Source organism: Bacteroides sp. ET336 (genome assembly GCF_024733815.1).
Classification (GTDB): domain Bacteria; phylum Bacteroidota; class Bacteroidia; order Bacteroidales; family Bacteroidaceae; genus Phocaeicola; species Phocaeicola cellulolyticus.
In genome coordinates this window covers 1-56,955 of the sequence record NZ_JANRHK010000022.1, presented here as the reverse complement: position 1 = coordinate 56,955, position 56,955 = coordinate 1, and the positions used below count along the sequence as shown (strand labels likewise).

Genomic DNA, 56,955 nt, shown 5'->3' with positions numbered 1-56,955 from the left:
AATAATCCCAACAATGTCATATCACCTATACGTGAGAAGATAACCACTCTTATACGACATGAGAAACTTTACAGATCCATACACCGTCAACTGATGAAAAAATGGTTTCAGTATTTCGTACTGTTCTTCATTATCGGATCTATAATTTCAATTATATGCGGCTCGTTTGAAGAATCCGCGCCATATCGCAACTGGCTGTATTTATTCAATTATCTGGCTTCTTTCGTCTTTACCATAGAATACGGATTAAGGATTGCTGCAGCCCCTGTACAGTATGCACAATATAAAAGCCCATGGGTAGCACGTCTGCATTACATATTTTCCTTTTACGGACTTATAGACTTTGTAGCCGTACTTCCTTTCGTTGGTATTTATATCTACAAAGAGACACCTTATATACATCTTGTGGTGTTAGCATACATTCTGATAATATTCAAACTTATACGCTACTCGCGTTCGTTCCAGATGATAGGAACAGTTTTGAAGACCGTAAAGGAGGAACTCATAACATCTTATACGGCATGTGGCATCATGCTTGGTTTCTCAGGAATCCTGATGTACTACATAGAACGTAACGCACAACCCAATGCATTCGAGAATATCGGTGACGGATTCTGGTGGGCCATAGTAGCCTTTACCACCGTGGGATACGGCGATATATATCCTATCACTCCAATAGGGCGCCTACTGAGTAGCTTGATAAGCCTGATTGGTATTGCCATGATTGCCATCCCTACAGGTATAATAAGCTCCGCTTTCATGAACATGCTGATAGAGAAAAAGCAAAAAGCTGAAAAAGAAAAAGAAAAACAATGAATTTATAGAAGGAAAGACATCGTAATGTATTAACTTTGGCCCGGAAACTAAACTTAAATAAATATTATGAAGAAACAACTAGCTCTGATGTCGCTATTATTATGTAGCAATTCCTTTAATTCTTTTTCAAACAATAATCAGTCTGTAACGTTGCCTTACTGGCAGGACATACAAACCGTAAGTGTAAACCGTATGGAGCCTCGTTCTGCATTTATGAGCTATGCTGACAAGTCTCAGGCCATGAGTGGAAAATACGAATCCAGTCCTTATTATAAATTACTTAACGGAGTTTGGAAATTCTACTATACAGACTCACATCGTAACCTTCCAGCCGACATTACCGAAAAGAATACAGATGTATCCGGCTGGAACGATATAAAAGTCCCCGGGAACTGGGAAATGCAGGGTTATGGAGTAGCTATATATACCAACCACGGTTATGAGTTCCAACCAAGAAACCCGCAGCCTCCAAAACTGCCAGATGATATACCTGTAGGTGTGTATAGAAGAGATCTGAATATACCGTCCGATTGGAAAGGTAGAGATATCTATCTTCATATAGCCGGAGCAAAATCGGGATGTTATGTATATATCAATGGAAAGGAAGTAGGATACAACGAGGATTCTAAAAATCCGGCAGAATATCTTATCAATGATTATCTGGAAGAAGGACAGAATGTTCTGACACTGAAAATATTCCGTTGGAGTACAGGCTCATATCTGGAATGTCAGGATTTCTGGCGGATGAGCGGTATAGAAAGAGATGTATTTGTTTATTCACAACCCAAGGCTTCGGTGAGTGATTTCCGTGTGACTTCCACTCTTGATGATACGTACAGGAATGGTATCTTCCGTCTGGCAATAGATATGAAGAACAGCCGCAGTACAACTGCCGATCTTGAAGTGAGCTATGAACTTGTTGACAAACAAGGAAATGTCATAGCACAGGAAAACAAGAATGTATCTGTTGAGTCTAAAAAGGAGAACACAGTTGTTTTCAACAAAGAAATTCCACAGGTAAAGACATGGTCGTCTGAAGCTCCTAATCTTTACAAGATATTTATGACTGTAAAGGAGAACGGAAAAGTTACAGAAGTGGTTCCATTTAACGTTGGTTTCCGAAGAATAGAGATAAAGGAAATTGATCAGAAATCAGCCGACGGAAATAATTATAAGGTATTATTGGTCAATGGCCAGCCAATCAAGCTGAAAGGAGTAAATATCCATGAACATAATCCTGAAACAGGACATTATGTGAGTGAGGAGCTTATGAGAAAAGATTTCGAACTGATGAGACAGCATAACCTGAACACAGTTCGTCTGTGTCACTATCCTCAGGACAGACGTTTCTATGAACTGTGTGACGAATATGGTCTTTATGTTTACGATGAAGCAAACATTGAAAGTCACGGTATGTATTACGACCTTAGAAAAGGTGGTACATTAGGAAATAATCCTGAATGGCTGAAACCACATTTGTATCGTACCATCAATATGTTTGAACGTAACAAGAATTATCCTTCACTTACATTCTGGTCGCTCGGTAATGAAGCCGGCAACGGTTACAATTTCTACCAGACTTATCTGTGGTTGAAAGAAGCAGACAAAGATATTATGAATCGTCCGGTAAACTATGAACGTGCCCAGTGGGAATGGAACTCCGACATGTATGTACCTCAATATCCTAGTGCATCATGGCTGGAATCTATAGGCAAGAAAGGTAGCGACCGTCCTGTTGCTCCTTCTGAATATGCTCATGCTATGGGTAACTCTACAGGCAGTCTTTGGGATCAGTGGAAAGCAATATATAAGTATCCTAATCTTCAGGGTGGTTATATCTGGGACTGGGTTGACCAGGGACTGAAAGTCAATACTGAAGACGGTGGTTTCTTCTGGGCGTACGGAGGTGACTTCGGAACTAATATGCCAAGTGACGGTAACTTCTGCTGCAATGGTATCGTCAGCCCTGACCGTACTCCTCATCCTGCCATGAGTGAAGTGAAATATGCTCACCAGTATGTAGGTTTCGAGATGAAAGATGGAGAAAACGGTATATTCAATGTAACCAACCGTTATTACTTCACAAATCTAAAGAAATATATGATTACATATCTTGTCAAGGAGAATGATAAGGTAATTCGCCGTAACAAGATATCAATGGATATTGAGCCTCAGGCAAGTAAAGAGCTTAAAGTAGATGTAAGCGGTCTGAAGCAGAAAGCAGGTACTGAATATTTTGTTGAGTTCAGTGTAACTACAGTGGAGCCTGAAACACTTGTTCCTGTCGGATTTGAACTGGCACACGAGCAGTTCCGTTTACCGGTAGAACCTCTGGAACGTGAATTTGCCGTTTCCGGTCCTGCCCTTAAGTGTAGCACAGAAGGTAATATTTTAAGCGTATCTTCTTCAAAGGTGAATTTCAAGTTCGACAAGAAAAGCGGAATTGTCATTTCCTATAAGGTTGGAGGAACAGAATACTTCAGCGAAGGTTTCGGTATTCAGCCTAACTTCTGGCGTGCTCCAAACGACAATGATTACGGAAGCCAGATGCCTAAACGCCTGCAGATATGGAAACAGTCAAGCAAAAACTTCAATGTAGTGGATGCTTCTGTAGAAATGGATGGTAAGGATGCCGTACTGAAAGCCACATATCTTCTGGCTGCAGGAAATCTTTATATAGCAACATACCGCATACATCCTTCTGGAGTTGTAAAAGCTGACTATACCTTTACTTCTACCGATATGGAGGCAACAAAGACCGAATTGTCCGAAGCTACTCTTATGGCTACCTTCACTCCGGGTAATGATGCCATCCGCAAGGAAAGTTCAAAACTTGTGGTACCGCGTATAGGTATCCGTTTCCGTATGCCGGCCAATATGAATTATGTGACATATTTCGGTCGCGGACCTGAAGAAAACTATATTGACCGCAATAACGGTACACTCGTCGGTCTCTATAAGAACACTGCCGATGATATGTATTTCCCATACGTACGCCCTCAGGAAAATGGTCATCACACAGATACACGCTGGCTTAGCGTTGGCAGGAAAGGCGGAAAAGGTCTTACAATTTATGCCGACCAGACTATCGGCTTCAATACGTTGCGCAACTCAATAGAAGATTTCGACGGTGAGGAAGCGACATATTGCGACTATCAGTGGAACAACCGTGATGCGGAAGAACTGAAACATGATGTGTCAACTGCCAAAAACATCAAGCCAAGGCAGACTCACATCAGTGATATCAAGCCACGCGATTTTGTTGAAGTATGCGTAGATATGAAACAGATGGGTGTAGGTGGATACGACAGCTGGGGAGCCATTCCTGACAAACAGTATCTTATCCCGGCCAATCAGGAATATAAATGGGGATTTACCCTTGTTCCTTCCAGATAATATTGAAGCGAATAAATACTTCAAATATATGTTCTGAAATTCTGATAATTAAATCATAAAATAAAGGTCCCGAAACGGAAAATACTAGTGATTTCCATTTCAGGACCTTTACTGTTTATTGTCATTTCTAACTTATGTAATCTGAGCCATGAAGATTACAGAAGAAATTACATATTGGACACTGTTATCACTCAATAGTTTTCAGCATCTCCTTCACTGCAGCCTCCAACTGTCTGTCTTCACCTTTCAATACCTCTTCAGGAGAATTATAAACTTCTATGTCTGGCTGGAGTTCTTTGTTTTCAAGATACTCTCCGCGCATATTCATACATCCCACCTGTGGTATTCCGAAAACAATGCTTGGATCTATCTGTCTTTCCCACCATACGGCAGTCATTGTTCCGGGAACAGGAGTACCGATAAGCTTGCCTATACCAAGTTCCTTATAAACCCATGGGAAACCGTGAGCGTTACTATAGTTATCCTCACAAACAAGGACACATGACGGTTTGAGCCACTTGTTGAACGGATCGCTACCGATGTACTGTCCTCTTGGAACAAATCTCTGATATTCCTTTCCACTGAGCAGTGTGACAAGGTCATCGTGAAGCCATCCACCGCCATTATGACGTGTGTCAACTATCACCGCATCCTTGGTTCTGTTCTTCTCGCTCAACAGTTCGCTATATACTGTACGGAAGCTCGGACTATCCATTCCCTGTACGTGTACATATGCCACACGTCCTCCAGAAAGTTTTTCAACAATCTGTTCATTACGTTTCACCCATCTCTTGTAAAGCAGATTAGACTGTTCGCCTGCGCTGATTGCCTTCACTGTAACATCAAAACGTTTTTTTGTTTCAGGATTATAAACTGAAAGAAGCACCTTCTTACCTGCCTTGCCTTCCAACATAGGATAATAATCAACGCCTGCCAAAATCTTTTCGCCATCTATTTTTTCGATGATACATCCTTCTGTTACACCTGTCTTCTTCACTGCGAAAGGTCCTTTAGCGACTATTTCCTTTATCTTCAAGCCATCTCCCGTGTATTCATTATCATAGAACACACCAAGACACGCAGTTGGGAACGAAGCTCCTGCCGCATAATATCTTGCTCCTGTATGAGAACCGTTTAGTTCGCCAAGCAGTTCGCTCAACATTTCCTGGAAATCATAGTTATTGTTTATATAAGGCAGGAAACGCTTGTAGTTTTCATAATAGCCTTTCCAGTCTGCCCCATGCAAATCGGCAACGTAGAACTTGTCTTCAACCTGTTTCCATATATGGTCGAACATATACATACGTTCATCATACGGACGATAATTGAAAGGAGCACTGAATTCCACATTCTTAGACTCTCCTTTCTCCATATTCACTTTTTTGATAGAAGAATTGCAGAGATACAGGTTTTCCTGTTTCTTGTCCGTCATCATAGATCCGTAACCTATATTCTTCATAACGATTGAAGTCTTATTCTCCTTCAGATCGTGCATCCACAGGTCATAACCATCCTCAAAGGCTGCCTGATAGTACAGTTTGTCACCTTTTGAAGAAAGTACAGCATCACCAAGATTAGAAGAGTTTACAGTCAGACGGATAATTCTGTCACGACAGTTTTCAAGGTCGAATACCAAAGGCTTGACTTCGTCTTCCTTATCCTTCTTTTCATCTTTCTTCTTTCCTTTTTTCTTTTCGTTTTCCTTCTTCTCCGCATCCTCTTTATCTTTCTTTTCCTGTTCTTCCACAAGGGCAAGTTCTTCTTTACTCATGCGGAAACGTTCGTAAGCGTCAAGATCGAAAAACATGATATATACATCATCCTCAGAACCCCAACTGCCATGACTGCGATAACCCGCACGGTCGCTTTTCCATATCATAGCCTTACCGACCAGAACCCATTTCGCATCTCCGTCAGTATATCCGCTCTGAGTAAGATTATGTATTTCACCATTGCCTGACGCATTGACCAAAGCTACATCGTTATTGTTCCAACCGCCATGACCGATATATCCGGACAATAGCCAACGGCTGTCAGGACTCCATTCAAACCACTGGTCACCGTCACTATAAGAATATTCAAACTTACCATCCATTACTGTGCGAACTGCCTTTGTCTTCAGATTAAGAACACGTAATGTTGTTCTGTTTTCAAGAAAGGCCACTTCCTTACCGTCAGGACTATACTGCGGCTGGAATGAAGTCACATTACTGTTTATCAGTCTTTCTTCTTTGAATTCATTGGCATATGTAAACAACTCATCTTCTTTATTAACCAGCGAAGTCTGATATATCTGCCACAGACCGTGTCGTTCAGACGCGTAGACTATACTTCTTCCGTCAGGTGAGAAATCTATATTCCTCTCCTGCTCCGGAGTGTCGGTAATCTGTTTTGTTGTCTTATATTCTACAGATGTGACATATACATCGCCACGCAAGATGAAAGCTATTTCCTTGCCTTCAGGAGATACTGAAATCTCTGTAGCGCCTGACGACTTCAACCATTTCACGAGATGTTTGTCATAACTGTCGGACACGATGCTGACATTGACTTTCTTCGGAGATTCTCCTTCTTTCACTGTATAGATTTCTCCATTGAGCCCATAGCACAAAGTTCCGTTTGAAGCTACTGAAAGGAAACGTACGGGATGATCGGTATGAGACGTCAGACGTGTAATGTTCTTACCGTCAAGATCTGACTTGTAGATATTGAAACTACCTTCCCTCTCGCTCAAATAATAGAACGATTTTCCATCCGGAGTCCATACAGGAGTTCTGTCTTCACCGTCGAAAGAAGTAATTTTCCTGTAACTTTTTTCTGTTCCTTCCTGTTCTGTGCAGAGCCAAATATCACGTGTTATGGATGATGTGTGATGCTTACGCCATGCATCTTCATATCCCTTCTTGTCATGATAAAGAAGAGACTTGCCATCAGGACTGATGCTGATATCCTCCATAGGTATAGACGAGAACATCACAGGTCTGCCTCCATCTGTTCCTACTTCATATATCTGCGGGAACTGAGAACTGGGGAAAGTCATATCCTGAGCATCAGGCATAACTGCAGCCTGAAAAAGCACATGACTGTTGTCGCGAAAAGCGTATGGCACCTCATTTCCGGAATGAGTGGTAAGTCTTCGTGGCACTCCACCGTCCTTGCCTACAATAAATATATCCATACTACCTTCCCTGTCGGAAGCAAAAGCAATATTCTTTCCGTCAGGACTCCACACAGGATGTGTGTCATGTCCCTGATTGGAAGTTATCTGCAAAGCCTTACCACCTTCGACAGGTACAGTGTAAATATCACCCTTGTAAGTAAAAGCTATCTGCTCGCCGTCAGGAGAAATAGCGCAATAGCGCATCCATAACGGAGAATCCTCAGCATACGATGCCACTCCGGCAATAGAAACGACCGTTGCGAATAAAAGTCTTTTCATAAGCTTAATCTTGTAATTTTTAAAATATCCTGTTTATAAATATAATCGTAATACAAAAATCACAAAATTCCGTAATTTCAGCAAGAAATGAACAGAAAACTTTGAATCAGACTCTAATTCCTTTTATTATCCGATATATTCTTCAAGAAAGCAAGCAGCATATTAATTACCTTTTATTCTGGTGTTCTTGACATTGTGCGAAGAAAAACATATATTTGTAACGACTAATCATCTATTAAAAGAGCAACACTTGTATGGCTAATATTTATCCGGTAGGGATACAGAGTTTCGACGAAATCCGTAAAGGTGGATATATTTATATCGACAAGACAGAATATATCTACGAATTGATTAAAAACGGGAAATATTACTTTCTGAGCCGTCCGCGACGTTTCGGTAAAAGCCTTCTTATTTCGACCATAGAAGCATACTTTCTAGGCAAAAAAGAACTTTTCAATGGTCTTGCCATGGAAAATCTTGAAAAAGAGTGGATAGAATATCCTGTATTGCATATAGATCTGAACAATCAAAAATATGAGTACAAAGACAGTTTGGACGAGATTCTTAACAACACATTAACCCACTGGGAAGAGCTATACGGAGCAAGGGAAGCAGAAAGCAGTCTTTCCTTACGTTTTCAGGGAGTTATACAGCGTGCTGCAGAAAAGGCCGGTAAAAACGTTGTCATACTGATAGATGAATATGACAAGCCTATGCTACAAGCAATAGGAAATGAAGATCTTCTGACAGAATACAGAAACACCCTAAAAGCATTCTACGGAACTTTGAAAAGCTGCGACCGATACATAAAGTTTGCACTGCTTACAGGAGTTACAAAATTCAGCAAAGTCAGTGTATTCAGCGATCTTAACAATCTTATGGACATCTCCCTGTCAAGGCGTTTCGCCAATATTTGCGGAATTACAGAACATGAACTGCACCGTGACTTCAAGGAAGACATAAAAATAATGGCCGAAAAGAACGACATGACCGAAGAGGAGATGAAGGATACTCTGAAAATATGGTACGACGGATATCATTTTGCCGACAAGAGCGAAGATATCTACAATCCTTTCAGTATTCTGAACACCTTTGCAGAAATGCAGTTGGGAAGCTACTGGTTTGAAACCGGCACACCGACATTCCTGGTGGAACTGCTTAAGAAAAGCAATTACGATCTGAACAGATTCAATAATGAAATGGCATCGTCAGATTCATTAGGAGGAATTGAGTCTATATATGTAAATCCTGTACCTATTCTTTATCAGAGCGGGTATCTGACTATCAAAGATTTCGACAAGGAGTTCAGACTATACTATTTGGGATTTCCCAACCGTGAAGTAGAAGAAGGATTCAACCGTTTCCTGTTGCCATACTATGCGTCTGTAGAGAATGGTAATACAACATTCCAGATAAAATCATTTATAAATGATGTACGCAACGGAGATATTGATTCATTCATGCTACGCCTGCAAAGTTTCTTTGCCGACACACCTTACGAACTGGCAAGAGAACTTGAATTGCACTATCAGAATGTTCTTTTCATAGTATTCAAGTTATTGGGTTTCTATACAGAAGCCGAATACCATACTTCGAACGGAAGAATTGACATGATAGTCAAGACAAACAAATTATATCTACGTTATGGAATTCAAGCTTAACGGTAGTGCCGAAGAGGCTATAAAACAGATAAATGAAAAAGAATACGCAAAGCCATTCGCTTCCGACACTCGCAAATTGTTGAAGGTAGGCATTAACTTCAACAATCAGATAAGAGGAATAGAAAAATGGATAGTTGAAGAATAATATTTATTTTTGTAACTGATAATAACAACAAACATATAATAATGGAAACAGGATTAAAACACGTCAGCACAGTAACCGTAAGTGCTGCCAACACAGCCCTCACAATGGGCTCGGGCGATATGGAAGTTTTCGCTACACCTGCAATGGTAGCTCTCATGGAAAATGCCGCAATGAAAGCAGTTGCACCTCATCTGCCAGAAGGCTCAACTACTGTAGGAGCAATGATGGAAACATCTCATATCAAGCCATCAGCTTTGGGAGAAACAGTTAACGCAGAAGCTATACTTGAAGAAATAGACGGCAGAAAGCTTACATTCAAGGTTACTGCATCTGATTCAAAAGGTACGATAGGTGAAGGAAAACATATCCGCTATATAGTAGATAGGGAACGCTTCCTCTCTAAACTGAAATAAGAAAAACCTTAAACAATAAACCAATACGGACCGTTTCAATCTAATATGTGAAACGATCCGTATTCTTTTTCATATCCTTTTCAATTTCCATTTTCCCCGATGCAGATATATACTGCAGAAGATGAGCAGGAATCCTCCGTAAACATGTTCCGAAGTCCAGCACCAAGCCACATCTAGCCTCATCACCTGAATTATCAATGTGATATATGCAGCATAAATCACTAGAGTTGACAGCTCCAATATAAACGCCATACGCGTATTTCCCGTACCCGATACAGATTGAAAATATATATTCGATGCAGCCGTAAGCCATGTAGTGGTACAGAACACCCACAACGACGGGATTGACGCTTCTATAAGATCAGGCATATCGGTGTAGATACCTAATACCACAGTAGGAAATACCGCAAACAATATGGTCAACGGCAAAACAATAGACAGTGCAAGTTTTATATGCTGATGCACCGTACAGACCACACTGTCTGCCTTCCCTGCACCTATCTGATTACTTACGAGCGAACCGCACGTGGAAGCAAACGCAGATATTATCATAAACGTGATACCGGAGATATTCCTTATGATATTTGTTATCGCAAGCGGACGTTCTCCCAGATGTTCCACATAAAGAAAGAAGATAAACCATGTGGAAAGCGATACGAAATTCTGAATCATTGTCCACAGGGAGACATTAAGAATTCTTCTGAGTTTATCCGTATTGAATGAACTGAACCTGTTCAAACCATATTTCTTCAGGTCTATTTTCCTGACGGTATATGTAATGAAGAATATCAGAGACACAAGCTCCGCAAGCGACGAACCTATTGCCGCACCTGCTATTCCAAGAGCCGGAAATCCCAACTTACCGAAAATCAGGATATAATTGAAAACGATGTTCGAACCCACCATCACAAGCGAATTCAGAGTAAGAGTCTTGGTCTGGGTAGTGCCGACAAAGAAAGCCCTGAACATCACAGCCACGAATGAGAAGAAGAATCCGAAAGCCCTCCAGTGAATATAACTCTCGGCTGCAGCATAAATATTCTGCGACGAAAGTATCTTCGGAAGCAACCACGGCGTTATCAACTCGGTAAGAGTAAACGCGGCCGCTGCCAGAAAAATCATGAAATACACTCCCTGATAAAATATATCGCCTATCTCTGAATATCTCTTTTCGCCGTTCCTTCGCGCCATCAGTATCTGCGAACCGATACTGAAACCGAAACCTATCATGAAGATGGCGATATAATATACTCCGGCTATGGCAGAAGCACCAAGCTCTATCTCGCCCACCCGCCCCAGGAAGGCTGTATCGGTCATACCTATTGCCTGTTCCATCACAAGGCTGATAAGTATGGGATAGGCTATGGTCAGAATTTCTTTAGAGGTATATGCTTTTTTCTGAATATTACTCATGTCAGTATCTTTAATCAATCACTGTGCAAAGATACTAAATCTATTCCGACATATATTTTTTCAACCTATTAAAACATAAAACTGAATCCTTTCTTCCGATAAGGACGCAATTACGACAATCCATACGCTAAACCATTAAAAAAAATAAAGAAAAATAGAAATCTCAGAATGTAATTGAACTGTATCGTACAAGCTTTCAATGAAATTAGTTATATTTGCATTTGGATTTAGTAAACTTTATCCAAGACATATTAGACTTATAAGAAGCGTTATGCAAATCGTTCAGTCGGAAACCTAGGAAATTTCCAAAGACATATAAACGGTGATTGCATAGTGGTTCTCACGCCATAGCGTGGGCTGCTATTGTTGCATCTGTTTATATGGGCTTTCCTAGGGCCTCCGATTGAAGATGTGAACAATACAGTTCACGCTTCGTATACTAGGAATGACAATTAACCAATAAACATAGCTCATATGAACATTAAGCAATGCATCTATTTATTTGCTACAATCGCATTTTCACTCTCATCTTGTAGTGATAAAAACACAATGGAAAATGATTTTGAGCCTAAGACATATAATGTATTAGGTAAAGTGGAAAAAGGTCCGTTTGTCAGCGGTTCTACTATTACCATTCAACCGATGGACGGAAATCTACAAGTACTTGGGAGCTTGTATTCAGCTACCATTCAGGACGATTTAGGTAATTTTTCATTTGGTTCTAAATTATTTGAAGCACCCTTTGCTGAATTAACGGCTAACGGCTATTTCTTTAATGAGGTTGATGGTGAGTTGTCATCTGGTACATTGAATCTACGCGCTTTGGTAGATTTATCTGATGAAACTACAGTAAACGTAAACCTGCTTACACATTTGAAGTATCAAAGAATACAGAAACTCATTGCGGAAGGGATGAAATTTAGAGAAGCCAATAAGCAAGCACAAAAAGAATTATTTACCGCTTTTGGACTTCAAAAATATGCAGAAAAAGATGCGTCCACATTTTCCATTGCAGAAGGAACGGATGAATCAGCCGCATTGATTGCAATATCTTCTCTGCTGCTTGTAAATAGAAGTGAAGCCGCATTGACGGAATATTTAGCAAAACTATGTAGGGAGTTTGGCGAAAGTGGAAAGTTTGGAAACAACACATTACAGCAAATCAGTGAAGATAAAAAGTATTTGAGTAATCAACTTTCTTCTGTTAGAGAAAATATCATAAACCGTTACGAAAGTTTAGGAATAGATATAGAGGTTAAGGAGCTTAATAGATTCATAGACTGGGACAATGACGGAATAGCCGGAAACGAGACTTTGCAGGAAGGACAGGAAGTAAAGATAGAAACTACAGAGCTGAATGTCCCAAACGAAGGAGGTGTATATACAATAGGCATAACTTCTCCAATTCCGGTTTATCTTAACCCTAAAACTTCTTCTACACAACCCGGTGGCGAAATAACAGAAGAATCTGTCTTTACAAATATATACGACAACATACCAGACGCAAATATCAGTTTGGAAAAGAGTTTAAATGAAAATATACTTACTCTTGAAATTGAACCGCTTAATTCTATCAATTCCAAGACTACTGCTATATCCATTTACGATGGTTTAAGCAATGTTGTTGGAACTATTAATATCAAACAAGACGGGAACAACAATATACCTATGCCAAAGTTAGGCGAAACAGGCAAACAAATTATTGCCAGTATAGCGTCTGATATTGCAAAAGCTTTTTCATATTACAACACAATAGAACAATATTATCACTATAATAAAGAATCAAATCAGAAACTGGTTTCAGAATACATAACTCCAGATAATATTTCCATTGAAAATCTTTGGTATTATCTTTATCGTGCTAACAATATAGTTGTAAGATTTAAAGATGCTGAAGCTAAACAACTAGGTGTATTTCAAAGCTATTTCAATGTATTTAGCGCTTTATATTATTACTATATGGTCATTGCATGGGGGGATGTACCGTATATAAATCATATTCCGGAAATGGATGATATGATGAATATAAGAAGAACTCCTCAAAACGAAATCCTTTCCGATTTAAAATCCAATCTGACAAAAGCGATAGATAATCTAGAAAACAAGAAGAATGAATCTCTCAACAACGAAATAAACGATTATTTCTTCTTGTCAAAAGATGTGGCGCGCATACTGTTAGCCAATATTTATATGTATCAAGGTGAATATCCTCAGGCTGAAAAACTATTGGAAGAAGTTATTAACAGTGGTTTCTATTCCTTAGACGACTCAAACTATAACAATAGCGAAACTATAACAAACTTATTTAAGAATGGCAGTAGCAGTGAAACTATTTTTGCAACTTGTGATAAAACTTCACGAACACGTACCAATATTTCCATTGAAATTTATTCGCTCGTACCTATTATGACTTATACAGATGTCATTCTTTCTTATGCCGAATGCCTTTATAAGTCTGGCAAGATAATGGAAGCAGAATCAGCGTTAAATCTGATAACACAAGCTAAAAGCATCAGTGTATCAGGAGATAATACAGTAGAAAAGATAAAAGATGTAAGACTGCAATTAATGCTTTATACCAATACAAACTTTGCATTTATGAAAAGAAACAATTTTGCAAAAGATGTATATGGAATCGAAGAATATAGACAGCTGTTGCCAATACCACAACAAGAAATAATTGTTAATACATCAATGATACAAAATCCAGGATATTAACAAGAATGCAACCTTTACATAAAAAAAGCTCCACGATTCACTATTGAATAGTGGAGTTTTCTATATAATCACATCTAAAACATAAAACTGAATCCTTTCTTTCGAGAAGCATTGAACCGTTCAATCTCCAAAGAAAGCGATTTCTTTAACTGACCAGCCATAAAGTCCAAAAAAGGCTGATTAACTTCTTCTTCCTGCGATAGTCGTAAGGCAGAAATATACTCTTCTCTATCTTCCTTGAATATCTTAGTAGGGAAAAGATTATAGCAGAACTGAATATAATTCATCAGCAAGCGGGCAGTCCTTCCGTTTCCGTCCACCCACGGATGAATGGTCACCAAATTGAGATGGGCATTGAAACTTAATTCATATTGATCACTCAATGTTTCGACTGCATTCTGCCTTTGCTGCAATACATTGCAAAATTCTTCTACTTTTGCAGGGACTTTCAGATAATTCATATATGACCATCCGCCAAAACCGACAGTAACACCGCAAAGACGGAAATCACCTTTCGAAGAATCGAAAGAACCACCCATTACATTATATGTACTGCCTGTTGTTCGCATCAGTGCAGCATTCAGTTTTTGCAAAAATACCGGTGTAACAGGTATTTTTAGTTTGGACTCATCTTTGGCAAGCTCATATGCTTTCTTTAAATCCTCATTCATCAAATGATATACGAGTGGCTTTCCCTTAGCAGTCAAACCCTCATCAAACAACATTTGAGTTTCCACTTCTGTAAGAGTAGAACCTTCGATAGCAGTAGAATGGGTTATAAGAGAATAAAGGTAGTACTTATCATAGTCCACCGACTCACTGATACCAAGCTTCTGAAATTCCTGATATAGTTGTTCAATCTCCTGCCAAACCACTGACTGCATATCTTGTAATTGATTGGTTGATTTTTTCAAAAATACATTCTTTTTATGTCTTAACAAAAGAAAAGAAATTGTTTTTACATGTAAAAACAAAAAAAAGCTAAGTAATAGTCATTCCTATACTTAGCTTTTTTTCTTGTACCCAGACCCGGTACAAGCCACAGAAATCATAGGAAAACAAAAGAATTTATCTTTCTTATTATCAACTATTTGCATATTTCTTATTTTCTCCATTTTTGCCATATTTTGCCCATTTTTCGTCATTAAGTACACTTTTAGTACACTTTGAAATTTCATTTTCTTTTGTACCTTTGCAATATCGAAAAACAAAAGAAAATCAATTATTTAGCGTAATCACCCGGTTACGGTATCTAAATCGGGATAAAACCTCTAAACAATGGCAAAGTTAGAAAATAAAACGAAAGAAAACCCTAAATTGGAGCAAAACAGGCTGTCGGACGGCAGAATTAGTTTGTATCTGGAGTATTATTTGGGTAGAGAGGAAAAGCCTGTATCTGATAGAGAAGCCACGTACCCCTGCGGAACGCCAGCAGAACAAGGAAACACTGGAGCTTGCTGTAAAAATACGTGCCGAACGTGAACAGGAGTTCAAGGAAAGCATGTTGGGCTATCGCCTGAAAAAAAACCGGAACGTGAATTTCTTGGATTATTTTCAAGCCTATATCAATGACTATACCAAGAAAGACATTCGGATGGTGCAAATCGCCCTAAGCCGTTTCAAGGACTTTTTGAAGGAGCATTACCCGATGCACGAGTTCGGCATCAAGCCGGAACTTATCACGAAGGACATGATGGAACAGTTCGTAGCTTATCTGCAATCCCGGAGCGTGGGCGAAGGGGCTAAAAGCATCTTCCAGCGTTTCAAGAAGGTTATCCACTATGTGATTGACCACGATGTGATGCTGAAAGACCCCTGCAAAGGCGTTACCTGCAAGGCGGATAGCCAGATACTACGCAAGGACGTGCTTTCGCCGGAAGAAATCCAGCGGTTGATTGCGTGCCATTATGACAACGAGAACCCCAACGTAAGGCGTGCGTTTATCTTTTGCCTGTATTGTGGCTTGCGCTTCTGTGATGTGAAAGACCTTACCTATAAGAATATCGACTACGCTAATAAGCTGCTAAAATTTGAGCAGAACAAGACCAAAGGTCATTCCGCCAGTAGCGGTGTGGTCATTCCGCTCAATGACGGTCTTCTTTCGCTTGTGGGAGAACCGCCGGCAGACGGTAACAAAGACGCTCTCATCTTCAACCTGCCTTCGTATGAAAGTTGCTGCAAATCCGTCAAGCGTTGGGTGAAAAGAGCCGGGATAGATAAGCACATAAGCTGGCATTGCGCCCGTCACTCATTCGCCGTGAATATCCTCAACAATGGGGCGAACATCAAGACGGTTGCCAGCCTGCTCGGGCATAGCGGACTGAAACATACGGAGAAATACACCCGTGCGGTGGATAAATTGAAAGAGGAGGCGATAAACAGCCTGCCGGAATTAAAGTTTTAACCATAAAAGACTTACCTTTGCAATTATGGACTTTGAAGCATTAGTAAAACATATCAGCACGATACAAAGCACGTTGCAGGCGCAAGCCGCACACGCTGTAAACCTCGCCCTGACTGCCCGCAATTGGCTCATGGGCTGCTATATCGTGGAGTTTGAGCAAAACGGTGAAGACCGTGCCGCATACGGCGAATAACTGTTGAAGAAACTGGAACAGCGGTTGAATGTCAAAGGACTGAACGAGCGCAGGTTTCGTGAGTTCCGGCGGTTGTACCTCGTTTATCCGCAACTGAAAGAGCCTATCGCACAATACATATTGGCAGGAAGCGAAATTCGGCACACACTGTCCGCCGAATTTGCAGACCCAATTCGGCGGTCGCCAACCGCCGAATCTTCTCAATACATTCAATCGGCTCAAAACAAATGGATTACCCCACCCGAAAAGTTATTTAGCCGCCTATCCTCTACCCATTTGAATGTAATTTCACCCATTGATAACCCTGTAAAACGTGCTTTCTACGAAATGGAAGCCATTCGGGGCTGCTGGTCAGTAAAGGAATTGGAGCGGCAAATCAATTCCCTCTATTACGAACGCAGCGGATTATCCCAAAATAAGGAAACCTTGTCTGCCTTGGTGCAGCGGCAAGCCATGCCGCTGCAGCCCAAAGACATTATTAACACGCCCGTTACGTTGGAGTTCTTGGGATTGAACGACCGTGCTTTGGTAACGGAAAACGACTTGGAGCAATCCATTCTGGACAACCTGCAACGCTTCCTGTTGGAAATGGGACATGGCTTCTGCTTCGAAGCACGCCAAAAGAGAATCCTGATAGACGGGGATTATTTCTTTGCCGACCTCGTGTTTTACCACCGCATTTTGAAATGCCATGTCATCGTGGAATTGAAGATAGACAAGTTCCGCCACGAATACGCTTCGCAACTGAACCTATATCTTAACTACTTCAAGGCGGAAGTGATGCAACCCGACGACAATCCGCCTGTCGGCATCCTGCTTTGCACCGAGAAGGGCGACACGTTGGTAAAATACGCCACTGCCGGATTAGACCCGAACATCTTCGTGCAAAAGTATATGATAGAACTTCCCACTGAAGAGGAAATTAAGAAGTTCATTTCAACTGCAAACTATTAGCAATAAAAAACACTACTGGCGAAAAGAAGGAAAGCCATTCTTTCTCTTTTCGCCAGCACGTTTATTACTGCCAACAAGAATAGGTTTAGGTTAGTTTGGATGTATATACAAAAGACAGAACTAAACCGTAAATGCAGACGATAATTATAGCAAGTCACTTATGATACATTCTGTTCTTCCAAGACTATATTAGCATCATTATCGCATTTTTCAGGCTTAATCCGCTCTATACGACGAATATGTTTTGCCCTATTAGCTATAATTAACGGTACACGCTCGACAACAACAACCGATGTGTCAAGCCCCAACGCACTCGGTTCTCCAATGCCTATCTTTCTAATTAAGGCATAAAGGCTCATCAGCAAATTTTGTCGGCGGTTACGGGAATCTTCAGGATAATATATCCGGTGGATAATAATAAAGCAAAAATCACCCGGTATGCCATTCTTATGCAATGAAGGATAAGAGCTTGTTAGTTCTACTTCACCATCCGCAACAAGGTCATCAACTACTTGTCGTAAATAAAGGCTCACGCGCGGTTCTATACGAAAACCTATACGCATGGTTATACTAAACAATGTCCCTTTTATTAATGTGGAACAATTATATTCAAGTGTGTCTGGTGTATCCACAAATTCAAGGTTAATAAGCCAATAATGATCTGCCCGTTTAGGCTGCTTATTAATTATGGAATACAACAATTTATCGTCCACACAACCTTCTTTGTTTGCATGATTCACATAGACAAGATTAGAAGCATATTTGGATATGCTTTCGTCCGCCTTAATATCAGAAATAATGTTGTAGTATTCACTTAACCGTTTGGAAGACATATGTTTTCGACGAATTTTGTTGGCACTTACCCATACAAACATGATAAAACATAATAATCCACCTATTAACAGCGTAAACCAACCTCCGACCATAAATTTGGACAGGTTTGCAGCAAGGAAAATACCTTCAATAACACAATATCCGCCGACAAACAGTATTGATAGAATGCGTGGAATGTTATGCATATGCAAATAGAATCCCAACAACAATGTTGTCATCAACATTGTAATAGTTATGGCAAGTCCATAAGCGGCTTCCATGTGGGTGGAATCTCGAAACAACAATATAGTAAATATTACTCCAATATACATTACAAGGTTTACCATTGGAATAAATGACTGACCTTTTACGTTGGTAGGGTGCTTAATACGCATACGAGGCCAGAAATTCAAGTTCATAGCTTCACTCAATATGGAAAATGAACCGCTTATTAGAGCTTGGCTCGCAACAATAGCTGCCCCGGTAGCCATTGCTATGGAAAACAACAGTATTTCTTGTGGCATGATTGAATAAAATGGGTTCACTGTACCTTCTGCACTTTCCGGATGATGCAATACCCACGCTCCTTGCCCCAAATAATTTAGAATAAGCATCACCTTTACAAATATCCAACTGACCGTAATATTTCGTCTGCCACAGTGCCCTAAATCAGAGTATAAGGCTTCTGCACCAGTGGTACACAAGAAAACGGCACCCAATATCAGAAACCAGTGGGGGGATTCCACTAATAACCGTATGGCATAGTAAGGATTGAATGCCTTGAATACTTGAGGATAGGAAGTCAGACTGATAGCTCCGGCGATTCCAAGAAGCAGGAACCAAAGTAGCATAAATATGCCAAATGACCGTCCTATATTTTCTGTACCAAAACGCTGAACGAAAAATATAATGGTAATAATGGTCAGTGTAATAGGAATCACAGGCAGATGCGGACTGATACTTTCAAGTCCTTCTATGGCAGTTGTGACCGTAATGGCTGGAGTGATAATACCATCAGCAAGCAAAGTGCTCGCACCGATAATGGCAATGATGTAAATCCACCTTCTTCTGTGGCGGCGTAAAAGGGCATAAAGCGCAAGTATGCCACCCTCCCCGTTATTGTCGGCACGGAGAGCCACCAGCACATATTTCACCGTAGTCTGAAGAGTAAGCGTCCATATGATACAAGACAATGCGCCTAAAACATAATTTTCATCAAGAGCTTCTCCAGTATGAATGATGGCTTTCATAACATAGAGTGGCGATGTTCCAATGTCACCAAAAACAATACCCAATGTGATGAGTAACCCGGCAAATCCAAGTTTATGTTGAATATTGCCTTCTTTTGATAAGTTTGCCATAAAAAGTAGTTTTTTGTTCTACATATATTTGTTTTCCTTTTAAGCGGCGCAAATATAAAATAAAATCTTAACAATAAGATTTCACTTTTCTTTTTTCGTGAAAAATATCATATAAACCTTGACGATGGTCAAGGGGCAAAGAGATAGAACTTACTTACCATATTTTCTCTCAAATAAATCCTTATTCTTTTTTCCCCATTCGAGCATAGCATCAATAATTGGGATAAGAGTAAGTCCAAGAGACGTTATTGAATATTCCGAGCGAGGTGGAAGCTCGGGGAATATGGTTTTCTTTACCAGACCATCTTCTACCAATTCTTTCAATTGTATGTCTAACACTCTTGGAGTAGCTTCTGGTAATGCCTTATGAAGCTCACTGGGCCGCATCGAGCGATAACGCAACTCATCCAATATACACGATTTCCATTTAGAGTCTATAAGACTCATGGTCAATCGTAACGGGCAATCCAAGTCTATAGGTATTTTTCGTTCGTACATATTATTCTGTTTTTGTGGTAAAATTACTAATAATATACAGAAGAATAAGTATACCGAATAAATTTTCGGTATATGAATAATTTTACGGTACTTGTATAAACAGAGGCTACCGCCTAACTTTGCAATAGAATTAATAACACATAAAATATAAAATTATGAGAGCTAATATTGAAGAATACAAAGCAGTGGAAAACGCTGCCATGAAATTTGTTAAAAGTGTAGCAGAAGGAAACAGTAGTTATGCAAAAGATCTATTTGTCGATGAAGCAGTCTTATTCGGCTATTTGGATGGCAAATTAGAACACGGTTCCATCGAGCAATTCTACCATAATGTTGATACGGTAAGTGCTGGTAATAACTTTAAGGCACGTATAGACATCGTTTCTGTGGAAGAAACTGTAGCAGTTGTGCGTGTATTAGAAGAAAAATGGGGCGACAGAATTGATTTTACAGATTATTTGCTTCTGTTAAAGATAAACAACGAATGGAAATGCGTAGCAAAAGCATATAATCAGAACTCAGATACTATTCAAAAATAAAAGGTGGAAATATCATGAGAATAACAGTTATCACAGGTAGTCCACGCAAACATGGCAACAGTTTCGCCATGACAGAAACTTTTATAAAGGAAGCAGAACATTGTGGGCATGAAATAAAACGTTTTGATGCAGCATTTATGAAGATTGGAGGCTGCCATGCCTGTATGACATGTTACAAGACTGGGAAAGCCTGTTCTTTCAATGAAGAATTTGACATTATCGCATCTTCAATAGTTGACTCCGATGCCATTGTATTTACCATGCCCGTTTATTGGTATTCAATACCGGCACAGATAAAGGGAGTTATTGATTGTATGTTTTCACTTGTGGTAGGCGGAAAGGAAGTTGCCGGAAAGAAATAGGGACTGATAACATGCTGTGAAGAAGACGATCCGACCGTCATGGATGGTGTTCGTATTTCTATGGAAAGAACTGCAGCTTTGCTGAAATGGGAACTGGCAGGAGAAGTGCTCATACCAGGTGTACTGAATGAGGGAGAGATAAAGAATACTGATGGCTGTAAACAGGCGGCAGAACTGGCTTATAAATTTTGACAACAAATGAAAGTATTACTTATAAATGGCAGCCCTCATAAAAAGGGCTGCACTTATACGGCATTACACGAAGTGGAAACAACATTACAACAAAATGGAATAGAGACTGAAATGCTTCATTTGGGTAAAGCGCCTGTTTCTGGTTGTATTGCTTGTATGAATTGCATGACGACAGGTTTTTGTTTCCAAAAAGATATCGTACGAGATATCCAGATGAGGTTGGATGAATTTAACGGAATCGTCATAGGTTCCCCCGTCTATTATAGCGCACCGACAGGTCAACTGATTTCGTTTTTGAACAGATTATTTTTTGCCACAGAAAAACGTATGGCTGGCAAACTGGGAGCATCTGTAGTTTCTTGCCGACGGGGAGGAGCCTCTGCAACCTTTGAGCAACTCAATCAATATTTCACGATTTGCAACATGCCTATTGTATCATCTCAATATTGGAATTCTGTACATGGCTTCACACCTGATGATGTTAACCAAGACAAAGAAGGGCTACAAACCATGAGAGTCTTGGGGCAAAACATGGCATGGCTACTGAAATGCATTGAAAGCGGCAAGAAAGCAGGAATAGAAAAGCCAACATACGAACCAAGGCTAAGAACCAATTTCATTTAATAAAAGATGAAAGTTCATAATCAGGTCATGCTCGTTCCTGACTTTCATCGGTATTTATGCCATAATATCTGCGTCTTTCAGCACGGTTTCTTGCGGATTAGGGAATAATGATATTGTTCTAACCTTTAGCGAATGCCAAATTATTCATAACTTTGGATTATGACAAAAGACAATTTAATCAATCATATTTTTAATCATAATACAGCAGAAACCTTGCCCATTCCACCTAAGACCATATTGCTGGAGGAAGGTAAGATTGCGGATAGGATATACCTTATCCGCAAAGGTTGTCTGAGATTGTTTTTCTACAATGAGGGAAAGGATATAACCTTCCAGTTTTTCTTCGAGGGAGATTTCGTGGCTTCATTTGACAGTCTGTACAAAGGTACACCGAGCCTGTTCTCACTGGAAAGTATCGAGCCGTCAGAAGTCCTGTTTATAAAGAAAGAAGACTTCTACAATAAGATAGAAGGCAATTCTTCATTAAGAAAGCTATATGAAGAGAAAATTATAGAGAGGTTCAGCTTCTACCAGCACCTGTTCCTGTCCCGTATCAAGAATACACCACAGCAAAGGTACGAAGAACTGTTGAAGGAATATCCAAATATCATCTAACGAGTGCCGCAACATTACATAGCTTCCTATCTTGGCATTACTCCTGTTTCGCTCTCCCGCATCAGAAACCGTCGCTAAGCTCCATTTCTTTACAATTGTTATCGTCCGTTTCCGATAAAGTAGTGACCTTTGCACCATTAAATTTGGAAATGTATGAAAAAAGTTTTTGTAATCGACTGGATTTTAATCGTTGTATTCATCGTGTCTGCCATTTCAGGAATTGGTCTGCACATAGCCGGACATGGGAACAGCCACGAAGTATGGCATAACTGGGCAGTGGTTCATGTCGTGAGCAGTGTATTGTTCCTTGTTGCCATCATATTCCATGTGACAACACACTGGGGGTGGTATAAGGGAATCATAAAAAACGGAATAGGCAGGAAAAGCAAGGTTACAGCAGTTCTGTCTATCATATTTTTATTGCTGTCCGTTACAGGTATCGTATTACTTGGAGTAAGCGGAGCAAACTCTCCACTTGGACTGTGGCATTATAAAATAGGTATCATAATGATAATCATAGCTATCGGGCACATTATAAAGCGATTGTCTGCTCTTCGCAAGTCCTTAAATACAAAAAACAGTAAGTTCCCGATATTTATAGCTTAGAACTTTCTTTAGTAACTTGTAAGAGGATATTCGGGAACAATTTGGGAACATTAATATAAAAAGGAAAGAGCTAAATATTTGATTTGCAAATACTTAGCTCTTTTTCTTGTACCCAGACCCGGGGTCGAACCGGGATGGATGTTACTCCACTGGTGTTTGAGACCAGCGCGTCTACCGATTCCGCCATCTGGGCTTGTTAACTTTCTATTCTCTGTCGGAATGAGGCGACTCGAACGCCCGACCCCTACGTCCCGAACGTAGTGCGCTACCAACTGCGCTACATTCCGAGTGAGAATTTTTCGTTTGCGGATGCAAAGGTATTCATAAAATCGGTATTTGCAAAACTTTTGTAATATTTTTTGCTCGAAAACATAAAATATCATTGTTGAATATAGGAAAATTCATACTTTTGAGCCGCAAAAGTATATTTTATAAGCTATAAACACCATGACAACAATATATCTTGCACGCCACGGACAGACGGAAGAAAACCTTATGAGGATTTTTCAGGGACATCTGCCGGGAACACTGACAGCCGATGGCATTGAGCAGGCACGAAACCTGGGAAAGGAACTTGAAGGTATCCAAATAGACTGCATACTGAGCAGCGACCTTAAACGTGTAGTCGATACCGTGAACTATGCCATAGCAGACAGAAATCTGCCCTGGGAAAAGACAAAATTGCTCAGAGAAATAGACTGGGGGAAATGGACAGGGCTAAAGATAGACTCAGTTGATAAACAGAATCCTCCGGAAGATGCCGAAACCAAAGAAATGCTTTATAAACGTGGAAAGCGTATAGTGGAATATATAAAGGAGAAATACTCCGGGAAAAATGTACTGGTAGTGGCGCACGGACTTATCAACCGATCCATCCAGGCTCATATATTGGGAGTAGATATAAATGAGCTATACAACATTCAGCACATGAAGAATGCCGAAGTAAGGAAGTTCACTTTATAAACAGAAAAGAGAGTTATTAACAAAAAAGAAAGTTATTAACAGCTTTGTGCATACCTGTTAATAACTTTCTTTTTTATGTATTTATATCAACCGGAAATCAAGGATGAACCAGAGTTCCAATGTTTTCTCCAGACATAACTTTTTTCAGATTACCAACTGTATCCATATCGAATACAATAATAGGCAGATTGTTTTCCTTACACATACATGTAGCAGTCAGGTCCATAACCTTAAGTCCGCGTGCAAGAACTTCATCGTATGTGATTTCATCAAACTTGGTTGCTGTAGGATCTTTCTCAGGATCAGCAGTATAGATACCATCTACACGAGTACCCTTCAACATTACGTCGGCCTCAATTTCAATACCTCTCAATGAAGAGCCTGTATCTGTAGTGAAGAACGGATTTCCTGTACCGGCAGACATGATTACCACTTCGCCGTTTTCCATTGCCTCGATGGCTTTCCATTTGGTATAAAACTCACCTATCGGTTCCATGCGGATTGCTGTAAGCACACGTGCCTTCACACCTGCCGCCACAAGAGCAGAGCTAAGTCCGAGGCTGTTGATAACTGTAGCAAGCATACCCATCTGATCGCCTTTCACACGGTCGAATCCCTTACCAGCACCGCTAAGTCCGCGGAAGATGTTACCACCGCCAATCACAATACCAATCTGCACACCCATATCGTGTATTTCCTTGATCTGCTGTGCATACTCGCCAAGGCGCTTTTCGTCTATACCGTATTTCTTTTCTCCCATCAAGCTTTCACCGCTCAGCTTAAGGAGGATTCTTTTGAATTTAGCCATAACTTTTTATCGTTTATTATTTTATCGAAACAAAATTACTTATTTGATTATTACCTTACAAATTTTCAGAAACTAAAAAGCTTTCCATCTTCTTCTCCGTCTGTTCCCATAGTTCTTTCATCTGTGGATGATGCAGATACTTGTCGCTTAATTTCCTCTGCTTGCAAGAGGCAAACATTCCGCCGGTAACTCCTTCGTACTTTTCATCAAGCAGAAGATGTATCGCTGTATCAGCTCCCTGTCGGGGAGTACGGATACACGGACGGAACAGAATATCCGTAAGAGGATCAAACCACATATCCATCCTGATGATATTGGTAGAAACGATTCCAGGGTCGGCAGCATTAACAGTTATTCCCTTGTCTTTCACTCTTTCAGAGAGTTCACGGGTGAAAAGCCAGAGTGCAAGTTTTGTATTACTGTATATAGGGATACGGAAGAAACTACCCTCACGTCCTTTCGTAAAGAAATTAGGGCCTATTTTTCCGATGGCGTACGTACACGAAACCATACTCACAATCCTGCTCCCTTCGTGCATCAATGGCAACAACAAACGTGTAAGAAGATACGGAGCCAGATAATTCACTGCCACTGTATGTTCGAAGCCGTCTTCCGTACGTGTGAAATGAGTACACATCGTGCCGGCATTATTCATCAGAAGTTCCACTGAAGGTGTTTTTCTCTTAATCTTTCTTGCGGCCTCAACCACCGATTCCATAGAAGACAGGTCTGCCTGAACCACCTCTATATCATCATTGCCGGTATCAAGAGCAATCCTGCTTTTCTTTTCCTCACCTTTGAAACTGGTGTAACACACCATTATCACATGATAACCTGCCAACGCAACGGCCTTGGTTATTTCCGAGCCCATACCTCCGTCGGCTCCCGTTATTACAGCAGTCTTCTTCATCATTTGTTCTCCAATTTTTCAATTTCTTTTTTCAGGCAAGGCGGAAGTTCTTCTTTCAGATGCTTATGACATGCCATATCCACTGTGTACATTCTGCCTATACAGTAATTGCTGTGTCCGCAATTGCACCGGGCACATTCTTCCATCTTCATACGATTGACAAATCCCGGTTCATTCAGCAGGGCACGCCCCATCTGTACAAACTCGAATCCTTTGTTCAGCACCTCATCTATTTTCTCTCTTGAAACAAGTCCGCCTACATATACCAGCGGAATATCCTTTATCTGCTCTCTGAACTTCAGTGCATCATCAAGGAAATAAGCCTCGCTGAAAGGTACTGTAGGTATCATAAGATGTCCGAAGAGTTTTACACCGTACTTCAGCCACCAGCAGTCCATATAATGAGTAAGAGTCTTTATAGGCATTGCGCCACGCATGACGTACATAGGTGCCTTACTGACAAAACCTCCACTAAGCACAAGGGCCTGAGCACCGTCCTCTTTCAAACGCTGCGCCACTTTCAGACTTTCGTCTATATCCATTCCTCCCTTGAAGCCATCGCGCATGTTCATCTTTACCAGAACAGCCATATCGTCTCCGGCAGCTTTCATCACCTCTGTCATAACTTCGTCCATGAAACGCATCCTATTCTCTAACGAACCGCCATACTCGTCCTTTCTGTGGTTGGTATATGGTGAAAGGAACTGGCTTATCAGATACCCGTGTCCGGCATGTATCTCTACGGCATCAAAACCTGCCTCACGAGCCAATCTAACAGAATCTCCATACGCCTTTGCCAAAACAGGAAGCTCATACTTACGGAGTCCGCGAACAAACGTCGGCGAATAGAGATTAAATCCTGTACATGCACCGACAGGTGTTTCGCCACATATCTTCTTATGCGACATGTTTCCACAATGCCCAAGCTGAATGCTTGCAGCAGCCCCCTCACGATGGATAGCGTCAGTAAGTTTCTTCAGGTCTGGAACAATCTCAGGACGCATCCACAACTGTCGGTCGAAAGACAGTCCGCTTCGTGTCACCGCAGCGTATGCCACAGTAGTCATTCCCACTCCACCATGAGCAACCGACACATGATAGTCATACAAAGCCTTCGACGGCTTGTTGCCGGGACACATACTTTCGAACGCAGCCGAACGTATAGTACGGTTTCTAAGCGTCAAAGGGCCAATCTTATATTCTGTAAATAGTTTTGATGTTTCCATATTCCTAATATATATAAGGTATCAAACATTTTCTTTTTCCTACCACTTCCGTTCCGAACTCCTCCACATAACGTTTCCTTATAGCGTATGCACGTGAAGCGAGATTGGCAAAAGTCCATACCACAAATATCCATGCCGCCGCATCGCATGTAAGTATGGCAAATCCTGTCCATTCCATCAGCTCTCCCAGATAATTGGCAGACGTAACGTAACGGTACATTCCTTTTTGCGGGAAATAGTGCCTTGTATCACCTTTCGGACGAAGATGTCTTATAACATTGTCCGAATGAAGGTTTATCACCATTCCTGCAATGAATATCAACGTTCCTATTATGAAATAAGGTGAATAGAGCCAGTCTGTCGAATATTTTTCATAATTATCAATATGAAACAATGAATATCCTATAAGAAAACCGTTGATAAGATTAAACACTACTCCCATAAGCATTATACTTACGGGCATCTTGCTCTTACCTTTCATCAGAAGCGGGAAAACAAATGCCCTCTGGAAATAGTGTATCTCGAAAAGGATGAAGAAAACAGCGGGAACGGACATCAGCGAATACTGTCCGGTGTGCCACATTACTGCCATAAGAATAAATGCTGGACATTCCATTATCACCCACCCCACTTTATTGGGAAGGCTCAAGCCCCAACTTTTGGTGTGGAATATACCATAGCCTGCCTTTATGAAAAATAAAGCAATGAATACTATTATAGCCAACACAGGCATAATGTACATCAGGACATTAAACAAAGTATTAATCATAGAATTCGTATTTTCCCCAAATTTATGATTTTATTTCCATTCGGTCAATTATTGATGACAAAACATGGAGCTAAATAAGAAAAACGCCTGTTCTGAGAAACCGTTACACGTACGTGTAACGCTCGTGACACGTTCGTGTTACTATAGTGACACGTTCGTGTTCCATCCGTCACACGTACGTGTGACGGTTTATGTATATTTTCATAAAAAAAATCCAACCGTAGTTTAAATGGTATTTAAACTCCGGTTGGACACCTTATATATACGAATCTATTTCGACCTTAACGCCTCAACTATAATCTCTGCCGCTTTTTCGGATGCTCCTGGATTTCCCAATATACTTTTCAACTGCGAGTACCCATCCAGTACACTTTCACGTTTATCCCCTCCGGGCAATATGGCAGCAAACTCATGCTTCAGGTTAGAGGCTGTCATACCGTCAGCAACAAGTTCTTTCACTGTTTCCTTGCCTGTGATAAGATTTACCAGCGAAACATACTTCACTTTCAGAAGGAACTTTCTGAGGAAAGATACAAGTTTTCCGGCCGACATATAGTAACATACCACCTGAGGTACTCCAAACAATGCTGTTTCCAGTGTTGCAGTGCCGGACGTAACCATAGCCGCCACAGAATGCTGAAGCAATCTGTATGTCTGCGAAAATACTATTTTCGTCTCAGGAGTTATGTATTGTTTATAATAATCATGTGATATACCTGGCGCTCCTGCCACCACAAACTGATACTGCGGGAAGGAACGGGCTACTTCCATCATACGAGTTAGATTATCCCTTATTTCCTGTTTTCGGCTTCCTGCAAGTATCGCCACTATAGGTTTGTCCGACAGCCCGTTATCTTTAATAAAAGAAAGTCTGTCAGAAGGATGCTTTGCAAGATATTCCGAAACTGAATCGACACTAGGATTGCCTACATATGATATAGGGTAATTATGCTTCTTATAGAAATCTATTTCAAAAGGAAGTATGGAAAGCATCTTGTCTATATCACGCTTTATATCCTTTATACGGTATTCCTTCCATGCCCATATTTTAGGAGAGATATAATAATAGACAGGGATATCCGTATGCTGCTTGATATATTTGGCTATTTTCAAGTTAAATCCCGGATAATCCACCAGAATTATCACATCAGGTTTCCATTCCAATATATCCGATTTACACAGACTCATATTGCGGAATATGGTACGCAAATGCAAAAGCACGGGAATAAAACCCATATATGCCATATCCTTATAATGCTTGACCAGTGTTCCACCCACACTCTGCATAAGATCACCTCCGAAAAAGCGGAATTCTGCATTTTCATCATACTTTTTCAACGAGCACATAAGGTTTGAAGCATGCAAATCGCCTGAGGCCTCTCCTACTATCAGATAATATTTCATGTAAGTTTTGAGTTTTTAAGTTTGTAAGTTATTGAGTTTGCAACTGTAACCTTGTAACTGTTGCCTTGTTTTCTTAAAGAGACCAGTTCCACGACTTCATATTCTCCATTAGTTCGTATGCCGTAACATCAACTTTTGTCGGTGTTATGGCTACATAACAGTTATCTAGAGCCCAATGGTCTGCGTCTTCGGCATTCGGTTCATAATTTTTATAAGATCCTGTCAGCCAATAATATCCACCGTGACGAGGATGGTTACATTCGGCAAATTCGTTTATCCACACTCCGTCTGTCTGACGGCATATACGAACACCTTTCAGATCTTTCGTATCAGGGAAATTCACATTAAGACATGTTCCGTAAGGAAGTCCGTTTTTCAACGTCTCCTTCACAATCTGTCTGACATATGGCAATGTAAATGAGAAGTCTGCATCAGAAGCATGACTACAAAGAGAAAAACCGATTGATGGAATTCCTTTCAGACATCCTTCTATTACTATCCCCATTGTCCCGGAATAATGTACATTGACAGAAGAGTTATCACCATGATTTATACCTCCTATAATCATATCGGGAGTACGTCCCAAGATGGTATGCATGGCCAGTTTGGTACAATCTACCGGAGTTCCACTACATTTATACACCACCAGTCCTTCTTCCTCCTTAACCTTTTCATAATGCACAGGAACAGCAGAAGTTATTGCACACGAAGCACCTGAACGTGGGCCGTCTGGAGCCACAACAACCAAATCGGCTTCACCGCGCAATGCTTTTATTAATTCGTTGATACCTTTAGCCTGATAGCCATCGTCATTCGACAGCAATAAAAGAGGTTTACTATTTGCCATATACATAAAGGGATTAAAATCATAGTTACTTTAAAAACGACGTAAAGTTACAATCTTTTCAGATAATGCTACAAAAAACTATGTGACAATACGTTTTCAAATCTTAATCTTCATAAACCGGATTAGTTTTTTATGTGGTTTTCAGTATCTTTGCCCAAGTTTAGTTATTAACAAAAGCGGTAAGTTATCAACACTTTCCGCAAAAGTAACAGTTTTTTAATTGGTCGTATCACTAATTATTAGTTATTTCGCACCAAGATTAAACTGATTAATATGGGAAAAATAATTGCTTTAGCCAACCAAAAAGGCGGTGTAGGGAAAACTACTACAACAATAAACTTGGCTGCATCACTGGCTACTCTGGAAAAAAAGGTATTGGTTATAGATGCCGACCCGCAAGCTAACGCTTCTTCAGGTCTTGGAGTGAACGTAAACGAAATCGATTGCTCAATCTATGAATGCCTTATCAATCAAACTGATATAAGAGAAGCCATTTATACAACCGATATTGACAGATTAGACATCATACCATCTCATATAGACCTGGTAGGGGCTGAAATAGAAATGCTTAATCTGGAGAACAGAGAGAAAATAATGAAAAAGGCTCTGGAACCGATGAAAGATGAATACGACTATATACTTATTGACTGTTCACCATCACTCGGACTTATAACAATAAACGCCCTGACAGCCGCAAATTCTGTCATCATACCGGTACAGTGTGAGTATTTCGCCCTCGAAGGAATAAGCAAACTGCTAAACACAATAAAAATAATAAAGACTAAACTTAATCCGTCATTGGAAATAGAAGGTTTTCTTCTGACAATGTACGACTCCAGATTGCGTCTTGCAAACCAAATATATGATGATGTAAAAAGACACTTCCAGGAACTGGTATTCAAAACCATCATCCAACGCAACGTAAAACTGAGTGAAGCGCCAAGCCACGGAATACCGGCCATACTGTATGATGCCGAATCAACAGGAGCCAAAAACCATTTGGCATTGGCCAACGAAATAATAATGAAAAATATTTAATAAGATATGGCAGTACAGAAAAAATTTGCATTAGGAAGAGGACTGGACGCACTTATATCCAACAATGAGGAAGTGCATACATCCGGTTCGTCAAATATCGGCGAAATAGAGTTGAGCAAGATTTCTGCCAACCCTAACCAGCCGCGACGTGAATTTGACCCGATAGCATTGCAGGAACTTGCCGATTCTATATCAGAAGTAGGTGTAATTCAACCTATTACATTAAGGAAAATAAACGACGACTCATATCAGATTATTGCCGGGGAGAGAAGATACAAGGCTTCAGCACTTGCCGGACTTAAAACCATCCCGGCTTACATCAAGACTGCAGATGATGAAAATGTGATGGAAATGGCGTTGATAGAAAACATACAAAGGGAAGACCTGAACTCGCTGGAAATAGCCCTTGCCTATCAACACCTTATAGAACAATATGAACTGACTCAGGAGAGGCTGAGCGAAAGAGTAGGAAAAAACAGAACTACCGTAGCAAACTATCTGAGACTTCTGAAACTACCTGCCACTATCCAGGTTGCATTAAAAAACAGGGAAATAGATATGGGACACGCACGTGCTCTCCTTTCTATAGACGATCCGCAGATACAATTGAAAATATTCAATGAAATAATAGCCAACGGATATTCCGTAAGAAAAGTGGAAGAACTTGTAAAATCGCTGAATGCAGAAAAGCAGGAAAAGAAAACTGTAAAGAATGAAAAACTGCCTGAAACATTCGGAGTTCTGCAAAACCATCTCTCAAGTTTCTTCGGAGCAAAGGTACAGTTGTCATGCAACAATAAAGGAAAAGGTAAAATAAGTATCCCGTTCAATGACGAAGCCGACCTTGAAAGAATAATGGAAATATTGGATTCGTTAAAACAACCAGAATAAAGATTAGAGTTTTGAAACATAAAGTCCACATATATCCTATAATGGTTTTATTCTGTATCTCCATCATGTTGTTTCTCGACATGAAGGGGGTTCAGGCGATGTGCGTGCATGAACTAATGACTGTCAACAATGAAATAAACATCATTAACGACAGCATAACAGTAAACGCACAAGACAGTATCATATCACTTGAGCAGGACGACAAAGTTGCGCAAAAAATCAAAGAGCTGGAATCTCCTGTTGATACTGCAATGATTTCATTAAAAAGCGATTCTATTCTGAACGAGAAGGAGAAAAAGCCTGTAAAACGTTGGATACCTGACTCTAACAAATCATTATGGATGGCAATGGTACTTCCGGGTGCCGGACAGATTTACAACCGTAAATACTGGAAATTACCTATAATATATGGTGGATTTGTGGGTTGCGCATACGCACTGACATGGAATACAAAGATGTATAATGACTATTCACAGGCATATCAGGACATTATGAGTGACAACCCTAACAATGACAGTTATAAAGACTTCATTCCGCCTTACGTTGACATTGAAAGCAATCTGGAATATTATCAGAATACATTCAAGAATGCCAAAGACATATACCGTCGCCAGAGAGACCTTAGCATATTTGCATTCATAGGCGTTTATCTTTTATCGGTTATCGATGCATATGTAGATGCTGAACTGTCTGATTTCGACATATCAAAAGATTTGAGTCTTAAACTGGAGCCGACATTATTTAATGACGTATTACGTAACCGCCCGCAAGGTATAGGCTTACAATGTAATATTAAATTTTAGAGTATGAGAAAAATTTTAATTAGCCTTTTATCATTAGTTTTTTCCACTTTGTATGCACAAGAGAAAGTGGAAACTATTACCGTAAGGAATGACCAAGGAGAAAATGAAGAGATAGAACTTCCACAAGGTATGCTTTCTGCTACTGACAGTTTATACCTCGACTGGATTTCAAAAAACTATATTACACCTATAAGCTGCGAATCAGGGTATTCCAATCCCAATATAAGCGATTCTGTATATATAGACAGACTTCAGCGAATTCCCGCAATAATAGAAATGCCATACAATGATATTATCAAAAAATTCATTGACCAATACACTACAAAATTGCGAGAGACTGTATCATTCATGCTAAGTGCAAACAATCTGTATATGCCTATATTCGAAGAAGCACTGGAAATATACGGATTGCCATTGGAACTCAGATATTTGCCGGTAATAGAATCAGCCCTGAACCCTAATGCAGTTTCCAGACAGGGAGCTACAGGATTATGGCAATTCATGTTAAAAACAGGAAAAATCTATGGCCTTGAAGTAAATTCTCTGATTGACGAAAGAAGGGATCCTATTAAATCGACATATGCGGCAGCAAGGTACCTGAAAGATCTTTATGATATATATCACGATTGGAATCTTGTTCTGGCAGCATATAATTGCGGTCCGGGAAATATCAACAAAGCAATCAGACGTGCCGGAGGAGCAACAGACTTCTGGTCAATATACAATCTATTGCCAAAAGAAACCAGAGGATATGTTCCGGCATTTATTGCAGCAAATTATATAATGACTTATTATTGCGAGCATAACATCAGACCAATGGCTATGCAAATGCCGGAGGGCACAGATACAATCCACATCAACAGGAATTTAAACCTGAACCAGATAGCAGATGTATGTAAAATGAATATCGAACAGCTTCGCGCATTAAACCCCGAATTCAGAAAAGACATAATTCCGGGCAATACAAAAACTTATGCGCTAAGACTGCCAAACAATATGGTAAGTTGTTTTCTGGAACACGAAGACAGCATTTACAATTATAAACCTCAAATATATCAGAGCAGAAGATCTACAGTAAAAGTCACTACTCCTAAGACTGCTGAAGTATATCATAAAATCAGAAATGGAGAGACACTGGGAGGTATAGCTGCCAAATATGGAGTAAGCGTTAACCAGATAAGAAGACTGAACGGCATAAAAGGAAGCAATATACGCGCCGGAAAGACTATCAGGATTAGATAAATGCATTTAAAAAGCAAGTATTTCAATTAATTACCTTAGAAATACTTGCTTTTTTTTGATTATTTCATATTTTTGCACTTATCTTATTTTTGGAGGAATACGTATATGACGGATGAAAAGTTAACTCAGGAACAAGCTGACGAGAAGGTGATAAACGAAGCCTTTGAAGAGCTATTGGACAGATATTTGGAAAGCCGACACAGAAAGAAAGTAGAAATCATTACAAAAGCATTCAATTTTGCCAAACAAGCGCACAAAGGTGTACGCAGACGTTCTGGCGAACCTTATATATTACATCCTATAGCAGTGGCAAGAATTGCATGCTGCGAAATAGGTCTTGGCTCTACCTCAATATGTGCCGCACTGCTGCACGATGTGGTAGAAGATACAGACTATACAGTAGAAGATATTCAGAATCTGTTCGGGGAGAAGATTGCGCTTATCGTTGACGGACTGACAAAAATATCTGGAGGAATCTTCGGAGACAGAGCTTCGGCGCAAGCAGAAAACTTCAAGAAACTTCTTCTTACAATGAATGATGATATCAGAGTAATCCTGATAAAGATTTCAGACCGCCTGCACAATATGCGTACACTTGGATCCATGTTGCCTAGCAAACAATATAAGATTGCAGGGGAAACACTGTATATATATGCTCCGTTGGCCAACAGATTGGGCCTGAACAAGATCAAGACTGAACTTGAAGATCTGAGCTTCAAATACGAGCATCCTGAAGCATACGCCCAGATACAGAAAAAGCTGGAAGCCACACAGGCTGAACGAGACACTCTTTTTGAAGAGTTTACGGCCCCGATAAAAGAGCAGCTTAACAATATGGGACTGAAATATAGAATACAGGCAAGAGTAAAATCACCATATTCTATATGGAACAAAATGCAGACCAAGCACATCACTTTTGAGGAAATATACGATATCCTTGCAGTAAGAATCATTTTTGAACCTGAAAATCCAGATAAGGAAGCAATTGACTGCTTCAACATTTACGTATCCATCTCAAGTATATACAAGCCTCATCCAGACAGATTAAGAGACTGGGTCAGCCATCCTAAAGCTAACGGTTATCAGGCACTCCATGTAACACTGATGAGCAATCAGGGAAGATGGATTGAAGTGCAGATAAGAAGCGAAAGAATGAATGAAATTGCGGAACAGGGCTTTGCTGCTCATTGGAAATACAAGGAAGGTGGAATAAGCGAGGATGAAGGCGAATTAGGAAAATGGCTGCACACAATCAAGGAAATATTGGATGATCCGCAACCTGATGCACTTGATTTCCTTGATACAATAAAGCTTAATCTTTTCGCGTCAGAGATATTCGTATTTACGCCTAAGGGCGAAATAAAGACGATGCCGCAAAACTGTACGGCTCTTGACTTTGCTTTTTCTATACATACTTTCCTTGGAAGCCACTGTATAGGAGCCAAGGTTAACCACAAGCTTGTACCACTAAGCCATAAACTGCAAAGTGGAGACCAAGTGGAAATACTTACATCAAAATCACAGAAAGTACAACCGGACTGGGTAAACTTCGCAACTACAGCCAAGGCCAAAGCCAAAATACAGGCAATACTCAGACGTGAACGCAAAGAGACACAGCAGCTTGGCGAGGATATGCTTAATGACTTCCTCAAAAATGCAAAGATTGAATTCAACGATGAGAACATTTCCAAGTTGTGTAATCTTCATAAAATAAAATCACCGGATGAGTTGATGATACAAATCGGACAGAAAGTTATTAAGCTGGGCGATAGTGACATTGACGAATTGAAGGAAAAGACAGTCAGCAATGGCTGGAAAAAATTCATTCCTTTCTCATTTGGCGGAGGCAACAAGAACAAGAATGTCCAGAAGGAAACACCTGCGGCAATAAACATTGACAAGAAGAAGATTGTAAAGCTTACTCCTGATACTATACAAAAAAATTATATCATCGCAGATTGTTGCAAGCCAATACCAGGAGATGATGTCTTGGGGTATATTGACGACAATAATAGAATAATTATCCACAAACTGCACTGTCCGATTGCAGCGCAACTGAAATCAAGCTTTGGAAATCGTCTGTTGGCCGTACAATGGGAAACAGGAAAGGCTCTCTATTTCCCTGTCAACGTATTTGTAAAAGGTATTGATGGTATAGGAATTCTGAATAAGGTTACAGAGATAATATCACAACAACTTAATGTAAACATACACAAGTTGCATATAGAGTCTAATGATGGTATTTTTGAAGGGCGAATACAATTGTATGTACATGACGTTGACGATGTAAATACAATATGCAATGACCTCAAGAAAATAGAAAATGTAAAAAGAGTAACCCGAATCGAAAATTTTGATGACGATACAACTGATTAAGTCATATAATCGAGCTCCTTACGAATACTGAGGAGCTCTTCTTTTATATCTTTAAGGCGTTCGATAATATCAACATTCCTCACTTCAAGTTCTCTCTCCTGCTTTAGTCTCTGTTTAGCACCTGCCAGAGTCATACCTTTTTCCTTTACAAGATGATATACCAGCCTGACATTGTCGATGTCTTCTTTTCTATACTGACGGATATTTCCACCTGCTTTTTTAGGTGCAATAAAAGGGAATTCTTTTTCCCAGTACCTCAATAAAGATTCATTTACACCAAACATTTGTGCAACCTCACTTATTGAGTAATATATCTTCAACTCTTTATCTGTACGCAATGCCATAGAATAACAACTTAGAATCAATCATAAACCTTACCATGATTAGATGCAATTTCTACCATCTTATCATAATCTTCAGCATTCAGATCCATAAAATAATAATTGACAGGATTCATCACTTTTCCTTTCAAATGCACTTCATAATGCAGATGCGGCCCAGTACTCTTTCCGGTACTTCCTACATCACCTATAATTTCTCCCCTGACAACATTCTGACCGTTTCTCACTCTGATTTTACTCAAATGAGCATACTTTGTCACATAGCCAAAGCCATGATCCACAGTGATACAGTTTCCATAAAGTCCTTCCCATCCAGCCTTTATTACCTTACCATTACCGGTCACATATACTGGCGTTCCGACATTTGCAGAGAAATCCATACCCTCGTGAAACTTAACTGTTTTATAAATCGGGTCTATACGTGCCCCGTATCCGGAAGCCGTTCTTTTCAAATCCTTATTTGAAACAGGTTGGATGGCAGGAATACATTCAAGCATCTCGTCATGTTTTTTACACATTTCCACAACTTCATCGAACGATTCGGACTGAATATACAACTGTCTGGCAAGAAGATCCATCTTCTTGGAAGTATTGACAACCAGTCTGGAGTTCGCCATATCCATCAATTCACCATATCTGTTGGTATTTCCGTAACTTGCCAATCTAAGCCTGTCGTTTACCGGATCGGCCTGCATTATAACCCTATATAGATTATCATCTCTCTGCTGAATCTGCTTCATCACATCAAGCGCCTCGTCAAGTCTTGTGGACAGGATATGATATTGTGCCTGAAGTTGTGAATTTTCCGTTCGCAAACTCTTTTCCGAAGGAGAACCGAAAATGAAGAAAAAGACGAGGAAACTACCTGCTCCCAATCCCATACCTACAAACAAACGCCTCAGATAACTCATTATTCTTTGGCGTAAAGTGGGATAAATACGATCGTACGTTCGTGTTTTGGGGTTGTATATATAATAAACTTTACGCATTACTATTCGTTTTATGAAAAAATAAGATACAATATATCAATATTTTGTACCAAATTTAACGACAAAAATAATAAAACAAGTTATCTTTGCAAATCAATTTTCAGAATATTAACCATCATAGAATATAAATATGTTGACAGCAAATGAAATCCGCGACTCGTTCGTAAAGTTTTTCGAGTCGAAAGGACATCAGATTGTGCCTTCTGCACCAATGGTGATTAAGGACGACCCTACACTGATGTTTACCAATGCAGGTATGAACCAGTTCAAGGACATTATACTGGGAAATCATCCTGCCAAATACAAGCGTGTGACAGACTCGCAGAAATGTCTGCGTGTGAGCGGAAAACATAACGACCTGGAAGAAGTGGGTCACGACACATACCACCACACTATGTTCGAAATGCTGGGTAACTGGTCGTTCGGCGATTATTTCAAGAAGGAAGCTATCTCGTGGGCATGGGAGTTCCTGGTTGATGTACTCAAGATTGACCCTAAAAACCTTTATGCAACAGTGTTCGAAGGAAGCCCTGAAGAAGGACTTGAACGCGACAACGAAGCTGCAGGTTACTGGGCACAGTACATGCCGGAGGATCATATCATAAACGGTAACAAGCATGACAACTTCTGGGAAATGGGTGATACAGGACCATGCGGACCTTGCTCGGAAATCCATATCGACCTCCGTCCGGAAGAAGAACGCGCGGCTGCGCCGGGACGCGAGCTGGTGAACCACGACCATCCTCAGGTGATTGAAATATGGAACCTTGTGTTCATGCAGTATAACCGTAAGGCTGACGGCAGTCTTGAACCTCTGCCTGCAAAGGTTATCGACACAGGTATGGGATTCGAACGTCTTTGTATGGCTATGCAGGGAAAACGTTCAAACTATGACACTGACGTGTTCCAGCCAATCATCAAGGTGATAGGCGACATGGCTGGCGTAGCGTACGGAAAAGAAGAAAAGACAGACGTGGCTATGCGCGTTATTGCAGACCATATACGTACTATTGCTTTCTCTATAACTGACGGTCAGTTGCCGTCGAACGCAAAAGCGGGTTATGTTATCCGCCGTATCCTGCGCCGTGCAGTGCGCTATGCATATACATTCCTCGGACAGAAGCAGGCATTCATGTATCGCCTTGTCCCTGTATTGGTGGAAAATATGGGTGGGGCTTATCCTGAACTGAAGGCTCAGCAGAACCTGATAGAAAAGGTTATCAAGGAAGAGGAAGAGTCATTCCTTCGTACTCTTGAGACGGGTATCCGCCTGCTTGACAAAACTATGAACGACGCCAAGGCTGCCGGAAAGACTGAAATCAGCGGTGTGGATGCGTTTACTCTGTATGATACATTCGGTTTCCCATTCGACCTTACCGAGCTTATCCTCCGCGAAAACGGACTTACTGCCGATGTGAAAGGTTTCGAGGCTGAGATGGAGAAACAGAAAGCGCGTGCGCGTAACGCTGCTGCTGTAGAGACAGGCGACTGGATTACACTGAAAGAAGGTGAGACTACATTCGTGGGATATGACTATACTGAGTATGAAACTTCAATCCTCCGCTACCGTCAGGTAAAACAGAAAAACCAGACTCTGTATCAGATAGTGCTGAGCGACACTCCTTTCTATGCCGAAAGCGGTGGCCAGGTAGGTGACACAGGTGTATTGGTAAGCGAATTCGAGACTATAGAGATTATTGACACGAAGAAGGAGAACAATCTTCCTATACATATCGCAAAGAAACTGCCTGAACATCCTGAAGCTCCGATGATGGCTTGTGTGGATACTGACAAACGCGATGCCTGTGCCGCAAACCACTCATGTACACACTTGCTTGACGAGGCTTTGCGCGAGGTTCTCGGTACTCACGTAGAACAGAAAGGTTCGCTCGTGACTCCGGATTCTTTGCGTTTCGACTTCTCACACTTCCAGAAGGTTACTCCTGAACAGATCCGTGAGGTGGAACATCTGGTTAATGCGAAGATACGCGCGAATGTTCCTCTGACTGAATACCGCAATCTGCCTATCGAGAAGGCTAAGGAACTGGGCGCCATCGCTCTCTTCGGCGAGAAATACGGTGATGAAGTGCGCGTGGTTCAGTTCGGCTCGTCTATAGAGTTCTGTGGCGGTACTCATGTATCGGCTACAGGTAAGATTGGTATGGTGAAAATCATTTCCGAAAGTTCTGTAGCTGCGGGCGTGCGCCGTATAGAGGCTGTGACAGGTGCCAAGGTGGAAGAGATGCTTGACACTATCCAGGATACTTTGGCCGACCTGAAGGCTCTGTTCAACAATGCTCCTGACCTGAAAGCGGCCATCACTAAATATATCGACGAAAATGCCGGTCTGAAGAAACAGATGGAAGAGTTCATGAAGGAGAAAGAGGCGGCTGTGAAGGCCAAGCTGATAGAGGGCGCAAAAGACGTTGACGGCATGAAGGTGATCAGTACCGTGCTTCCGCTTCCGGCAGACGCTGTGAAGAATCTGGCATTCCAGCTGAAAGGCGAAATGGGCGGCAACCTGTTTGTGGCAATCGGCAGCGCCTACGAAGGCAAGCCTATGCTGACTGTAATGCTTGGCGAAGACCTTGTGAAAGCCGGCATGAATGCGGGTGCCATGGTTCGCGAGGCTGCCAAACTTATTCAGGGCGGTGGCGGCGGTCAGCCTCACTTTGCAACTGCGGGAGGCAAGAACGCTGACGGACTGAATGCGGCTGTTGACAAGTTGCTGGAAATGGCAGGAAGAAAGTAAGTATAGCAGTAAAATATTAAAGAAGATAAAGGAGGTAAAGCCCGGATGTGTGGCTCTACCTCCTTTTTTACTTTATCACTGTATCACTTTCATTCCTCTACAACTTTATCACTTTACCTCCTCTGATACTTTACTGCTTTAATATCTTACTCTAATCCATTTCCACTCTGCTCCACCGGCTTCATCGTCCCGTCAGGATTATAATAAAGCTTATCGACACATACCGAACGGCGTCCTATGGCTCCCTTGTGTCCGTCGATTGTAAGGACTGCATTATGATAGAACAGATACCATTCGCCGTTGAATTCGGCTATTCCCGGGTGGATGGTGAAACTGTTTTCGGCCATGCCTGTCAGTTCGCCGCAATATTTCCATTCAGTGCCTATACTGTCGGCTGTGGCATATGAGATATTCTCGCGTCCGTCGCCCATAGAGGCATAAGTGAGGTAGTATATGCCGTCCTTCTTGTGAAGCCACGGGCCTTCTACATACTGCGGAAGATCAAGGGTCATTATCTCGCCGTCAATCTCCGTCATGTTGTCCTTCAGGCGGGCAAGAAAACATGTACCGTTGCCCCAGCAGAGCCAGGCCGTGCCGTCGTCGTCAATCAGTACCGTAGGGTCGATGTCGTTCCACCAGCCGCGCTCGCCGTTGGAAGTCATGTCGTCGCTCACAAGCGGACGTCCTATGGCATCGGTGAAGGGACCTGTAGGTGAATCGGCCACTGCCACTCCCACTGCCTTGCCGGTGAAGGGCTCGCCTGCCTGTACGGTGGTGTAATAATAAAACTTACCATTGTGTTCCACCACCTGCGAAGCCCATGCCTCGCCTACAGCCCACTTGAAGTCGGTGGGGCGGAGCACGGAGCCATGGTCGGTCCATGTCTTCATGTCGGATGTGGAGTAACAGAGCCATTCGGTGATGTTGAATTCCTTGCCTCCGGAAGCGGTGTCCTGTCCTTCGTAGAACTCGTCATGACCTACGTACAGATACAGACGGCCGTCATATACCATAGGTGCAGGATCGGCGGTGAACTTGTCGCGTATCAGTGGATTGCCCGTAAAGGTGAATTGTTTTTCGCCTGCCTGCTTTGTGCCGCCACACGAATAGGCAATGATTGCCATAAACATGACAAACAGAGTTTCTGTAAGCTTTTTCATATGATTGTTTTTTAGATTGAACATTAATAGAGTTAGTCAAATTCAAGCCAGTCTGTTTCCGCAAAATTATCGGATATTTGAGTCTGCCGCATGGCTACAAAAAAGACTGCTGCATGGCAGGCCAGTACAGCAGTCTCAGTCTTTATAATCTAACCTAAACAAAACTTATGCTAGAATCCTGGAAGCATATCGGCCGACGGGCATGTGTAGTTGTCTATCGGAAGCTTCACTTTCTTCAGTTTCTTCAGGCTGAAACGCGGTTTCTCTACTCCTGCGGGATATTTCATGTGCGAGAATGTACGGAAATACTCCAGACAGGCGTCCTTCCACCACACGGCATCGGATGCCTGGATATCGAAACGGTGGGCCACTGAGGCATGACGCTCTGCATCGACGTATGGCGACATGTCCTTCCACGTATCGCGGAAACCGCGTGCGGCATCCACTCCTCGCTGATAGTGCAGGCAAAGCTCGTCCCACATGGTGCGGCCCGACTTCATCTCATGCTTCCATGGAACATGATGGAACCACAGAAGGAACTCATCAGGACAACTATCGATGCTGTTGAACACGGCAGCCAGAGAATCAGGGTATTGGGAAACGGCATCGCTGCCATCTGTGGTACGGTCGAAACCAAGACCTTCCTTGTCGGCACGATGATAATAAGTAGGAAGCCAGTCTGGACGGGCACCTTCTATCTCACACCAAGGTTCAGGACCGTAATGGTGTCCCCATGCAAATATATGGTGCAGACCGAGCGGCATCATATAGTCAACAACAGCTTCACGGCTTTGCATCATAACTTCTGTCATAGGACGGACAAAACGGCTGTCGGCAGTAAATGTCTGGGCAAGCCACTCGCGGGCTATCTCTTCCGACGAGAGAGCAGGATTCCATGCCAGACGGCCGAAAGCGTACCAGTTGGACTGTGCAAAATCGTTTCCGCACCAGTTCGTGTCATCGCCAATGTTTGTCACTCCGGCTGCGGCCTTCATGTTCGAAGGGGAATAGTACGAATAGAACTCTTTCCACATCGGAGCAAGATATGCCAGATGATTGGAATGTCCCAAATACTCCTGAGTCACTTGAAACTCTACCATGAGCTGTGTATGAGGCATGGCGCCGAACAAAGGACTGTAGGGCTCGCGAGGCTGGAAATCGATAGGCCCGTTTTTTACCTGAACTATGACATTGTCGAGGAACTTTCCGTCGAGCGGTTTAAACTCAAGATATGCCTGCTTGGCACGGTCGGCATCGCTAGGGCTATAGACGAAGGCGCGCCACATTACTATTCCTCCGTAAGGTTTCAGTGCGGATGCCAGCATATTGGCTCCTTCGGCATGAGTGCGGTGATAATCGCACGGACCGGGCTGTCCTTCGGAGTTGGCTTTCACCAGAAATCCTCCGAAATCGGGTATCATTGAGTATATCTCGTGCACTTTCTGTTTCCACCACTCTGCGACATCGCTGTTCAAAGGATCGGCAGTAGCCAGGCCGCCAAGTTTTATAGGTGTGGCAAAATTTACGGACAGATAGACCTTGATACCGTAAGGACGGAAAATATCTGCCAGAGTCTTAACCTTCTTCAGATTATCAGAAGAAAGGGCCTCAGGAGAAGCATTTACATTGTTGAGAACAGTACCGTTAATACCGATAGAGGCATTGGCACGGGCATATTCGGCATATCGTGGAGATACTTTAGCAGGCAGTTCGTCCCATTTCCAGAGAGAACGTCCGGCATATCCGCGCTCTATCGTTCCGTCCGGATTATCCCAGTGATTAAGGATACGGATATCATTCACAGGCTTCTCCTTAATATCCAGTCGGGAGCAGTCTTCACCACATGCCTGAAGACGGAGAAGATGATAGGCAGCATAAAGGAGTCCGGTTTCCGACATAGAACGCAGCACTGTTGTTCCATTCTCAACATTAATGGTATAACCATCCTTGCCAAAAGCGAAATATTCACTGTCTGCCATGAGCTGCAATGAAACTTTGCCTCCCTTCCAGAATGTCGAGAGTTCATTCTCTGCCAGACGCATGACAGGCGAATCAATGCCTTTATCTATTTGCTTACGTACAGACACTGTGTCGTAACGTAACCACAGACGGCTGCCGTCCTCCGAAAAGGATGGCAGCGCAGTGGCAGAAATAAATAAAACTAATAATATTCGTTTCAGCATGTTTATATTTTTTTAGGTGACTAGAGACCAGTAACTAGAAACTAGTATCTCGAAATAATATCAATATCTCTGTCCGAACTTGCTTATATCTTCACTTCCTTCAATAGTTTTAATCTTTCCGTTCTCATCATATTCAAGTTCTACCACTTTCAGGCTGCGGAGCCATGTCTTTCCGTTTGAAGGAACGCAGTCATGATGGAAGAGATACCATTTGCCCTTATATTCGGCAATAGAATGATGAGTTGTCCATCCGACTACTGGAGTTAGGATCACGCCCTGGTATGTGAACGGTCCGTAAGGATTATCACCGATGGCATAGCAGAGAAGATGGGTATCACCTGTTGAATATGAAAGATAATACTTGCCGTTATACTTGTGCATCCACGAAGCTTCGAAGAAACGGTGAGGATCGCCGGCAGTGAGAGGCTTTCCGTCTTCGCCAAGAATAACTACAGGGCGTGGTTCTTCTGCAAATTCAAGCATATTGTCGGCCAGTTTTACCACACGGCTAGGCAATGCCGGTTCATCATCTGCAGGGAGGTGAGGATTCTCGATAGCCTTATTGTCACGGTAGCGCTGCAGCTGGCCTCCCCATATACCACCGAAATAGATGTAATGGCTTCCGTCATCATCGCGGAACACTGCCATGTCGATACTGTAGCTTCCGCGGATAGGGTCCGGCTGAGGGATGAAAGGGCCTTCAGGCTTGTCGCTGATGGCTACTCCCATACGGAAAATGTCATTGCGGTCCTTCAGAGGGAAATAAAGATAATACTTTCCGTCTTTGTAAGCCACGTCGCAGTCCCAAAGCTGGCGTCCTGCCCATGGAATATCCGCTACACGGAGAGCTACACCATGGTCAGTAACTTCGCCATGCATCACATCATCAGTAGAAAGTACATGATAGTCGTTCATATCGAAATGGTCGCCATTGTCGTTTTCAGGAATTCCTGACTCACGGTCGTGCGACGGATAGATATACAGACGTCCGTTGAACACATGTACTGAAGGGTCTGCCATATAATCGGCAGGGAAAAGGTATCTTTCTTCTTTTTTCATAACAATTCTGTTTTAAGGTTCCGCAATGAGGATGATTTCACCACGGAACACCGGTTATTATAAGATAATAAATATATTTACTTTGTTTCTTTATCTGATTCTGAAATAATCTCTTTCACGAACTCTTTAGGCTGGTAATTACGGTCGAACAGCAGAGCATAGTCTGTACGTCCCGGAACAGGGAAGTTGTTTTTCCATGAATCGCCGTCAGTTACTCCCCATGCAGTGACGCGGATAACGAAATCGGCATGTTTCTCAAAGAGGTTGAAGAACTGCATCATTCTGTCGTTCCAAGCCTTGCTTACTGAGTCCGGCAATGCTTCCGGATAAGGATTGAGAGATTTCTTGAATGCCACAGTATCCGAAATGTTTGCGCTCTGACGTACAGTAGGAAGCGCACTCATTTCCCATTCTGTAATCATCACCTTAACGCCTGTAGCGGCAAAGGCAAGCATGCTTTCCTCGAATTCCTTAATGTCAGGATAGTCCATTCCCATATGTCCCTGCATACCCACAGCATCGATGCGCAGTCCGCGTTCCTTGAGCGAGTTCACGAGTTTAACCACTCCGTCGCGTCTGCCTTTTACGTTCATTCCATAATCGTTGTAGTAAAGTTCCACATCAGGATCGGCTTCGTGCGCATACTGGAATGCAAGAGGGATGAATTCCTCGCCAAGGATTTCGTAGAACTTACTCTTACGGTATGAACCGTCTTCCACAATAGCCTCGTTCACAACATCCCATCCTTTGATTTTTCCTTTATATCTGGTAACAACAGTTGTGATGTGTTCCTTCATTCTCTGCTTCAGCACTTCAGCCGAAACGGTCTTTCCATTATCGTCGAGGAAGAACCATTCAGGACACTGCGAGTGCCATATCAGACAGTGACCGGTGACAGTCATGCCATTCTCTATACCGAAGTTCACAAACTTGTCTGCTTCTTCAAAGTCATATACACCGTTGGCCGGATGTATCTCTTCCATCTTCATGCAGTTCTCTGCAACTATCGCATTGAAATGCTGTTTCACAATTCTTACAGCCAAGGTGTCAATACCTCCCGACTGACGTACGTTAAGAGCTGTTCCGATAAGGAATTTATCGCCTACAGCATCTTTCAATCCTTTTTCTACAGTTACAGTTGCATTGTTTCCGGCACAAGCAGCCATCATGGCACCGCACACCGATGCGGCAAAAATGTTTTTCAGTTTCATTGTATTTAGGTTTTTGTTGTTAATAATCAGTTATCAGTTATTAGTTGTCAGTTATTAGTAATCGTTTCTGCTTCTTCTGACTTTGAGTTCAGCCTGCATCTTCTCGTTATATTCCTTGCTGATAGGATAGAAGAAGAGTGCTATCACTCCGATGAAGAAACATACTGCAGGAATAATGCTTGATGAGAGCACAATGCCGTTCACAGCCGATTCCGACTGGGCAACGCCCGAACCGGACACATATCCGAAGCCGGACAACAGGAAGCCAAGGATGGCACCACCAACGCCAAGTCCGGCCTTGAGGGCGAACACCACACCGGCAAACACAAATCCTGTGGCACGACGGTAGTTGACATACTCCGAATGGTCTGCCACATCGGCAATCATAGCCCAAAGCAAAGGAACAGTAGGCGCATAAGCCAGACTCTTCAGGAAGTTGAGGACAAACATAAATTCGATATTATCCTTTGCCGGGAAATAGAACATGGCAGTGAATACGGCAGTCAGGGCAAGACATACGATGAAAGTACGTTTCTTGCCATATTTGCCGGCAAGATATTCCGACAGCAAAATCACTCCGAAGAACTGTACCAGCGCTCCCAACATATTGAACACTCCGAAGCCCACCTCATAAGCCTTGTCAGGCGAGCTGACTATGAGTCCGAAAGCATTAAGGATATGATAGCCCACAGAATCCGAAGCCTCCGCAGCCACAAGTCCGATTTTGTCGAGGAAGGCATACAGGGCAACAGGATCAACATAATTCTCGAAATAATAGTTCATGGCGCTTCCCCACATGGCCAGAGTGATGAACACGAATAGCGTGAGCACAAACATGGCACGCCATGGCACACTGCTCAAAACATCCTTGATATCCTGACGGGTGTCATTCTTCTGTCCTGCCGGAGGAGTGATACGTTCCTTGGTAGAGAAGAACACCACGAGCAGGAACGCCAGTCCCACTGCTGCAAACAGCGATACCGTGCACAACCATCCGTGAGCCTTGTCGGCACCTTCGGAAAACTTGCTCACCAGCGGCAGAGTGAGTCCCTGCACAACAAACTGCGCTATTGTAGAGAACACGAACCTCACCGAAGTGATGCTGGTGCGCTCCTTTATATCAGCCGACATCACACCGCCCAAAGACGAGTAAGGAGTATTGTTGAACGAATACATGGTCATGAGCAGAGTGTAAGAGATAGTGGCATACAGAGCCACGAGCCCCTTGTCCTCGATACCGGGATTGTAGAACGCCAGCACATAGAACACCATGAAAGGCAACGCCGTCCAAAGCACCCAAGGGCGATACTTACCCCAGCGTGTGTTTGTCCTGTCCGAAAGGATTCCCACAGTAGGATCGACAAACGCGTCCGCTATACGCGCCACAAGCATCACCGTACCCGCAATGGCACCTTCCAGCCCGAACACGTCGGTATAAAACTTAGTCTGATAAATCATCATCATCTGGAAGACAAGATTTGCCGAGCAGTCTCCCAGTCCGTAGCCCACCTTCTCGGCCATGGACACTTTTTGATTAAGAATATTCATTTGGTATTAGGATTATTAGTTGTTGGTTTTCAATTATCATTTTCCGGAATTCTCCATTATCGCCTTCACGAGCCTTTCCGCCGGCGTTTTCTTGTCCAGAGGATGGATATCGTTCCATTCGCCCGTATCGCTGTTCTTTATCAGCGTGGCGTTACCGTCTGTTTCCGCGGCCGCTGCCTGCTGTTTTCTCATCTCCGCCCAAGCCTTTCTGCCCGGATCGTCAGGAGCCAGAAAGTCCGCCAGCTCGATGATATAGAAATGCAGATTGTCGCCAAAAGTCCTGCGCCAGTCCTTCATCATGGCACAGAGAAGAGAGGAATACTCATTCCAGCGTCCCACGTTCGATTCTCCCTGATACCAAGCCACAGCCTTGAACGTGTAATCACGGAGCGGATATATCATCCCGTTATAGAGCCCCACAGGCATGTTCTGGAACGATGTAGATTGCGGAGATGCAGGCATCTGAGCCCCCACGCGGTGTTTCCATTCCCCCTCTAGGGAAATCTCCTCCCCGCGGCAGATAATCTTGTAAGGCTTCTCCCTGACGAACGACGGCATACCGCCATAGCTCACCAGACGGATGGTAACCTGATTTCTGCCCTCATGCAACAGACCGGCAGGCACCTTATATATACGCGGAGGATACTGATAGCCTGTGCTGCCCACGAAACGGCCGTTCACATACACCGAGTCGGCATCCACCATACAGCCCAGCCTGAGTACAGCCTCGCTGCCCGCCATATGAGCCGGCACCGTGAAATCCTTCCTCAGCCAGTGCGAGCCCGCAGCCGGACGTCCGCATCTCAGGGCCCAGCCGCCGGCAAACATATCCACCTTGTCCCATCCGCTGTCGTCCATACCGGCGGCATACCACGGCTCGGTGTCGTGCATACCCGGATCGGCAGCATACAGCTGTCTGCTCCACGAAGCCTGTCTGGCACGTTCCATGCGCGATATTCCGTCAGTCAGACTCCTGTCCTCGTACATCGATTTCAGATTTATATATTCCGGAAAGTCCTTCAGTCCTTCCTCGCCTGTCCACGCTTCCACCGGAGTGCCTCCCCAGCTGGCATTCACTATTCCCACAGCCACTCCCGTGCGCTCCTGCATCATCCTGCCGAAGAAATAGCACAAGGCAGAAAATCCGGGCACATTGTCTTCCGTCATCGCCTTCCACGGCTCGCGTCGGATGCTGTCCGCCGGATGGTCGAAACGCCATGCATACGGTACCTTGAGATATCTCACGCGCGTGTTCTCATATCCGTTCACTTCCTGCGCGAAACGGTCCATAACTCTCGCCACGGTGAGTTCCATGTTAGACTGTCCCGAGCAGAGAAACACATCGCCCACCATAACATCCTTCACTTCCGTGCCGTTCACCCTCATCACATACGGTCCGCCCGCCTTCATAGGCTCCAGCTTCACCGTCCATCGTCCGTCCGCACCCGCACGCACTTCACACTTCCTGTCCGCCAGGCTGAAGCTGATTTTCTCGCCCGGAGCGGCCCATCCGCCTATGCTGAGCTCACGTCCGCGCTGCAGAACCATACCATCGGATATCAGAGGCGACATCCTGACCTCTGCCACAACATCTGCCGAAAAAGTCCATGCGGCAAGCAGAGCGATAATTACTGAATATAAACTGTGTGTATTCATGATATATCTGGTTTTAAGGCAAAGATACATAAAACCGCGCCCACCCGTATATCCGTATGATACAAAGGGTTTTGGAGAGGTAACATACGCGGGGCGCAATGTAACAAAAACTTTGCCGTATGTTACATTGCGCCCCGAAACGCCATATTTCTATGATATTGCCGACCAGTCAACATTCCTTTTTCTGATTTCCGCCAGATGTCGCCACACCACTGCATTCTCCGGTCCGGTGGCCTGCGGATCGTCGTCGATGATACGTTCGGCCACCTCGCGCACATACTGCAGCAGCTGTCCGTCGCGAGCCAGATTTGCTATCTTCAGGTCGAAAGCCACCCCACTCTGCTGCGTACCCTCGATGTCGCCCGGTCCGCGCAGCTTCAGGTCCGCCTCCGCAATCTCGAAGCCGTCGTTCGTATCCACCATAATCTGAATTCTCTTGCGCGTCTCCTCCGAAAGCTTGTATCCCGTCATCAGGATGCAGTACGACTGGTCCGCCCCCCTGCCTACTCTTCCCCTGAGCTGATGCAGCTGAGAGAGGCCGAAGCGTTCGGCGTTCTCAATCACCATCACCGAGGCATTGGGCACATTCACCCCCACCTCGATCACCGTGGTGGCCACCATAATCTGAGTCTCGCCCTGCACGAAACGGCGCATCTCCTCATCCTTCTCCGCCGGCTTCATCTTGCCGTGCACACGGCTTATCCTGTACTCCGGAAACACCTCGCGCACCGTGGCATATCCGTCCTCAAGATTTCTGATATCCATCTTCTCGCTCTCCTGTATCAGAGGATAGACGATATACGCCTGGCGCCCCATGCGCAACTGCCCACGCACAAACTCATACATCGAAGCCCTGGTCGAGTCGAAACGGTGGACGGTGGTCACCGGCTTCCTGCCCGGAGGCAGCTCATCTATAACCGACACATCCAGGTCGCCGTAGAGCGTCATTGCCAGCGTACGCGGAATGGGCGTGGCAGTCATCACCAGCACATGAGGCAAAACCCTGTTCTTCGCCCACAGCCTTGCCCTCTGTTCCACTCCGAATCGGTGCTGCTCGTCGATAATCACCAGCCCCAGCGATGCAAACCCCACAGTGTCCTCTATAACGGCATGCGTACCCACCAGGATATTCACCGTGCCCGCCATAAGATCCCTCAATATCGTCTCCCTTTTCTTTCCCTTTACCGAGCCCGTGAGCAGCTCCACCCTGACACTCATCCCGTCAAGAAAACGGCACAGCGTCTCGTAGTGCTGCGATGCCAGAATCTCCGTGGGCGCCATCATGCACGCCTGGCAACCGTTGTCCGTAGCGATGAGCATGGCCATCAGTGCGACGAGCGTCTTTCCGCTGCCCACATCGCCCTGCAGCAGGCGGTTCATCTGCCGTCCGCTGCCCATGTCGCGCCGCATCTCGCGCACCACCCGTTTCTGCGCCCCCGTAAGGCTGAAAGGCAGATACTCCGAATAAAAAGTATTGAAATTCTCGCCCACCCTGCCGAACACTATTCCGCCGAAACGGTTCCTCCTCTCGCGCGAGAAGCGCAGGATGTTAAGCTGTATATAGAACAGTTCCTCAAACTTCAGCCTGTATTGCGCCCGCCTGAGCACCTCCGGATTTCGCGGGAAATGCACATTGCGCAGCGCCTCCATTAGAGGCATAAGGCCATTGACCGAAATAATCCCCCCGCTCAGAGTCTCCTCCACAGCATCGTCGCCAATCACCGCGAAAAGGTTCGCCACCAGCTTCTCTATCGCGCCCGACGAAATGTTCATCCTCTTCATCCTCTCCGTGGTGTTGTAATACGGCCTCAGGCCCATGGCAGAAAGCGTCACGCCGTCGGCACTGTCGATGTCCGGATGAGCGATGTTCACCCTCCCTCCGAACACTGTAGGCTTGCCGAACACGATATACTCCTCCCTGCACCTGTACTTTCCGCTGACGAACTTTATCCCCTGAAACCACACCAGATCCGCCACCCCCGTGCCGTCCGAGAAATGCGCCACCAGACGCCTCTGCCTTCCCTCGCCGAAAGTCTCGAAACTCAGAATCTGCCCCCTGAGCTGTATGTAGGGCATCGTTCCGTCTATTTCCGATATACGGTATATGCGGCTCCTATCGACATACTTGTACGGAAAATGATACAGCAAGTCCCTGAAGGAACGGATTCCCAGCTCCTTCTCCAGAATTTCAGCCCTGTGCGGTCCCACACCCGGGAGAAACTTGATGTCGCGCGATGACAAGTCGATAATTTGGCCGGATGACAAGATTTCTATTCAGATTTATACATTTATTCCCAGACACGGCTTCGGCACAATGCTTCCGCCACAATCAGATCAAAAGGCGTGGTGATTTTTATATTCTCCCTGTTTCCTTCCGCCAGCTCCACACTTATGCCCGCAGCTTCCACCACAGAAGCATCGTCGGTGAAGTCCTCGCTGTAGCTGCAGGCATACGCCTCCTTCAGCATGCGTGCCGGAAACACCTGCGGAGTCTGCACCAGCCTGTACTCTCCGCGCGGCACGGCGGCACTCCTTCCGTCCGGCCCCATCCTGCGCACCGAGTCCACCACCCCCGTAACAGGCACCACGGCCCGTCCGGCGGCAGCCATCGCGAAACAGCGGCGTATCACATCGTGCTTCACGAACGGACGCACACCGTCGTGAACAGCCACCACCGCATCATCATCGTCCACCAGCAGGAGGCCGTTGCGCACGGAGTGAAACCTCGTCTCGCCCCCGTCGGCAATGCGGTGCGGCACCCTGAAGCCATATTCCCCGCACAGCCTGCGCCAGTACTCCTGATGGTCGCGCGGCAGAACCAGCACAATGTCCGCCGGCATCCCGCAAGTGGCGAAGTTCTCCAGCGTGCGCATCAGCACAGGCCTGCCGGCAAGGGGAATGAACTGCTTGGGCAGGTCGGCCCTCATACGCAGGCCCTTCCCCCCTGCCACTATAATGACATAGCGCTTCATCATGCGTAGAGCATACCTTTTCTCACCTCGGCAGCCTTTTCGCTACCGGCCAGCTTTTCAAGGATGGCAAATCCGAACTCCGCTGCTGCAGCCGGACCTTTGCCAAGGATGAAATTATCCACACATTCCACCAGGGCTCCCGTATATTCGGCCCCGTCAAGATACTTGTCGAAACCCGGATAGCAGGTAGCCTTCTTTCCTCTGAGCAGGCCACGCTTGCCATAAACCATAGGAGCGGCACAGATGGCAGCCAGAGGCTTGCCTGCAGAGGCAAAATCCATAATCAGCCTGTCAAGCTGCTCCGATGCGTCAAGATTAGTAGCTCCGGGAAGCCCTCCCGGCAGGATAATCATCTGAACATCGGCAGCAGAGATTTCATTTATCACTGCGTCTGCCACTATCTGAACTCCATGCGAACTTTTCACTACTTTGTCTGATGACACAGAAACTGTAATGGCATCCACTCCACCGCGGCGTAATATATCCAACGGCAACAAGGCTTCGGATTCCTCGAATCCCTCAGCCAAAAAAATCATTGGTCTCATGATATTCAATTAATTCAATTAAAAATTAAGAATTAAGAATTAAAAATGATATTCAATTAAAAATTAAAAGTCAATGAAGTTAACTGAAAGTCAAGAATAAGCAGACGACTTCATTATCAGCTTCGCAGACCGTTGGTTAATTATTAATTTTTCATTATTAATTATTAATTCCCTTCATCTAAGTCTGAAATAATACGTTATAGTACCACTTTGATTGTCCGGTCCTTCCACAGCGTTGAAACGCGCTTTTTTCGCCGCATCCTCGGCAGCCTTTCTCAATGCAGGGTTAACCGTATTCGTACGCTTGTTTATGCTTGTGCTTATCACCTGTCCTGCCGGGTTCACCACTATTGTCACCACCACGCGGCCCTCTTCCTGCACATTATATATCGGCACCGGCAGGCCACCCTGTCCCAGGCTACGTCCGTTCAGGTCGAAAGTACCATATCCTCCCATACCCGCCGTGCCGCCTGTCGTGCTGTTTCCGTCCGGTCTGCCTTGCACTCCCGTACCCGATGCAGCCGTTCCCTTACTGCCCATCTGTGCTCCCTTTCCGAAAGCTCCGGCAATTTTGCTGGCAGCAGCCTGGGCAGCAGCTTTCTCAGCCTCGGCACGTTTCTCGGCCTCAGTTTTTTCCTTTACCGCTTCAGGCTTTTCTTCTGTTTTCTTCTCGGGAGTATCTTTTTTCCTGGTTTCAGTCTTTTTCTTTTCTTTCGGCTTCTCTTCCTTCACCTTCAGCGATGGTTCATCCTGTTGTGTTATCATAGGCTGTTTCACCTCCGGCCGCGGTTCCGGCACACTCGGAGTTTCAGGCTGTGGCTCGCTGACAACATCCACTTCGGTCATAGTATAAGGATCCGAGCTTCCTTGTGCCAGGTCGGTATTTCCCATCATAACAGGCACACCTCCCTCTTCCTGCTTTTCCGGCACAGCCAGACGGAGCAAGACCAGCAACACAACCACAAGCACATGTACAGCCAGTGTTCCTATAATTCCTGTCAGTTTGCTTCTTTTCATTTTTTATCCGGCCTACGTGTGGCCAACACCATTTTAAAATGATTTTCGTTTGCAATATTCAATATGCGCACAATCTCCCTGTAAGGGACAGACTCGTCGGCATAAAGCGCCACATACATTTCAGGCTCCCTGGCGGCACAGTCCTGCAGAAAACCTGTCACCTCGTCTATAAACAGAGGCATCTCGTCCTCATTGCCGAAAGCCCCGTAATAATTCAAGTTCTTGTCAATGATAATTCTTGCCATAGGCTTTGCCGATGTCTGCTGTGATCCCTGAGGGAGCAGCACCTTTATGGCATTTGGCGAAACCATGGTAGAAGTAATCATAAAAAATATCAGCAGCAAGAATATCAGGTCCGTCATCGACGACATGCTGAATTCCGGCGATATCCTTTGTCTTCTTTTCAGCGCCATGATATTATTTTTCGTTAGGTTCGTTCAACAAATCCATAAAAGCCATAGTGCGTGCCTCCATCTGGCTCACCACCTTGTCTATCCTATAGACCAGATGATTATAGGCAAACATCGTCACGATACCAACCACCAGACCACCCACCGTGGTTATCATAGCCTCGTAAATACCACTCGACAAAAGTGTAATGTCAATGTTATTACCCGCATTTGCCATATTCCAGAATGCCTGTACCATACCGGTGACGGTTCCAAGGAATCCCAACATCGGAGCACCACTGGAGATAGTGGCCATTATGGAGAGTCCGTTCTCCAGCTTTGCCACCTCAATATTTCCCGTATTCTCGATAGCAGCCTGCACGTCTGCCACAGGGTGCCCCATACGCGTAATACCTTTTTCAATCATCCTCGCAGCCGGAGTATTCGCTATGCGGCAATAGTTGATGGCCGATTTCACCTCACCCGTGCGTATATAGTCGCGTATCCTGTCCATAAACAGAGGATCTTCCTTTGCCGCACGGCTTATGGTGAAAGCACGTTCGAAGAAGATATAAAATGCTATGACCGACATCAGAGCCAGTACAGCCATTATCCATCCGCCCTTCAGGGCCATATCCCAAAGATTCATTTGCGGTTCGCCATCTACCACCGGAGTCAGAACCGGATTGGCACCCGCCATTGTGTCGGCAGCCATCTGTGCAGCTGCCATTAAAGTCATTGTAATCATAATTTAACGAAGGCAGTTTTTATATTCTTCAATAGTTTTCTTCAATCCCAGATACAGGGCATCGCACACCAAAGCATGACCTATCGACACTTCATCCAGCCATGGAATGTTCTTGTGAAAATACTCCAGGTTTTCCAGGCTCAGGTCGTGTCCGGCATTAAGCCCCATTCCCAGCCTGCGGACCGCCATGGCAGCTTCCACAAAAGGAGCCACAGCTTCTTCACGGTTCTTCCTGTAACCCGACGCATAAGGCTCAGTATATAGCTCCACCCTGTCTGCTCCGGCACGCGCGGCATATTCTATCATCTCAATATCTGTCCCCACGAAAATGGAAGTTCTTATTCCCGCTTCGCCAAACCTGTCCATCAAATCGGACAGGAAATCCAGATTGGCTTTTGTATTCCAGCCTGAGTTCGATGTTATCTGGTCCGGAGCATCAGGCACAAGCGTCACCTGGTGAGGTTTGACTTTCAGAACCAAGTCTATAAAATCGTCTGAAGGATATCCTTCAATGTTAAACTCGGTTCTAAGCAATGGACGCAATGCATATACGTCACTACGTCTGATATGACGTTCGTCAGGACGGGGATGTACAGTAATTCCTTCGGCACCGAATGCCTCACAATCTAATGCAACTTTCTCTACATCAGGGTTATTACCTCCACGGGCATTACGTAAAGTAGCAATCTTGTTTATATTAACACTTAGTTTGGTCATAATGAATGATTTTTATATCTTTGCATATCAGAATGCAAAGTTAGCAGGTTTTATTATAAACCAACTAACATACAGGTTAAAAAAGATTGATAATAAGCTACACTCTATGCAAAAAGAAATGAGATTTGCTATTTTCGGGAATACATATCAAGAGCACAAATCAGCGCATGTTGCTCATTTACTTAGTATTCTGAGAAAGAAGAATGCAAATATATGCATAAGCCATGAATTCTACGAATTTCTAAGAATACACACACAAACAGATTTAAGCGGTCTGGAAATATTCGACGGTAATAATTTCACTGCAGACATGGCTTTAAGCATAGGAGGTGACGGTACCTTCCTGAAAGCAGCAAGTCGCGTTGGGGAAAAAGAAATTCCTATATTGGGAATAAATACAGGACGTTTAGGATTTTTAGCTGCTATCTCACCGGATGAAATGGAAGAAACATTTGACGAAATATATCAAGGGAAATTCATAGCAGAACCGAGGAGAGTCTTAAAACTGACATGCGAAAACAATATTCTTAAAGGAAATCCATATGCCCTTAATGAAGTTGCAGTATTGAAAAGAGACAGTTCATCAATGATTACCATTAAGGCATATGTAAATAATGAATTACTTAATATATACCAGGCTGACGGTCTGATTGTGGCAACACCTACTGGTTCTACAGGATATTCATTAAGTGTAGGAGGTCCTATAATGGTACCGCAAAGTGGAACTCTCTGCATAACACCAGTAGCTCCACATAGTTTGAATGTCAGACCAATTGTCCTACGCGATGATTGGGAAATAAAACTTGAAGTAGGAAGTCGCAGTCATAACTTTCTTATATCTTTAGATGGAAGAAGTGAAAGTTGTCATGAAGAAGCAATACTTATAATAAAAAGAGCTAGCCACTTTATAAAGATAGTAAAACGCTACAACCATACTTTTTTCAATACACTAAGAGAAAAAATGATGTGGGGAGCAGATAGTAGAATCTAATAATCAGATATTCCATATATACAAAATAGCATGTGAAATTATTTAGATGTTTCATATGCTATTTTTATTGGTGCAAATTCCATACGTTTATCCTTGTTCAATTTCAAGATCAGAAATCTAGAATCCCTCAGATTTTTACGTTGATCCGTTTTCCGTTGTTCATCTGCAACCTTCGTGGAGAGAAAATCCAAAGCTTATAAACGCAAAAAATCCCCGAAGTATCTCTACCTCGAGGATT

Annotated in this window: 44 protein-coding genes, 2 tRNA genes and 3 pseudogenes; 21 read left to right on the top strand and 28 right to left on the bottom strand. The window is 43.2% G+C overall.

Translation table 11 applies throughout. The annotated features are described in order from the left end of the window. Positions 1-93 precede the first annotated feature (93 nt). Both NW213_RS15005 and NW213_RS15000 read left to right on the top strand, forming a co-directional pair. Positions 94-816, top strand: coding sequence for an ion transporter (locus NW213_RS15005; protein ID WP_258323280.1), 723 nt, complete (start codon positions 94-96; stop codon positions 814-816). A gap of 66 nt (positions 817-882) precedes the next feature. Next, a complete protein-coding gene (locus NW213_RS15000) occupies positions 883-4,212 on the top strand; it encodes a glycoside hydrolase family 2 TIM barrel-domain containing protein (protein ID WP_258323275.1) in 3,330 nt (1,109 codons plus the stop codon). A gap of 187 nt (positions 4,213-4,399) precedes the next feature. Here the strand turns inward: NW213_RS15000 and NW213_RS14995 are convergent, their stop codons facing one another. Next, a complete protein-coding gene (locus NW213_RS14995) occupies positions 4,400-7,651 on the bottom strand; it encodes a S41 family peptidase (protein ID WP_258323274.1) in 3,252 nt (1,083 codons plus the stop codon). Positions 7,652-7,905: 254 nt separating this feature from the next. Between NW213_RS14995 and NW213_RS14990 the strand changes: the two are divergent. Both NW213_RS14990 and NW213_RS14985 read left to right on the top strand, forming a co-directional pair. Continuing rightward, positions 7,906-9,457: pseudogene (locus NW213_RS14990) on the top strand (ATP-binding protein). Between the two features lie 41 nt (positions 9,458-9,498). Continuing rightward, positions 9,499-9,870 carry a thioesterase family protein gene (locus tag NW213_RS14985; protein WP_204402654.1) on the top strand — a complete coding sequence of 124 codons (372 nt, stop codon included), beginning with the start codon at positions 9,499-9,501 and terminating at the stop codon, positions 9,868-9,870. Between the two features lie 69 nt (positions 9,871-9,939). Here NW213_RS14985 and NW213_RS14980 read toward each other — a convergent pair whose 3' ends face one another. Next, positions 9,940-11,283: an MATE family efflux transporter gene (locus tag NW213_RS14980; RefSeq protein WP_258323273.1), complete on the bottom strand. Its 1,344-nt coding sequence runs from the start codon at positions 11,281-11,283 to the stop codon at positions 9,940-9,942. Positions 11,284-11,757: 474 nt separating this feature from the next. On the opposite strand from NW213_RS14980, the gene NW213_RS14975 reads away from it, so the two are divergent. Continuing rightward, positions 11,758-14,001: a hypothetical protein gene (locus NW213_RS14975; protein WP_258323272.1), complete on the top strand. Its 2,244-nt coding sequence runs from the start codon at positions 11,758-11,760 to the stop codon at positions 13,999-14,001. 74 nt (positions 14,002-14,075) lie between these two features. Here NW213_RS14975 and NW213_RS14970 read toward each other — a convergent pair whose 3' ends face one another. After that, the gene (locus NW213_RS14970) at positions 14,076-14,885 is read right to left on the bottom strand and encodes a Fic family protein (RefSeq protein WP_258323279.1); all 810 of its coding nucleotides are present in this window, start codon (positions 14,883-14,885) and stop codon (positions 14,076-14,078) included. Positions 14,886-15,279: 394 nt separating this feature from the next. On the opposite strand from NW213_RS14970, the pseudogene NW213_RS14965 reads away from it, so the two are divergent. Then, a pseudogene (locus tag NW213_RS14965) lies at positions 15,280-16,405 on the top strand (tyrosine-type recombinase/integrase). Between the two features lie 25 nt (positions 16,406-16,430). Further along, positions 16,431-17,552: pseudogene (locus tag NW213_RS14960) on the top strand (YhcG family protein). A 158-nt stretch (positions 17,553-17,710) separates the two neighbouring features. Here the strand turns inward: NW213_RS14960 and NW213_RS14955 are convergent. Beyond that, the gene (locus NW213_RS14955) at positions 17,711-19,726 is read right to left on the bottom strand and encodes a KUP/HAK/KT family potassium transporter (RefSeq protein WP_258323271.1); all 2,016 of its coding nucleotides are present in this window, start codon (positions 19,724-19,726) and stop codon (positions 17,711-17,713) included. A 150-nt stretch (positions 19,727-19,876) separates the two neighbouring features. Further along, on the bottom strand, positions 19,877-20,224 hold the full coding sequence (locus NW213_RS14950; protein WP_022053090.1) for a helix-turn-helix domain-containing protein: 348 nt from the start codon (positions 20,222-20,224) through the stop codon (positions 19,877-19,879). A gap of 155 nt (positions 20,225-20,379) precedes the next feature. Between NW213_RS14950 and NW213_RS14945 the strand changes: the two genes are divergently transcribed. From NW213_RS14945 to NW213_RS14920, 6 genes are all read left to right on the top strand, one after another. Further along, a complete protein-coding gene (locus NW213_RS14945) occupies positions 20,380-20,763 on the top strand; it encodes a nuclear transport factor 2 family protein (RefSeq protein ID WP_022053089.1) in 384 nt (127 codons plus the stop codon). A 14-nt stretch (positions 20,764-20,777) separates the two neighbouring features. Further along, a complete protein-coding gene (locus tag NW213_RS14940; protein WP_258323270.1) occupies positions 20,778-21,125 on the top strand; it encodes a flavodoxin family protein in 348 nt (115 codons plus the stop codon). 60 nt (positions 21,126-21,185) lie between these two features. After that, the gene (locus NW213_RS14935) at positions 21,186-21,317 is read left to right on the top strand and encodes a hypothetical protein (RefSeq protein ID WP_258323269.1); all 132 of its coding nucleotides are present in this window, start codon (positions 21,186-21,188) and stop codon (positions 21,315-21,317) included. A 6-nt stretch (positions 21,318-21,323) separates the two neighbouring features. Next, positions 21,324-21,941, top strand: a complete 618-nt coding sequence (locus tag NW213_RS14930) for a flavodoxin family protein (RefSeq protein ID WP_022053087.1) — start codon at positions 21,324-21,326, stop codon at positions 21,939-21,941. A 159-nt stretch (positions 21,942-22,100) separates the two neighbouring features. Further along, on the top strand, positions 22,101-22,556 hold the full coding sequence (locus NW213_RS14925) for a Crp/Fnr family transcriptional regulator (RefSeq protein WP_258323268.1): 456 nt from the start codon (positions 22,101-22,103) through the stop codon (positions 22,554-22,556). A gap of 153 nt (positions 22,557-22,709) precedes the next feature. Next, positions 22,710-23,162: a DUF4405 domain-containing protein gene (locus NW213_RS14920; protein ID WP_071148000.1), complete on the top strand. Its 453-nt coding sequence runs from the start codon at positions 22,710-22,712 to the stop codon at positions 23,160-23,162. Between the two features lie 109 nt (positions 23,163-23,271). Here the strand turns inward: NW213_RS14920 and NW213_RS14915 are convergent. Both NW213_RS14915 and NW213_RS14910 read right to left on the bottom strand, forming a co-directional pair. Further along, positions 23,272-23,355, bottom strand: a tRNA-Leu gene (locus NW213_RS14915). A 21-nt stretch (positions 23,356-23,376) separates the two neighbouring features. Next, a tRNA-Pro gene (locus tag NW213_RS14910) sits at positions 23,377-23,449 on the bottom strand. Between the two features lie 160 nt (positions 23,450-23,609). On the opposite strand from NW213_RS14910, the gene NW213_RS14905 reads away from it, so the two are divergent. Next, on the top strand, positions 23,610-24,125 hold the full coding sequence (locus tag NW213_RS14905; protein WP_258323267.1) for a histidine phosphatase family protein: 516 nt from the start codon (positions 23,610-23,612) through the stop codon (positions 24,123-24,125). Between the two features lie 97 nt (positions 24,126-24,222). Here the strand turns inward: NW213_RS14905 and pyrH are convergent, their stop codons facing one another. The 6 genes from pyrH to surE form a co-directional block, all read right to left on the bottom strand. Next, positions 24,223-24,933 carry a UMP kinase gene (pyrH, locus tag NW213_RS14900; RefSeq protein ID WP_154044489.1) on the bottom strand — a complete coding sequence of 237 codons (711 nt, stop codon included), beginning with the start codon at positions 24,931-24,933 and terminating at the stop codon, positions 24,223-24,225. A 55-nt stretch (positions 24,934-24,988) separates the two neighbouring features. Then, positions 24,989-25,843 carry an SDR family oxidoreductase gene (locus NW213_RS14895; protein WP_258323278.1) on the bottom strand — a complete coding sequence of 285 codons (855 nt, stop codon included), beginning with the start codon at positions 25,841-25,843 and terminating at the stop codon, positions 24,989-24,991. After that, positions 25,843-27,069 carry an NADH:flavin oxidoreductase gene (locus NW213_RS14890; protein WP_258323266.1) on the bottom strand — a complete coding sequence of 409 codons (1,227 nt, stop codon included), beginning with the start codon at positions 27,067-27,069 and terminating at the stop codon, positions 25,843-25,845. Before NW213_RS14890 ends, NW213_RS14895 begins: the two co-directional genes overlap by 1 nt. 4 nt (positions 27,070-27,073) lie before the next feature. Next, the gene (locus tag NW213_RS14885) at positions 27,074-27,838 is read right to left on the bottom strand and encodes a DUF1295 domain-containing protein (protein ID WP_258323265.1); all 765 of its coding nucleotides are present in this window, start codon (positions 27,836-27,838) and stop codon (positions 27,074-27,076) included. Between the two features lie 270 nt (positions 27,839-28,108). Continuing rightward, entirely contained in the window at positions 28,109-29,242 is a 1,134-nt protein-coding gene (gene lpxB / locus NW213_RS14880; protein WP_258323264.1) for a lipid-A-disaccharide synthase, read from the bottom strand. A 73-nt stretch (positions 29,243-29,315) separates the two neighbouring features. Beyond that, complete coding sequence (surE, locus tag NW213_RS14875; protein WP_258323263.1) at positions 29,316-30,089, bottom strand: 5'/3'-nucleotidase SurE; 774 nt, start codon at positions 30,087-30,089, stop codon at positions 29,316-29,318. A gap of 273 nt (positions 30,090-30,362) precedes the next feature. Between surE and NW213_RS14870 the strand changes: the two genes are divergently transcribed. The 5 genes from NW213_RS14870 to NW213_RS14850 all read left to right on the top strand — a co-directional run bounded on the left by NW213_RS14870 (position 30,363) and on the right by NW213_RS14850 (position 36,439). Next, entirely contained in the window at positions 30,363-31,127 is a 765-nt protein-coding gene (locus NW213_RS14870; RefSeq protein ID WP_154044484.1) for a ParA family protein, read from the top strand. Between the two features lie 6 nt (positions 31,128-31,133). After that, on the top strand, positions 31,134-32,018 hold the full coding sequence (locus NW213_RS14865) for a ParB/RepB/Spo0J family partition protein (protein WP_154044483.1): 885 nt from the start codon (positions 31,134-31,136) through the stop codon (positions 32,016-32,018). An 11-nt stretch (positions 32,019-32,029) separates the two neighbouring features. Continuing rightward, positions 32,030-32,821: a DUF5683 domain-containing protein gene (locus NW213_RS14860; protein ID WP_258323262.1), complete on the top strand. Its 792-nt coding sequence runs from the start codon at positions 32,030-32,032 to the stop codon at positions 32,819-32,821. 3 nt (positions 32,822-32,824) lie between these two features. Next, positions 32,825-34,063, top strand: a complete 1,239-nt coding sequence (locus NW213_RS14855) for a lytic transglycosylase domain-containing protein (RefSeq protein ID WP_258323261.1) — start codon at positions 32,825-32,827, stop codon at positions 34,061-34,063. A gap of 105 nt (positions 34,064-34,168) precedes the next feature. Then, the gene (locus NW213_RS14850) at positions 34,169-36,439 is read left to right on the top strand and encodes a bifunctional (p)ppGpp synthetase/guanosine-3',5'-bis(diphosphate) 3'-pyrophosphohydrolase (protein WP_258323260.1); all 2,271 of its coding nucleotides are present in this window, start codon (positions 34,169-34,171) and stop codon (positions 36,437-36,439) included. Here NW213_RS14850 and NW213_RS14845 read toward each other — a convergent pair. Both NW213_RS14845 and NW213_RS14840 read right to left on the bottom strand, forming a co-directional pair. After that, complete coding sequence (locus NW213_RS14845; protein WP_154044480.1) at positions 36,436-36,783, bottom strand: MerR family transcriptional regulator; 348 nt, start codon at positions 36,781-36,783, stop codon at positions 36,436-36,438. The two genes, NW213_RS14850 and NW213_RS14845, sit on opposite strands and share 4 nt — an antisense overlap. 17 nt (positions 36,784-36,800) lie before the next feature. Next, positions 36,801-37,769: a M23 family metallopeptidase gene (locus NW213_RS14840; protein ID WP_235340131.1), complete on the bottom strand. Its 969-nt coding sequence runs from the start codon at positions 37,767-37,769 to the stop codon at positions 36,801-36,803. A gap of 130 nt (positions 37,770-37,899) precedes the next feature. On the opposite strand from NW213_RS14840, the gene alaS reads away from it, so the two are divergent. After that, positions 37,900-40,521 (top strand): alanine--tRNA ligase, encoded by a 2,622-nt coding sequence (alaS, locus tag NW213_RS14835; RefSeq protein ID WP_258323259.1) that lies wholly within the window; start codon positions 37,900-37,902, stop codon positions 40,519-40,521. Between the two features lie 146 nt (positions 40,522-40,667). On the opposite strand, the gene NW213_RS14830 is transcribed toward alaS, so the two are convergent. From NW213_RS14830 to NW213_RS14770, 13 genes are all read right to left on the bottom strand, one after another. Then, positions 40,668-41,651 (bottom strand): glycoside hydrolase family 43 protein, encoded by a 984-nt coding sequence (locus NW213_RS14830; RefSeq protein ID WP_375338161.1) that lies wholly within the window; start codon positions 41,649-41,651, stop codon positions 40,668-40,670. A 200-nt stretch (positions 41,652-41,851) separates the two neighbouring features. After that, positions 41,852-43,864, bottom strand: a complete 2,013-nt coding sequence (locus NW213_RS14825) for an alpha-glucuronidase (protein ID WP_258323257.1) — start codon at positions 43,862-43,864, stop codon at positions 41,852-41,854. Positions 43,865-43,924: 60 nt separating this feature from the next. Beyond that, on the bottom strand, positions 43,925-44,923 hold the full coding sequence (locus NW213_RS14820; protein ID WP_204393332.1) for a glycoside hydrolase family 43 protein: 999 nt from the start codon (positions 44,921-44,923) through the stop codon (positions 43,925-43,927). A gap of 77 nt (positions 44,924-45,000) precedes the next feature. Further along, positions 45,001-46,134: an endo-1,4-beta-xylanase gene (locus NW213_RS14815; RefSeq protein ID WP_258323256.1), complete on the bottom strand. Its 1,134-nt coding sequence runs from the start codon at positions 46,132-46,134 to the stop codon at positions 45,001-45,003. A 54-nt stretch (positions 46,135-46,188) separates the two neighbouring features. After that, positions 46,189-47,682, bottom strand: a complete 1,494-nt coding sequence (locus NW213_RS14810; protein WP_154044474.1) for an MFS transporter — start codon at positions 47,680-47,682, stop codon at positions 46,189-46,191. A 36-nt stretch (positions 47,683-47,718) separates the two neighbouring features. Beyond that, positions 47,719-49,338 (bottom strand): sialate O-acetylesterase, encoded by a 1,620-nt coding sequence (locus tag NW213_RS14805; protein WP_258323255.1) that lies wholly within the window; start codon positions 49,336-49,338, stop codon positions 47,719-47,721. 150 nt (positions 49,339-49,488) lie between these two features. Continuing rightward, positions 49,489-51,588, bottom strand: coding sequence for an ATP-dependent DNA helicase RecG (gene recG / locus NW213_RS14800; protein ID WP_258323277.1), 2,100 nt, complete (start codon positions 51,586-51,588; stop codon positions 49,489-49,491). Between the two features lie 38 nt (positions 51,589-51,626). Then, entirely contained in the window at positions 51,627-52,310 is a 684-nt protein-coding gene (locus NW213_RS14795; protein ID WP_258323276.1) for a 2-C-methyl-D-erythritol 4-phosphate cytidylyltransferase, read from the bottom strand. After that, positions 52,310-52,855, bottom strand: coding sequence for a DJ-1 family glyoxalase III (locus tag NW213_RS14790; RefSeq protein WP_154044473.1), 546 nt, complete (start codon positions 52,853-52,855; stop codon positions 52,310-52,312). Before NW213_RS14790 ends, NW213_RS14795 begins: the two co-directional genes overlap by 1 nt. A 174-nt stretch (positions 52,856-53,029) precedes the next feature. Beyond that, entirely contained in the window at positions 53,030-53,872 is an 843-nt protein-coding gene (locus NW213_RS14785; protein ID WP_258323254.1) for a TonB family protein, read from the bottom strand. Next, positions 53,869-54,285, bottom strand: coding sequence for a biopolymer transporter ExbD (locus NW213_RS14780; protein ID WP_154044471.1), 417 nt, complete (start codon positions 54,283-54,285; stop codon positions 53,869-53,871). Before NW213_RS14780 ends, NW213_RS14785 begins: the two co-directional genes overlap by 4 nt. 4 nt (positions 54,286-54,289) lie before the next feature. Next, positions 54,290-55,009: a MotA/TolQ/ExbB proton channel family protein gene (locus NW213_RS14775; protein WP_154044470.1), complete on the bottom strand. Its 720-nt coding sequence runs from the start codon at positions 55,007-55,009 to the stop codon at positions 54,290-54,292. Positions 55,010-55,012: 3 nt separating this feature from the next. Continuing rightward, entirely contained in the window at positions 55,013-55,726 is a 714-nt protein-coding gene (locus NW213_RS14770) for a pyridoxine 5'-phosphate synthase (protein WP_258323253.1), read from the bottom strand. A gap of 106 nt (positions 55,727-55,832) precedes the next feature. Here NW213_RS14770 and NW213_RS14765 point away from each other — a divergent pair, with 106 nt between their 5' ends. After that, a complete protein-coding gene (locus tag NW213_RS14765) occupies positions 55,833-56,717 on the top strand; it encodes an NAD kinase (protein WP_204393328.1) in 885 nt (294 codons plus the stop codon). Positions 56,718-56,955: the final 238 nt, after the last annotated feature.

Excerpts from the sequence above, each read along its gene's own strand:
- NW213_RS14845 (WP_154044480.1), bottom strand. The coding sequence starts at position 36,783 with ATGGCATTGCGTACAGATAAAGAGTTGAAGATATATTACTCAATAAGT.
- pyrH (WP_154044489.1), bottom strand. The coding sequence starts at position 24,933 with ATGGCTAAATTCAAAAGAATCCTCCTTAAGCTGAGCGGTGAAAGCTTG.
- NW213_RS14790 (WP_154044473.1), bottom strand. The coding sequence starts at position 52,855 with ATGAGACCAATGATTTTTTTGGCTGAGGGATTCGAGGAATCCGAAGCC.
- NW213_RS14940 (WP_258323270.1), top strand. The coding sequence starts at position 20,778 with ATGAGAATAACAGTTATCACAGGTAGTCCACGCAAACATGGCAACAGT.
- alaS (WP_258323259.1), top strand. The coding sequence starts at position 37,900 with ATGTTGACAGCAAATGAAATCCGCGACTCGTTCGTAAAGTTTTTCGAG.
- NW213_RS14855 (WP_258323261.1), top strand. The coding sequence starts at position 32,825 with ATGAGAAAAATTTTAATTAGCCTTTTATCATTAGTTTTTTCCACTTTG.
- NW213_RS14935 (WP_258323269.1), top strand. The coding sequence starts at position 21,186 with ATGGAAAGAACTGCAGCTTTGCTGAAATGGGAACTGGCAGGAGAAGTG.
- NW213_RS14820 (WP_204393332.1), bottom strand. The coding sequence starts at position 44,923 with ATGAAAAAAGAAGAAAGATACCTTTTCCCTGCCGATTATATGGCAGAC.
- NW213_RS14775 (WP_154044470.1), bottom strand. The coding sequence starts at position 55,009 with ATGATTACAATGACTTTAATGGCAGCTGCACAGATGGCTGCCGACACA.
- NW213_RS15005 (WP_258323280.1), top strand. The coding sequence starts at position 94 with ATGAAAAAATGGTTTCAGTATTTCGTACTGTTCTTCATTATCGGATCT.
- NW213_RS14950 (WP_022053090.1), bottom strand. The coding sequence starts at position 20,224 with ATGTACGAACGAAAAATACCTATAGACTTGGATTGCCCGTTACGATTG.
- NW213_RS14815 (WP_258323256.1), bottom strand. The coding sequence starts at position 46,134 with ATGAAACTGAAAAACATTTTTGCCGCATCGGTGTGCGGTGCCATGATG.
- NW213_RS14810 (WP_154044474.1), bottom strand. The coding sequence starts at position 47,682 with ATGAATATTCTTAATCAAAAAGTGTCCATGGCCGAGAAGGTGGGCTAC.
- NW213_RS14870 (WP_154044484.1), top strand. The coding sequence starts at position 30,363 with ATGGGAAAAATAATTGCTTTAGCCAACCAAAAAGGCGGTGTAGGGAAA.
- NW213_RS14970 (WP_258323279.1), bottom strand. The coding sequence starts at position 14,885 with ATGCAGTCAGTGGTTTGGCAGGAGATTGAACAACTATATCAGGAATTT.
- NW213_RS14985 (WP_204402654.1), top strand. The coding sequence starts at position 9,499 with ATGGAAACAGGATTAAAACACGTCAGCACAGTAACCGTAAGTGCTGCC.
- NW213_RS14930 (WP_022053087.1), top strand. The coding sequence starts at position 21,324 with ATGAAAGTATTACTTATAAATGGCAGCCCTCATAAAAAGGGCTGCACT.
- NW213_RS15000 (WP_258323275.1), top strand. The coding sequence starts at position 883 with ATGAAGAAACAACTAGCTCTGATGTCGCTATTATTATGTAGCAATTCC.
- NW213_RS14920 (WP_071148000.1), top strand. The coding sequence starts at position 22,710 with ATGAAAAAAGTTTTTGTAATCGACTGGATTTTAATCGTTGTATTCATC.
- NW213_RS14955 (WP_258323271.1), bottom strand. The coding sequence starts at position 19,726 with ATGGCAAACTTATCAAAAGAAGGCAATATTCAACATAAACTTGGATTT.
- NW213_RS14895 (WP_258323278.1), bottom strand. The coding sequence starts at position 25,843 with ATGAAGAAGACTGCTGTAATAACGGGAGCCGACGGAGGTATGGGCTCG.
- NW213_RS14980 (WP_258323273.1), bottom strand. The coding sequence starts at position 11,283 with ATGAGTAATATTCAGAAAAAAGCATATACCTCTAAAGAAATTCTGACC.
- NW213_RS14825 (WP_258323257.1), bottom strand. The coding sequence starts at position 43,864 with ATGCTGAAACGAATATTATTAGTTTTATTTATTTCTGCCACTGCGCTG.
- NW213_RS14865 (WP_154044483.1), top strand. The coding sequence starts at position 31,134 with ATGGCAGTACAGAAAAAATTTGCATTAGGAAGAGGACTGGACGCACTT.
- NW213_RS14795 (WP_258323276.1), bottom strand. The coding sequence starts at position 52,310 with ATGAAGCGCTATGTCATTATAGTGGCAGGGGGGAAGGGCCTGCGTATG.
- NW213_RS14890 (WP_258323266.1), bottom strand. The coding sequence starts at position 27,069 with ATGGAAACATCAAAACTATTTACAGAATATAAGATTGGCCCTTTGACG.
- NW213_RS14765 (WP_204393328.1), top strand. The coding sequence starts at position 55,833 with ATGCAAAAAGAAATGAGATTTGCTATTTTCGGGAATACATATCAAGAG.
- NW213_RS14840 (WP_235340131.1), bottom strand. The coding sequence starts at position 37,769 with ATGCGTAAAGTTTATTATATATACAACCCCAAAACACGAACGTACGAT.
- NW213_RS14830 (WP_375338161.1), bottom strand. The coding sequence starts at position 41,651 with ATGTTTATGGCAATCATTGCCTATTCGTGTGGCGGCACAAAGCAGGCA.
- NW213_RS14945 (WP_022053089.1), top strand. The coding sequence starts at position 20,380 with ATGAGAGCTAATATTGAAGAATACAAAGCAGTGGAAAACGCTGCCATG.
- lpxB (WP_258323264.1), bottom strand. The coding sequence starts at position 29,242 with ATGAAATATTATCTGATAGTAGGAGAGGCCTCAGGCGATTTGCATGCT.
- NW213_RS14975 (WP_258323272.1), top strand. The coding sequence starts at position 11,758 with ATGAACATTAAGCAATGCATCTATTTATTTGCTACAATCGCATTTTCA.
- NW213_RS14905 (WP_258323267.1), top strand. The coding sequence starts at position 23,610 with ATGACAACAATATATCTTGCACGCCACGGACAGACGGAAGAAAACCTT.
- NW213_RS14785 (WP_258323254.1), bottom strand. The coding sequence starts at position 53,872 with ATGAAAAGAAGCAAACTGACAGGAATTATAGGAACACTGGCTGTACAT.
- surE (WP_258323263.1), bottom strand. The coding sequence starts at position 30,089 with ATGGCAAATAGTAAACCTCTTTTATTGCTGTCGAATGACGATGGCTAT.
- NW213_RS14850 (WP_258323260.1), top strand. The coding sequence starts at position 34,169 with ATGACGGATGAAAAGTTAACTCAGGAACAAGCTGACGAGAAGGTGATA.
- NW213_RS14780 (WP_154044471.1), bottom strand. The coding sequence starts at position 54,285 with ATGGCGCTGAAAAGAAGACAAAGGATATCGCCGGAATTCAGCATGTCG.
- NW213_RS14885 (WP_258323265.1), bottom strand. The coding sequence starts at position 27,838 with ATGATTAATACTTTGTTTAATGTCCTGATGTACATTATGCCTGTGTTG.
- NW213_RS14995 (WP_258323274.1), bottom strand. The coding sequence starts at position 7,651 with ATGAAAAGACTTTTATTCGCAACGGTCGTTTCTATTGCCGGAGTGGCA.
- NW213_RS14925 (WP_258323268.1), top strand. The coding sequence starts at position 22,101 with ATGACAAAAGACAATTTAATCAATCATATTTTTAATCATAATACAGCA.
- NW213_RS14805 (WP_258323255.1), bottom strand. The coding sequence starts at position 49,338 with ATGAATACACACAGTTTATATTCAGTAATTATCGCTCTGCTTGCCGCA.
- NW213_RS14770 (WP_258323253.1), bottom strand. The coding sequence starts at position 55,726 with ATGACCAAACTAAGTGTTAATATAAACAAGATTGCTACTTTACGTAAT.